The sequence below is a fragment of the Sphingobacteriaceae bacterium genome, from assembly GCA_016715905.1.
In the GTDB taxonomy this organism is placed as follows: Bacteria; Bacteroidota; Bacteroidia; order B-17B0; family Aurantibacillaceae; genus Aurantibacillus.
On sequence record JADJXI010000003.1, the window covers coordinates 461,371 to 519,041 of the forward strand.

The window sequence follows — 57,671 nt, forward strand, 5'->3', positions numbered from 1 at the left end:
GGTTATTGGGATTGTAACTCATTGGAGTCCAGATGGTGACGCCATAGGTAGCAGTTTAGCCCTTTTTCACTATTTAAATAAGATTGGTAAAAAAGTGCATGTCATTGTTCCCAATTCGTACCCCGATTTTTTAAAATGGTTGCCGGGCAATAATAAGGTAATCGTTTTTCAGGATAATGAAGTAAAAGCCACCAAACTTTTAAAGCAATGCAAATTAATTTTTACCCTGGATTTTAACACGCTCGGTCGACTGGAAAATTTGGGTAAAATATTATCCACCCTTAAAATTCCGATGGCTTTAATTGATCATCATCAACAACCGGATACTTATGCTCAATATTATTTCCATGATGTAAAAGCTTGCAGCACCTGCGAATTGATTTATGATTTAATAGTAGGACTTAAAGGAAAAAAATTAATTGATAAAAAAATTGCAGCATGTTTATACACGGGGTTAATGACTGATACCGGATCTTTCCGTTATTCGAGTGTTAATTCCAATACACATTTAATCGTATCTGAATTATTGAAAACCGGTATTCAGCCAAATCTGATACATTCAGAGGTTTACGATACCTATAGCGAAGGTAGAATGAAATTAGTTGGTTTTGCAATTAGTGAGAAAATGAAAGTGATAGAGGGATTACCTATCGCTTATATTTCATTAACCGAACAGGAATTGAATAAATTTGGTTATAAAAAAGGAGATACAGAAGGATTGGTTAATTATCCCTTTTCCATAAAGGGCATAAAAGTTTGTGCATTTTTTAATGAATCTAAACAAGACGGATACATTAAAATAAGTTTTAGAAGCAAAGGTAAAATAGATGTAAATAAATTTGCACGTAAGTATTTTAACGGTGGCGGTCACATTAATGCGGCCGGCGGAAAGAGTTTGAAATCACTTAACGATACTGTATCGGAATTTGTTCAATTGGTTAAATCTAACAATTTATAATGTTTGATTTTATTGCTCGTTTTTTTACTAAGCGTTTAATTGCGAAAAATAAAAAAAAGGAATCAGTTCCTTATACGAATTGGGATTCGGTTAAATCAATAGCTTTTATTATTGATGTTCATACAACTATTAATAAGAGTAAACTGGATGCTTTTTTCGCACAGTTAAATAAATATTTTTCAGTTTATCTTGTAGAAACAAATAAATCGGAACCTACTTTTTCCGATTGGAGCTGTATCACGAAAAAGCAAAAAAGTATATTTGGATTACCTAAAAAGGAATTGTTCGAAAAATTAAAAGCAAAAAATTACGATGTGCTAGTTTGTGTAAATCCGAGTGACAACACGTTCACTTCAAATTTGTGTGCTTCAATTCATGCCGGATTAAGATGTGGAAGCAATGATACATTTGGAGAACTGGATTTAATAATTGCATCATCGAACAAGGAACTAATTGCCGTGTTGGAAGAGTGTGTTCGGTACTTGAAAATGATAAAAAAGCAATAATTTAAATCAAAATCTTATCGCCAAGATGTTTGGGCTTCGTATCAAAAACATATAAGTCCAATACACATTTCATTCTTGAAAAAAATTCGCGTATTTTCATTTTCCAGGTTTTTTGGGTGGTAACATCTTGTGCATTATACCCAAATGCAATTAATTGAATACGATTGGCTATAAATAGCGCTCTTTCATTTTGAAATTGCTGAGAAATCACAATCACACTGTCTTGCCCAAAAACATCTTTGCACCTAACCATGCTGTCAAAAGTTCTCAATCCGGCGTAATCTGGAATTAAACATGAATCGGGTACACCCATTTTGCGCAGTGCTTTTTTCATTTCACGGGGTTCATTATAATCGTGCATTCTATTATCCCCGCTTAAAATTATTTTTTTTATTTTTCCGGATAGGAATAATTTTCCGGCAGCGTGAATACGATAAGTGAAATACAGATTTTGTGCACCACCTTCTAAATAGCGTGATGTTCCGGGTAAAATAGCCGCATAACAAAACGGAATAGAATCGGTTTCACTAAAAAGCATTTCTTTATTTTCCCGGCTTATCCAACTATTACAAATCACTCCAAATATTAAAATCGGCACTGAAAGCCTGATTGTCCATTTCAATATAAAGGATAAAAGTTTCATTTATTTTTAAAAAAGTAAATCACAACAGGCAAACAATGAAAAAAGTATGCTCCCAAAACCGTTAGTTGTAAAAAACGCTAAATTAATTTTACTGAGGTTATTATGACTAATGATAGTGTGTTGATAGATTAAAAGAAAAATAAAAATTCCGGCACCTGTTATATAGAGCCATGAAAATGGGCCAATAAAAAAAATAAGAATAATAAAAATAGCAGAGATAACATGTAATAAACGCGATAGCAGAAGAGCATTTTTTTTACCAAGCAAAACAGGTATAGATAGTAGCTTATTTTCTTTATCAAATTCTTCATCTTGTAATGAATAAATGATGTCAAAACCACTCACCCAAAACAATACTACAATTCCAATTAAAACGGGTGTTAAGGCGAATTCTTCTGTGATCGCCAGATAGGCTCCAATTGGCGCAAGCGCTAAGCCCAACCCAAGTACAAGGTGACACAGCGGGGTAAATCTTTTGGTATAGCTATAGCCCAATATCACTAATAGTGCAACAGGAGCTAAATAGAAACATAATTTATTAATAAAAAAGGAGACAATCATAAAACCTGCAGCGTTTAAAATAACAAAAACAATTGCAGCTGTTACCGAAATTTGTCCGGCAGGAATTTCTCGTATTGCAGTTCTCGGATTTTTTGCATCAAAGGAATGGTCAACCAATCGATTAAAAGCCATTGCAGCACTTCGGGCAAATATCATACACAAGATTACTAATACTAATTTTGTTATATCAAATTGTGCGCGGTTAGATTGTGTTGCTAAAATGAATCCGAAAATTGCAAATGGCAAAGCAAAAATAGTATGGCTGAACTTAACTAATGAAAAATATTTGAGAATAGTTTGCAGAGGGGTAAAGTTACAAAAAACTATAACATTTTATTTTCCTCGTCCTTGCAATACGATAAGAATGGTGTGAACTAAAATTTTGAAATCCAATAATAAGCTCATGTTTTCAACATATAAAATATCAAATTTTAATCGGTCAATCATTTGATCAACGTTTTCTGCATATCCGTATTTTACCTGTCCCCAACTCGTTATACCCGGTCTGATTTTTTGTAAGTGTTTATAATGCGGCGCTTTTTTTACAATTTGTTCAATGTAATAGCTTCGTTCGGGTCTTGGACCAACAATACTCATATCGCCAATTAATACATTATAAAATTGGGGTAATTCATCTAATCGTACTTTTCTAAGAAACCTTCCAAACGGAGTAACGCGTGGATCATTTTGACTGGAAAGTGCAGGTCCGCTTTTTTCCGCATCGGTATACATTGTTCTAAATTTATAAATGTAAAATGGTTTGCCGTGTATGCCAATTCTTTCTTGCTTGAAAAAAACGGAACCTTTTGAAGTTAATTTGACAAGTAAAGCAAGTATAAAATACAACCAGCTGAATGCGATTAATGCGATTAATGAAAGACTCACATCAATAAATCGTTTCACGGAAATTTGCCAAACCGGAATAATTTGATTTTTAATTTCTATTAGTGGCGTACCTAAAATCGCATTCATCTTTACATGACCGCTTAAGATGTCATAGATATCGGGAATAATTTTAATGATAACGCCTAAATCGCTTAAATCATTTACAATATTTTTTATGTATTCGTGTTCCCAGCTTTCTAGTGCAATAATTACTTCTTCAATTTGGTTTTTCTCAATTATTTCTTTTATTTCATGATATTCGCCTAAATGCGGAAGCTCCGCTTTTAACGTGTCTGAATATCCATTTTTCCCTTCAATATGCACAAACCCCGAAAAGTTATTGCCGATGCCATATTTTAGTGCATTCACTTCTCTGAACATTTTAAGTGCTCGTTCATTACTGCCAATAATAAGGGTATTGAATCCAAATTTTCTGTGGTGAATTTGTTTGTTGGTATAACTGGAAAGAATAAGACGGAAAACAGAAGTGATTAAAAAATGTGTGCAGAATAAAACGAAATACATTTTATAATATAAAATATATCTGGCCACTTGATCATCGAGCAACAACACAAAGAATAAAACAGTAACACCAATTAAGGAAGAGGTAAAGCTTTGAACAAACTCATTTATTCTTGAACGGCGTAAAACATTGCTGTAGGCGCCTGTGAGATAATAGGCCAAAACCCAAGCTAAAGGAATTAAAATTATACTTAGGTAATAATTATCGTCGAATATTTTCTGATTAAAATCTCCGGTTTTTAAAGGATCGATTTGTGTTTTTCGATAATAGTAAAAAATGGTCCATGCTAATGCTGATGCTAAAAAATCTGAGATCAAATAATATATGGTTCTTAATCTTTGATTCATTTATAGCGTTATCAGTTTTATATTATCTAACCATACGCGCGCCGCATTCAGTTGGTTGGGGTTTAATGCACGGAAGTAAATTTTTTGTGTTGCCGGTGCCGGCTGTCTATTTACTGCTTCAGCAATTTGTATGTAAATTTTATTCCATTCGCTTTTAGGGTTTAAGGTGATTGCATTTTTTAGAGTTACACCATCGGTAACTCCCACTTCTAATTCTACATCACATTTATAATTTAACTCTAGATAAATATTGGAATTTCCCAAAGGAAGAGCGTAGTCAATGGCTGTTTCAAATTGACCCAATGAAATGTTGGACTGTAATTCAAACATGGCCGATTTGTTCTCAAAACTTTCTCCCGAATTAATAAGGTTTAGTGTAGTTACAGTACTGGTAGGTGCTGATTTGATTAAACTAACACCTGCACCGTCAAAGTTCTCCATCCAAACAAAATTAACCGCAGGGTTGTAGTTGAATGTAAAGCCGCGGTTAATGGTTTTTCCGCTTTCTACTATCGTATCAATTTTTATTTGATTGTAAAATAACCAGGTAATGGTTGTTTCACTTATTCCGTTGTTTTTAATTCCGGCAAATAAGGTGAGTTCGGCTTTTTCACCGTTGCTAACAATGGGTAATAAATTACCGGACTCATAAGCGCCTTGATACTTACCATTCACATACAGAAATAAATCTGTGATTTTACTACTACCTGAGCCCTGCGTGGAAGGAGAGGAGGGAATAACATTTACATAAGCAGGTTTGATAAAGAATGCCTCGGGTGCCGGGGCGTATTTTTTGCATGCGGTTATTAAAACACTTAGGGCAAATAATATTCCAATCAAATTTTTCATTTAAACAACCTACTGAAAAGGCCTGCAAAATTAAAAAAAATAGGTTACTTTCTTTGTTTTAGTCTTTGATAAATTCTTCTATTTCAGAAGCAATACTCATCACAAGTATAGAATCATCTATACTCACGGTGGCACTTTTATTCAGACTTACACTATTATGAAACGCACGCAATTCTTCTTTTATTGCGTTTGTTGGTAAAATTATAGGATGTTCAAAAACTATTTCTTTTTTTGGATTACCGTTACCCGGATCAAGCACAATATTTTGTGGGTTATTGCCTGCGTCCTGAATTTTTTACAATGTAGGTTGATTTGTCCAGTAAATTTATGCTAACGAGGTATTTATCAGTAAATACGCGAAACTTACGTACATTTTTTAATGCAATTCGGTTTGTAGTAATATTAGCCACGCAGCCATTATCAAATTCAATTCTGGCATTCACCAAATCAGCTGATTGACTAATAACCCTTGAGCCAATTGCCTGTATTTTTTTAACATTAGCATGTACAATATTAAGGATCAAATCCAGGTCGTGTGACATTAAATCAAGAACTACGGAAACATCAGTTCCTCTAGGGTTATATTGAGCGAGACGATGTATTTCGATGTATTTTGGATTTGAAAGATATGGAAGAGCTGCAATAAACGCGGGATTGAATCGCTCTACATGTCCCACTTGCACGCAAACCGAAGCTTCTGTGGCCAGATCTCTTAAAGTTTTAGCATCTTTTACATCTGAAGTTACCGGTTTTTCAATAAAAACATGTTTGCCATGGATAATAGCTTTTTCAGCAATTTCAAAATGGGTATTGCTGGGTGTTACAATGTCGATAGCATCACAATGCTCAAGCATTTCTGCATAAGAGTCAAAAGCTTTAATTTGATATTGATCGGCTAATTCTAAACACAATCGTTTATTGATATCATAAACTCCGGCAAGTTGCCACGCATCATCTTCCAATAATATTTTCAGGTGAATTTTACCCAGATAACCCAAACCAACAAGACCAATTCGATTCATGTATCACAAAGCTATCTTTTTCTTAAAAAAAAACTGTTAGCAATTCAATCTAAATATCAAATAAGGTGTGTTTAGAACTTCTACTTTTGTAAAAAGAAAATTTATGTTCTATCAGGTAACGAAAGAAGTGGAGTATTTATTGATGGGGAAGCGAAAGCGTTTGGTAGAACAGCTTAAAACCAAGGGCATTAATAATGAAAATGTATTAAGGGCCATAGAAAAAATTCCCAGACATTTATTTTTTGACCCTTCCACATTTAATCAATCCTCTTCCATTCCGGCTTTAATAGATCACGCGTATAGCGATAAAGCCTTGCCAATTGGAGCGGGTCAAACCATCTCACATCCGTATACCGTTGCTTTTCAAACACAACAACTGAATATACAGCCCGGCGAAAAAGTACTTGAAATTGGTACAGGTTGTGGTTATCAAACAGCAGTATTATTGGAAATGAAAGCTAAAGTATTTAGTATAGAACGACAAAAGAATTTGTTTGATAAAACCAAGGTGTTTTTACCTCATATCGGATATAGAACAGCCAAGTTAGTTTATGGAGATGGATATAAAGGAATGCCCCAGTTTGCGCCATTTGATAAAATTATAGTTACTGCAGGCGCACCCTATATTCCAAATGATTTATTAGAACAATTAAAAGTAGGCGGAATTATGCTTATTCCCATTGGAGAAGGAGAATCACAGGAAATGATTTGGTTGAAGAAAACTTCCGAAAAGGAGTTTGATCGAAAGGTGATGGGCAAATTCAAATTTGTTCCATTGTTACAACATAAAGCCGGAAACAAAGTGTAAACTAAAAACGACTCTATAATCGGAAATTTAAAATTCGTACTAATCTAAAACGAATTAGTAATAAATTTTATCAACTTCCATGGGCTAAAAATAGGGATTGAGCCGAGGTTAAATTTAACCAACGGAAAAGGTTGTAAAAGTTGAGCGCCGTTTAAATATATTTACTTTACTAAATCTACCAATGAAAAAAATATTATTTCCGGCATTACTGGTGTTATCCATGAGTGCCTATTCTCAATCAGAGAAAAAAAATCAACAAAAAATTCAGGACGATATTTTCACCGGATTAAAACCGGAAAATCCAACGCCTGTTGTATTTAATTCTGAAGAAGAATTAAATAACAAAAAAGCGTTTAAAATAGAAAATATCAAAAACCAAATTCGCGAAAATATAAATGACACTGCTAAGGTTCGTTTATTACGTTACGAAATATGGAGATTTGAAAATGCAATTGTACAGGATAATAAATCAAACAAATAATATTATTATATGAAAAAATTTATACTCCTTTTAGTATTGTGTTTATCAGTTGTTTTGGTAAGTGCACAACCCTGCGTTTCCAATTGCTCATTATATACTACACAATCAATTCCTCCAAATATTATTCCATCAGCGGGAACAGCAGTAACATTGAGCGATGATCAGGTTTCCGGTGCTTGCCCTATCGGTTTTACATTTACTTTTTACTGTAATGCCTATACTAATTTTTATATTTCATCCAATGGATTTATTTCTTTTAATCCTGCTGTAAGTCAAGGTTGTTGTTCCGGTGCTTCAATTCCCGCACCCGGAAACGCAGTTAATAATATGATTGCCTTTTCTTGGAATGATTTGTATCCTCCTGGTGGTGGAACCATTCGTTATCAAACCATCGGTGTTGCTCCAAACCGAATTTGTTTAATTACCTATAGTTTAATTCCTCATTGCTGCAATAACGGACCTGCATTTAACAGCGGACAAATTAAATTGTTTGAAACGTCTAATACTATTGAAATTCATAGTGGTGTAATTACTTCAGACGGCTCTAATGCAACGCAAGGAATAATGAATGGCCCTGGAACTTTGGCTGCCGCAGTACCGGGTAGAAATGGTCAAACCTGGACCGCAACATCAGATGCATATCGTTTTACTGTATCAACAGGAGGGCCAACTGCGCCAGGCCCTATTTTAGGATTATCATCTCTTTGTATTGGAGCTAGTCAAGTTTTTTCAGTAACACCAATGGTGGGTGCAACTCAATACAATTGGACTTTACCGGGTGGATGGACAGGTGCCAGTACAACAAATACAATTTTAGTTACACCTAGTGCTACCGGTGTTTTATCGGTTACCGCAACTTATACATGCGGAACTTCAACACCGGCTACAACTTTAAACGTAACTGTTAATCCGAATCCAACTGTTACTATTTCGGGTGGCAACACGGCTGTTTGTCCGGGTAATTCCATTACATTAACCGGAAACGGAGCCAATACTTATTCTTGGAGTAATGGCCAGTTAATAAATCCTATAACCATAACGCCAACCGTTAGTGGCACATATAGTGTAATAGGCACATCAGTTGCCGGTTGCACAGGAACAGCTACAAAAGACATAACTGTAACACCAAGCCCAACCGTTATAATTACCGGTACTGACCAAATATGTTTTGGACAAAGTGTAGTTCTTACTGCCATTGGTGCGGTGAGTTATACTTGGAGTAATGGCAGTAATAATCCAAGTCAATCATTTTCGCCAACAGTTACCACAACTTATTCTGTTGAAGGTTTCGCAGGAGCATGCACTTCATCTGCAATAATAACAGTTACGGTTAATCCGAATCCAACGGTTACTATTGTTGGAAGTAATACGGCATGTGCGGGTAATCCAATTAATTTAACTGCCAATGGTGCTAACAGTTATACTTGGAGTACAGGTGATTTAACCTCTACCATTTCACCGGTTCCATTTGGAAATATTACCTATACCGTATATGGTGATACGCCGGCCGGATGCACCGGTTTTGCTACACATGCCGTAACGGTTAATGCTTCGCCTAATGTAACGGTATCTGGTCCAAATGCCATGTGCGTTGGGCAAACTATTACTTTATCCGCTTTAGGAGCAAACTCTTATTCATGGAGTAATGGTATGCCATCACAAACTATTGTAATAAGCCCAACAACAACTACTTCTTACAGTGTATATGGAACTTCAATTCTAGGATGTGTTGGACCGCCGACAATAAAAAATATTATTGTTAACCCAGTTCCGAATGTATTTATTGCAGCTAGTTCTCAAACTATTTGTAAGGGCGAAATGTGTACCTTAACCGGTAACGGAGCGGATACTTACAGCTGGAGTACGGGCGCGTTAACACCTACCGCAAATGTTACACCTTCAACAACTACCAATTATACGGTAACCGGTACAAATACAACAACAGGTTGTATGATGACCACCAATATACAAATTGTTGTGGAGCTTTGCACCGGCATTGATAAAGTGGAAATGCTTTCTGAAAACTTAAAAGTTTATCCTAATCCAAATAATGGAGAATTTAAAATAGAATTTACAAAATCAAAATCGCGCTTAGTATTTGTGTATGATCTTATTGGAAAGGAAGTATACAGTAAAGTTAGTGATGGGGAATTGATTCATGTGGATATACAGCAATTAAACGATGGGATTTATTTTATGAAGATTGTGGAAGGTAATGAAAATGTTATAATCAAAGTAGTTAAACAAAAATAATACAACATAATTTAATAAGAAATCCTCGGCAAAAAACCGGGGATTTTTTTATTTCTTTTTATTATAATTAATAATAAATCCTAAGGTGGCTGTGAGTTGTCCGGAATAAAAAGAGTGACTTGCTTTTCCGTTCCCTTTTCCTAAAACAAAAGCGTTTATGTAATTGGCATAAGCACCTTTAGAAACAATTTCGAACATACAAGCATCAAAAAGTTCAACTCTAAATCCGGCTTCTACACCTGCTATTACTCCGGAAATTTTCCAATCGTTATTTAATCTTTCTCCAAAAAGTCTTACATCGGTTCTGGGAAAAACAATTCCACCACCCGGTTTTACAACCACAAAAGCTTTAATTTTTTTGCCTCCATTATGCAATTTCCATTTTTTCAAATAATTAATCATCCAAAAGTTTGCACCATCGGTGTGTTCAAAATCCAGAAAGTCATGAGATAACGTTGTGTCTTTATCTAAAGCAATTCCATCAATCTGACCTACTATATGTACGCGTTGTCCGCGATTAACAACATATTTCGTGTGATCATAATTCATTTCAATGCCACTATTTTCAGAAAAATAATATCCCACTCTAAAAACAAATTGAGGTATTGTAATATTTATAATATCCGGAATTCTATCAAAGTCGGGCCTGTCACTTGCTGTGGCCTGAAGCACTTTAAAATCATAATAATTGTTTTTGCCTGTAGCCGGGTGGTAATTACCGGATAAATCTTTCAAGTGAATGTCGCTTTTGCTGTAAATTGCTCTGGTATAACCCCAGGAACCATAAAAATGCCCCTTTTTTTTACCGCTTAAGGAATCTTGCGCAATAGAAGAAAATAGTACGGCAGTAAAAAAAGTAGTGGCAAGTATTTTCCTCATTGCAATGAAGATTTTTAATTATTCGATTATGGCGCTAAGGTAATGAATATTATCATTTTGCTTCAAATGAACTCGTACGATTTTTTCATGAATTAACGGAAGCGCCAATTCAGGCCATTCGATAAAACAGTAATTGTCACTTTCTAAATATTCGGCAAATCCAATGTCAAGTAATTCCTCTTCAGATTTAATTCGATATAAATCAAAATGATATATTTTTCCATTGGAATAATTGTATTCATTTACTAAACTGAAAGTAGGGCTGGAGAACGAATTTTTACTTCCCAATCTTTCACATAAAGCTTTTATAAAGGTTGTTTTTCCGCTACCCATCTCTCCGGCGAAAATAAAAACTTTTTGTTTACTGAACATTTGTAAAAGTAAGTCTGCGGTTTTAGGCAGTTCATCTAAATCTAAGCGTATGTTTGAAAGCTCCATGTTTTATCATTTGGCAGAAAGCGTGATATAGGGGATAATCATTTCCTCTAAACTTACGCCACCATGCTGAAATGTATTTTTGTAATAATTTACATAATGGTTAAAATTATTTGGATAAGCGAAGAATCTATCTTCTTTTGCGAATACAAACCTTGAGCTTGGATGTAATTTAGGTAAATGAGCATCTGCCGGATTTTTTATTTCAAATACTTCTTTTGGATTATAATCCAAAGCCTTTCCTTGCTTATACCTGAGGTTAGTATTTACATTTTTATCACCTAAAATTTTTGTTGGTTCCTTTACATGAACAGTACCGTGATCGGTTGTGATAATAATTTTAATCTTTTTTTCTGCTAATTGTTTAATAATATCAAATAATGGAGAGTGTTCAAACCAGCTATACGTAATACTTCGGTACGCAGATTCGTTTTCTGCCAACTCCCTGATCACTTCCATTTCGGTTCTTGCATGACTAAGCATGTCCACAAAATTGTAAACAATTACATTTAATTTATTTTGAAACAGGTTGTGTAAGTTGTCAGATAATTTTTTACCGGCGTTGAAGTTTGTAATTTTGTTATAACTTATTTTTATTTCCTTTGCCAATAATCTTTTCAATTGTGCTTGTAAAAACGATTCCTCGTGTAAATTCTTCCCCCCTTCATCTTCATCATCCAACCACTGATTAGGAAAAAGTTTTTGCATTTCTGCAGGCATCATACCACTAAAAATTGCGTTTCGTGAGTATTGTGTTGCCGTTGGTAAAATCGAAAAGAAAGTTTCTTCAGAATCAACTTTGTAATAATTTTGAATGATGGGTTGAATTATTTTCCATTGATCATATCTTAAATTATCAATCAATAATAAAAAAACCGGATCCGGATTATTTAATTCGTGTATAAATTTGTCTTTTACCAAGGTATGGCTCATCGTAGGAACATCTTTTTCTTTTCCATTTAGCCAACTCACGTAATTTTTCTCAATGAATTTAAAAAATTGAGCATTGGCGTCTGACTTCTGCATTTTAAGAACTTCCAACATGCTTTTATCTTGCAGCTTATCCATTTCTAGTTCCCAGTACACAATTTTTTTGTACAATTCCTGCCATTCTTTCCAGCTTAAATTATCGTTAATCTGCATTCCAATATTCCCAAATTCTTTACGGTATTCGGTATTCGTTTTTTCGCTAACCAATCGATTATTATCTAGCGTTTTTTTCAGGGATATCAATATTTGATTGGGATTAACCGGCTTAATCAGGTAATCGGCAATTTTACCTCCAATGGCACCTTCCATAATGTGTTCCTCTTCACTTTTGGTAATCATAATTACCGGTAAATCTGTTTTTAATTGCTTTACTTTAATTAAAGTTTCAATGCCACTTAAGCCGGGCATATTTTCATCGAGTAAAACCACGTCGGGGATGTTGTTTTCCTTTAGTATATCTAAAACTTCATCGCCACTCTTAGCGGTTAACACTTCATATCCTTTGCCTTCCAAAAACAAGATGTGCGGTTTTAATAAATCAATTTCATCATCAGCCCACAAGATTTTAACTTTATCCATAATTTTATTGGTTCTATATGTAAATATACGCGAAATGAAAGAATTTAGTGTGTTGCCTCGCCCAATTAATCACAAATAAAGTACACTTTTAGCAATGGAAAAAAGATTATCTTTAAACTGAATTACAATATGGCTACCCGTAATAAACGAAAAATAATAAATGATCCGATTTATGGATTTATTACACTGCCGGATGATATCATTTATGATCTTATTAATCATCCTTATTTTCAGCGTTTAAGAAATATTAAACAGTTGGGTCTCACCAACCTGGTTTATCCGGGTGCATTGCATACTCGTTTTCATCATGCCATTGGAGCCATGCACCTGATGCAGGAAGCTATACACACACTGAAGTCTAAAGAAATTGAAATAACGAGGGAGGAGGAGCAAGCATCTTTAATTGCGATTTTATTGCATGATATTGGCCACGGTCCGTTTTCCCATGCATTGGAACATAGTTTGGTGAGAGAAATTTCACACGAAGACGTAAGTGGTTTAATCATGGGCCATTTAAATAAGGAGTTTAAAGGAAAATTATCCTTAGCCATTAAAATATTTAAAAATCAATATAAAAAACATTTTCTGCACCAACTGGTAAGTTCACAATTGGATATGGATAGATTAGATTATCTAAAGCGAGATAGTTTTTTTACCGGAGTAAGTGAAGGGGTTATTAGTAGCGACAGAATAATAAAAATGTTGAATGTGGCTAAAGATCAGTTAGTGGTTGAACAAAAAGCCATTTACAGCATTGAGAAATTTTTAATTGCCCGACGTTTAATGTATTGGCAGGTATATTTGCACAAAACTGTTTTATGCGCCGAAACTTTATTGGTTAATATTTTGAAACGCGCCAAAGAATTGTCGGCTAAAGGAGAACTTTTGTTTGCAACTCCGGTTTTTCAACTCTTTTTAAAAAATGATTTTAAGCGCAGTGATTTTGAGAAAAATAAAAATCTGTTGACCGAATTTACAAGGCTTGATGATAGCGATATTTTAGCTTCAATAAAAGTGTGGTGCTACAACGACGATAAAATACTATCCACTTTGTGTTTGAAATTAATGAACAGACATTTAAATCGGATAGAGCTGCATGCAGAGCCCATACCGGTTTCCTTAAAGAATAAATTGATTGAAAAGGCTTGTAAATATTATAATATAAGCAGAAAAGAAGCTTCTTATTTTGTTGCCGTTGATTCGGTTAATAATAGTGCGTACAATGCCAATTCATTTAATATAAATATTTTAATGAGTGATGGGAAATTGGTAGATGTGGCACAGGCCAGCGATCAGTTAAATTTACTTAGTTTAAGCAAAACGGTAACTAAGCACTATGTGTGTTACCCGAAAGAATTGGAATAAACAAAAACTTTTATTACTCAACAATTAACTTCTTCGTGAATTTTTGGGTTTTTGATTGTACCGAAATGAAATAAACGCCTGCGCTCAAAGAATGGGTATTTATACGGGTTATTTCTGTAATATTATTTTTTGTAAAAACCCGTTGCCCCAAAACATTTCGTATTTCTACAAATAAATTAGTATCATTTGAAAAACGGTTTAACTTTATTGTTAGATGGTCGCTCACGGGATTTGGATAAATTTCAAAATCAAGATTATTTTTTTGTAACTCCGGCATACCTATTTCGTTAGGGTCTAATACCAAAAAAGTGCCCATCATTCCGTCGTCTTCATGGTGTAGTAAATGGCAATGGTACATGTAGGGCATCATGTTATCTTTAAAAGTTGTAAACTGACAAATAAATCGAACAATGTCATTAGGTTTCACAAGTATAACGTCTTTTAATCCGCGATATTCCGGTGGCGGAGGCACACCGTTGATATCTAATACATAAAACTGAATGTCATGAATATGGAAAGGGTGTGCCACCATTGTTTTGTTATGTAAGGTCCACACTTCAGTGTTATTCAACAAGGTTTTAATATTAATAGTATCCATGTGAAACGGTTTATTGTTCATCAGGAAAGGGCCATCTACTTTACCTTGTTGTCCGCTGGTAATTGTGTCGGGCGTAAATACAATCAGGCGGGTAGCATCTGCGTTGGATTCTAACAGGGGGACTTTTGGAGTAAATGTAGAAGGTATAGTGGTAACCGGACTTGCAGTTTGCGCGGCCACATCCAATCGAACCAAATTAAAATCGGCACCGTTTAATTTATTGGCATAATATCCTTCCGAAATAACTAAAGAGGCTGTGCCAACGCTGTCTGCGCCAATTATTCCTTTCGGTAATTCTGATGAATAACTTTTTAAATATAATTGCGTTCCTACACTGTATGTTGTTAAGTTAACAAGCACTTCTGCTCTTTCACCCGGTGAAATTCTTACCCGATTGGTACTGTAAGGCGCTGATAACAATCCACCATCGCTCGCAATTAAATGCATATTGGAATTATCAGATAAACCTACATAAAACGTTCTGTCAGAAGAACCGTTAAGCATTCTAAATCTAACTACTTGTTGAGGAACGGATAAAAATGGATCTATCGTGCCATTCACCATCATCACACTATCTTCGTGTGTGGCATGAGCTAATTGCCACAACACATCAAAGGCTTTGGATTGAAGGATTAAGGGAAAATCATCTACTTTATATTTTCGCGGTAAGTTATAGGAACGTTCAACGTTGTCTCGAACTATTATCATTCCTGCTAAACCTCTGGAAACATGCATTTCTGTTTTGCCTTCTCCGTGAGGATGATACCAAAACGTGGCGGCTTCATTTCGCATTTTAAAAGAAGGACTCCAAGTAGCTCCGGGTAATATTAATTGATGTGGACCACCATCGTTGTGAGGAGATACATGAAAGCCATGCCAGTGAACTGTAGTTGCTTGAGTTAAATTGTTTTTTACATTTAATGTAATGCTATCGTCTTTTTGAATAAAAAGAGTAGGGCCTAAAAAATTTCCGTTATATCCGTAAGTAGGTGTATTGTTTAACCCAATGAATTGTTTGGTGCCTGTTTGAATACTCAAACTGAAATTTGTTCCGCTTAATGTGTCAGGAATAAAAAGCGGGTTTTGAGCATGAATCAGTAAAAAAGAAAATAACGATAAACTATAGCTAATTAATTTTCGCATATTAATTTGTTTAATGAATGATTGATATTTTTCGACTTGATATACCGCGTTGAGATTGAATTTGTAAAGTATAATATCCAGATTCAATTTCAGTGGTATTTAATTCAAATAGATTATTTCCTTTTTGTTTATTCATTAAATTTTGAGAGGAAATAAGTCTACCGGAAATATCGGTTACTTTTATTTGAATATCTGAATTGTCACTTAAATTAAAATCAATACTTAATTTATTATTTACCGGGTTAGGAAATAATTTTAAGTCTGAAATGGAATTGTTGTTTTCGAAAACAGATGCCGGGCCGTTCAAAAAAGTACGGATGTTATTAGCCATTTGGGTGGTATCACTTGTGTTAAATCCAACGTAGGGTGAGCCCAAAAGTTGATGATTGTTTCCGGCCGCAATAATAATGGTTGGCATACCCATGCCTCCGTAATAAGCAACTTGAGTTGCACCACTATCAACCGGAATTGAAGTTATACTGTTAGTGTTTACCCAATTTAAAATTGTACTGCATGAATACGTGTTTGTAAATCCAAATGCATAGGATTTTATTTTTCCGGGATATTGTGAAATAAGATTTGATTTTAAATTTTCTAAAGTTTGGCCGGCCGTGATGCATGGGCTGCAACTGGTCATAAAATATTCAATAATTACTACTTTGCCTGAGTTGAGATCGCTAAATAAATTATGAGGACCACCACCATTACAATCTATAACATTAAAATCCATTGCGGTTACCTGCGCGTGCATTTTATTGCATTGTATTGTTAAAAGAATGGTGAATGTGAATAAAGCGATTAATTTTTTCATGGTATTATTTATTAATGATTATTTTTTTATTGGTAACGGATCCATTTACATTTAACTGAATAATGTAATTACCGCTACTGAATTCATTTCCTGCCGGAATAGATATTTTCTGAGTGCCTTGCGTATTTTCTTTAGAAGTAGAATAAATTAGTTTTCCACTTACATCAAATACTTTTATTTCCGTTTCACTTTTTTCGGCCAATTTATAATCTACGATAATATTCTTTGTTGAATTGTCATAAAATGCAAACATGTGATGTGTTAATTCTTCTTCATTTATACCAACGGCTGGGTTTGGATGAATTTGAAAACTGTGTAAGTAAATTCTATCTCCGGTATTTTGTCCGTTGTCGTTTGCGCAGTTGGTAGCATAATAAAAAGTAATTTTTCCAACATTGGTTGGCGGTGCAGTCCAATTTATTATCCATTGATTTAAGTTAGTGGAAACGGGAATATTTCCGGTCTCGGTATGAGTAACAGAATAACGGGTATCACCATTCATCAAGTGATTGATAATTTGCGTTCGCGTTGGCTGTAGTAAAGAAAACTGCCCGGCGTGTGTTGAATCTGCATCTTTAATAGGTTGTAGCTCAAAACCAAATTTGGTAACCGGATTAAGCCCTGAGCCTTGCACTTGCACAGTTAAAGTATATACTTGTCCGGGAAAGTACGACGAATCAGGTGTGGAAAAAATTAAGGTATTATTATTTACTGCATTAGTGATTACCATAGCGTCAGCGTGACATCCAACCTGAGCACAAGTTTCATCATCCGGTGCGCCAGTGCTTCCGGGATGTGCGCCTGAAGATTTTTTAATGGTAAATGCCGCCAGGAAAAAAAGGCTAAGCAACAGAATAAAAGAAATATAAGTTTTATTAAAAATTTTCATTTAATTATATTTTGAAATTTTGGTATATACTTTATCTCCTTTGTCCGACATATCATCATTGGCTGAAACTCCGGAAATGTAAAAATGAACCGGTGTATTTAATTTTTCGGGCGCTTTCCATTTAAAAGACCATTCACCTTTTCCTTTAGCAACAGCATCAGTTCCGTTAAATGTGTAGGTTACATATTTTCTATCTTGCAATTTATATCGATTGTGCACGATTTGAGTTCGTGCAGAATCTGTGATTAAAAATTCCCCACAATTTTGATTATTGTTTCCTTCCAATACTAAAGCTTGAAAACCAAAACGGGTGATATTGTTATCTTCTATTTTAACTTTCAGTGAATAAATTTTACCGGCTTCAATTTTTTCAGGTTGTCCTTCAATTTCTAATTGGAGCATGGCTGTTCCCGAATTAACTATGTGATCATCATGACACCCGGATTCAGTACAATTTCCTTCACCAGGGGCACCGGTATGTGATGCGGGCGCGCCCGAACTAGAGGGCCCCGGACCATACGCGGAAAGGATAGTGACAAGAATTAATACTACAATTTGGAGAGAATATTTTTTTACTTGCATAGAATTCACAAGTTAAAGAAAATATAATAAAAATAAAAGTTAAAAAATCAGTTTATGAGAAGAATCAATTATTTCCTTTTTTCGCTGGTATATATCGCTGCAACCCCAAAACTTAATGATTTGAAATTGGAATTAATAAATCCGCATTTCTCAAGAATAGCCGTAAAATTTTCATTGTTGGGAAAGGCTTTTACACTTTCAGTTAAATAGGAATAGGCTCTGGGATCTTTGGAGAAAATCCGTCCAATTATGGGTGTGATGTAAGAAAAGTAAAACGTGTAAATTGCTTTGATAAACGGATTTTTGGGATATGAAAATTCAAGAATTACCATTTTCCCTCCGGGTTTTAATACTCGCAGTAAATTATTCAATCCCATTTCCAGATTTTCAAAATTACGAACACCGTATCCAATAACAATGGTATCAAATGAATTGTTGGGATAATTAAAATTTTCTGCGCTGGCTTGTTCCAGTTTAATAATATTCTCGAATCCTTTTTTTTTAATTTTCTCTCTACCAATTTTCATCATTCCTTCACTAATATCAATTCCAATAATTTGTTGAGGTTTGAGAACTATACATTCTAACGCAAAATCCGCTGTTCCGGTGGCCACATCTAAAATAATTTGTGGTTTATGATTAAGTAAAAGTTTAACACATTTTTTTCGCCATCCTTTTTGAATTCCGAACGAAAGTAAATTATTCAGAAAATCATAACGGTGTGAAATATTATCAAACATATTGGCAACCTGATCTTTTTTGGCCTCAGAATTTTTATACGGAGTTATTGAGTCGTGTTGCATAGTTTTAATTTCTGCTAAGTTCAGCAGCGGTAAAGAATAAAATAAAATTGATTTTATTTTACAAAATCGAGTTTAAGAGCTTCTTCTAAAAATTTTTCTTTATTGATAGGGGCAACTCCAACCTGTTCACAAACCAAGCCGCCTGATAAATTGGCCAATGCAGCAGTTACAATTTCATTGCATTCTAAAGCTCTGCACAACGAAGCTACGCTAATTACAGTATCACCGGCGCCACTTACATCTGCGATACTGCGCACGTGAGCTTCTAAATGTTCTTTTGTTTTTCTGGAATTGGTAATAATTCCTTTTTCAGCAAGGGTTACTAAAATAGTTTCTGCTTTTAATTTCACTCTGAAACTACTGATTGCTCTTTGCAATTCTGCAATATTATCTGAACTAACATCAAGTTTTAAACCGTCTCTTAGTTCTTTTAAATTGGGTTTAAACAAACTCGCTCCCTTATAGGCATGAAAACTTTTCTTTTTAGGATCCACACAAATTGGAATCCCCTTGTTTTTACTTAGTTCAAATACTTTACTGATTAATTTGGGCGTAATTAATCCTTTATCGTAATCTTCAAAAATAATTACGTCAATTTTATCGTGTTGAATGATGTGAGAAATCAGCATTAATAGTTGTTGTGTTTCTAGCGCTTCAATATCACTAACGATTTCATCGTCTACTCTTAATAGCTGAGAATTGTTTCCAATCACTCTTGTTTTTACAGTGGTAATGCGGTCTCTGCATTTTAAAATTCCCTTTTGACTCAGTTTTTGATTTCGTAATAAATCCAAAAAGGCAAGTCCTTCATGGTCTACACCTACTACCGAGCATAAAATGGGATTTGCACCTAATGCTTGTATATTTAATGCCACGTTTGCAGCTCCGCCTAATCTTTTTTCTCTTTTAGTAACGGCAACTATTGGAACAGGAGCTTCGGGAGAAATGCGGCTTACTTTTCCCCACAAATAACTATCAATCATTACATCTCCAATAATTAACACATTCAGATTATTGAAAGAGCGGAAAATTTCGCGGATGTGTTCTTTTTTTACTGATATTTTCTTCATGTTAAAGGACAAAATTAATGAAGTTTCGCTAATGCGTTACCCATTCTTTTTAAAGCTTCAATTAAATTTTCTTCGCTGGTAGCGTAAGAAAAACGTATGTAATTATCACTACCAAAGGCAGCGCCGGGAACCAAAGCCACATGTGCCACATCTAATAAAAATAGAGAAAGGTCGGTGCCATTTAATATAGTATGATTCTCATATTTTTTTCCGAAATACGCACTTATTTCAGGATAAACATAAAATGCACCTTGGGGTTTATTGATTTTTAATCCCGGAATTTTTTGCATCAATTCTAAAACTAAATCTCTTCTCTTCATGAATTGGTCGCGCATGGGTTTGATATAGGTTTCATAATCCAATTCCATGGCTTTGTGCATAGCTTTTTGCGTAATGCTACAAGTGGCAGAAGTGAATTGTCCTTGTATTTTATCACAAGCTTGAGCAATTACTTTTGGAGCAGCTAAAATTCCGCCTCTCCAACCGGTCATGGCAAATCCTTTTGAAACTCCATTTATAGTTATCACGCGATCTTTAATAAAATCAAATTGCGCAAAACTTTCATGTCCGCCCACAAAATTTATGTGTTCGTAAATTTCATCGCTTAGGATGAAAAGATCTTTGTGCTGAGCCACAACATCTGCCAAAGCTTTTAATTCATCTTTACTGTATACGCTACCTGTAGGATTACAAGGCGTACTAATCATGATGAGTTTGGTTTTTGGTGTGATGGCTTTTTTTAATTGCTCGGCACTCATTTTAAAATCGTCGGCAATGGTAGTTTCAACTATTACAGGAACGCCTCCGGCCAATTTTAATATTTCAATATAACTTACCCAATACGGAGAAGGTACAATAACCTCATCACCTTCGTTAACTAAACACAATACGGCATTGGCTATACTTTGTTTAGCGCCGGTACTCACCACAATTTCTTCGGGTGTATAATCTAAATTATTATCCCGCTTAAATTTTTTACAAATGGCCTCTCTCAGTTCTAAGTAACCAGAAACATGGGTATAGTAACTGAAATTGGTATTTACCGCTTCTATAGCTGCGTCTTTAATTATTTGAGGAGTTGTAAAATCCGGTTCGCCTAAACTAAGGCTAATGATATCAATACCTTTAGCTTTAAGTTCGCGGCTTTTGCGAGCCATCGCAATGGTTTGCGATTCGGAAACTTGATTTACTCTGTTAGAAAGAAACGACATGATAGAAGGAATAAGAAGAGTATGATTTATCCGAGATAATTAATTATTTAATTTTTTTCTTTTCAACCTGCAAAACTTCTTTTGTGGTTTCATCATATGCAAAAGCAATTACAGTAATATGCTTGTCCTTGAAGCCGGCAGGTAAATTGTATGGAGTAATATTTACGGTTACGGAATCGTTAGATGCAATGGGAGCAGATTGTAAAGCTTGACCCCACGGACCATTTAAATCGCCTCTTAACATATGCATGAATACATAATTTGGAATTAAATCTGGGTTTTTAGAATAATCGGTTTGTGGGCCGATGACACTGTCTTCAGTAATAATAACCTGCAATTTTACATTGTTTGTGTAGGTAGCTGCAAATTTTGCTTTTACTTCGGTATTTAATACTCGTGTACCTTCATTATAATTGGTTTTCAAATCCAAACCTAAATAATAAGTGTCATTTAATGCCAATGAAACGGTAGTTGGCCATTTATCTTCTTTTTGAATTAAACCATGATCAGGAAAATTCTTTCTATTCACCATTCCATTTGGATTTCCGGCGGTTCCTATGCCGAAACCGGTATTTGCATCCCATTCATTTCCGGCAGTAGTTGTGTAAGATGTTGGATGAGAAACGGAAGTTTTAGCAAAAAAACCTGCATGAACAGCAATAGGAATTACTTTTCCTTGATATTGATTGTATAAATTTTCTGCTACGATAGCTGCTGCAGGACAATTACCGCATTTATGCCCCGTGTAATCTTCAAGTAGCACTTTTCTAACTTGTGTATTGGTGTTAACAACAGGGGTGGTTGTAGCGTTTTGAATAGGGTTACTTACCTTATCGCAGGAGTAAAGGCCTATGATGAGAAAAAACAAAACTGTTAAATTTGAGTTTTTCATTGCTTTAATTTTATATAAATATACTAAAAACTGCTGGTAATTGAAATAGCCACTCCGTTAGAAGCAGGTACATTTCGACAAACACCTCCTACACAGAAAATTCCTGCTCTTTGCTTACCAAAACTAAAGGCTATCCGGTGCGGACCCGTTGAATATCCTGCGGTTATTAATCCATAATGCAGGTTTAAATCTCCGGCTAATTCCTTCATACCTGCATCTGCAAGCGCTTTTAAAACCGGAGAACTTTCATTAACAATTTTAGTGATATTAGATTTGTTGGGATTATCATAATTAAACTGATCTAGTACAGCTATAAAAAAGTGAGTGCTTGGAGTCCACTCAATTAAATTTGTTGTCCAACTTCCGGCATTCGGGTTTGAGGCATTATGTGTGAAGTATCCTTGAGATTCAAAACGAATGGCAGCGCCTGATTTATATTTCCAGGTAATATCCACAACAATAATATCCGAAAAAATATTATCGTAACCGGCAAATTTAGAACCAAATTGTACAATATTTTTATTGTAAAACTGATGTGCATACATGAAATTTCCTTTCACTTTTTTGTTGAATTTTTTGGAAATTTCTATAAAGAAATCTTGGTAATATCTTAAAGCAGAGAAATTAGAAACGTTACTTTTTTGATAAGTTGGTATTCCGTTCACGTCTGTCAAAACACTATCTACATGGTGTGTTCCATTATTGAATTCTGCAAAATCCCATTTGGTTGTATATAATTTCATGGTAGAATTAGAATCATTAACCCCGTATTGTTTTAAGCCACTGGCGTGCGAATAATTTAGTGTTATGTCCATCCCATATTTACCTCCTAATAAAGAACCTTTTTTAACCTTGTATGCAATTTCAATCATACCTCCAACTTCACCGCGAGGCTGAGTTGCATAGGGATTAAATGCTGGCATTAAATAAGTGTGTTGTCTTGTGGTTGCTGGGAGGTAATTGATTAATAAGTTTTGCAAAGAGGCGTCTCGGTCACTTCTGTAACCCATATTGTCAATTCGTTTTCCTTGAAATAAGATAGAAAAGCCTTTTGTTGCGTATGAAGTTGAGAGGTAGAAAGCTTCACCATTTTTATAGGTGTAATAATTTTTTCCGTTCGCAGAAACTTTATTATCTGCGCTTGGATCATTTTCTTTCATTACATATTCTGCAAATAAGTTAAAACCCTCATGTATAATATTGATTCTTCCTCCATACGAAGCCACATTTTCCGGCAAAACCAAGTTCGGATCTTGGTCGGCCTGAAATTTACTCACAAAGCTTCCGCCAACAATAAATTTGGTTTTAATTTTTGCTCCAATTGAATCCAATGCTTCGTTAATATTCAGTTCACCGTCAAATCCGCGTACAGTTCCTGGTCCTACGGTAAAAAAAGTTCTTTGTTTGCCAACTAATCCCTTTAATGTTAAACCTTTCATAGGGTTAGATATAACTCGAATTCCGTCTAATGAATTATCATATAATAATCCGGGTTCATAATAGGTTCTAAACAGCAAACCACTTCCGAATTGCTCGTAAATATTTCCAATAGTAATATCTAATAAATTATCCTGGTATCGGGCAAAGCGATTTACAATTCCCTGGCCTTTATATCGGGCATCAAATCCCTGCATTACGCTGTTGTACGCTTCATAGCGCATACCGGCACTAAATTTACCTTTTTGATAATTTAAATTTCCAAAGGCATTACTCAGCATTTTTTCAGGAACCTTTGGAGCCCCAATTAAACTATCGTAGTTATAATATTGGGCATCAATTTGAAAATTACCGTGTATTGAATTTATCTCATCACTCACGGTTTGAGCCAATGCGTTTGACAGATTAACAAGAATAAAAAATACAAGGATGAATGCAACTTTGATTCTGAATAGATAAGCCATAGATGAACAAAAATAACTTTATTTTCAAAGAATAGCCAATAAAAAAACCCATGTTTTAACACGGGTTTTTGTTGATTTCCTTCTAAATTTTGGTTTAGTGTTCTAATTTTTCGCCGGCGGCTACTTTTTTAACATTCTCATATAATTTTTCTTCATCTCCCTCCGAAAAACCGGTATGACTCCATACAATATTTCCTTTGCCATCAATAATAAATGTTTGAGGGGGATTATTCACATTCATAGCTCTTTTGAAATCCTGATTTTCGTCTATATAAATATCATATTCCCATCCCTTGGTTTTAACAACCGGACCAACTTTTACAGAAGAACGAGCATCGTCTATACTAATGGCAATAAGTTTTACTCCGGTTTCCTTCACCCAATCTCCATATGTTTCGTGAATGGCATTGAGTTCAGCAATACAGGGTTTGCACCAGGTAGCCCAAAAGCTAATAACCATTGGTTTTCCGTCATTTGAAAATGAAGTAGAGTTGATTTTAGAGCCATCCAGTTTTTTCATGGTGGCGTTTGGTATTTTATCACCATCTCCGGCTAATGTAATTAATGTGGAGATTGATACAAAAAGTAGAGTTAATGTAAATTTTTTCATAGCTAAATTTATTCATTTACTTTCAAAAATCAAGCCATAATACAGGCTACTTATTCAATTTAAGCATGATTTAACAGATTTTTAGAGCTTTTTTATTGACTTCCAAAAAGCGTTTATTTATTTAGGCAATGTGTATAATTTATTTGAGGGCGCCCTGTCGCGCTTTCCGTTTCAAGCCTTCTTGCCCTTTGTTATGTTTGTAAGGCTGCGGTGGCTTCCTTTGGTCGCCTCCTAGCCCAACAAACATTATACAAAGTTCTACGAAGGGCTTTTCACTGCAATCGCTGGCGCAGCATTTGTGAAATTAATTTAAAATCATAATAAAATCAATCTTTTTTAAATGTTTTGTATTTATGGCGCAATAATATTTAGCATAAAAAAAGCCCGATTAATAATCGGGCCTTAATTGTATAGTTTTTATTCTTATTCGGCTTCTTCTTCTACTTCTTCCTTACTGGCCATTAATCGCTCGTATTCTTCTTTACTACCAACAACTAATTTTTCGTACTGACGTAAACCGGTACCTGCAGGAATTAAATGTCCAACAATTACGTTTTCTTTTAATCCAAGTAGGTTATCCACTTTACCGTTAACCGCAGCTTCATTCAACACTTTGGTTGTTTCCTGGAAGGATGCGGCTGAAATCCAGCTACTGGTTTGTAAAGATGCTCTGGTAATACCTTGCAATACCGGATTTGCAGTTGCAGGAACAGCATCGCGAGCTTCTACTAATTTTTTATCCTTACGTTTTAATACCGAGTTTTCATCGCGCAATTTACGTGAAGTGATAATCTGTCCGCGTTTTAGCTCTTCGCTATCACCCGGTTCCGTTACAACTTTTTGTCCGTAAATAGCATCGTTTTGTTTCATGAAATCAACTTTGTTTACCAATTGTTGTTCAAGGAACATGGTGTCTCCCGGGTCAACAATTTCAACTTTACGCATCATTTGACGCACAATAGTTTCAAAGTGTTTGTCATTTAATTTTTGACCTTGTAAACGGTATACTTCCTGAATTTCATTTACAAGATACTCTTGAACGGCAGTAGGGCCTTTAATTGCTAATATATCTCCGGGACTTGTTGCGCCGTCTGATAATGGTTCTCCTGCTTTAACGAAATCATTTTCTTGTACAAGTATATGTTTACTTAGGTTCACCAAATATCTGCGTTGTTCACCGGTTTTAGCTTCAACAACTACCTCACGGTTACCACGCTTAATTTTTCCGAAAGTTACAATTCCATCGATCTCACTTACTACAGCCGGATTACTTGGGTTACGCGCTTCAAACAATTCAGTAACACGCGGTAAACCTCCGGTAATATCTCCGGTTTTTCCGGTTACTCTTGGGATTTTTACAAGGATTTGTCCGGGTTCAATTTTTGCAGCTTCATTCACTACAATGTGAGCACTTACCGGAATGTTGTATGTTTTAAGTGGTTTTCCTGTTTTGTCAACGATACTGATGGTTGGGCTTAAAGTTTTGTCTTTACTCTCAATGATCACTTTTTCGCGGAAACCGGTTTGCTCATCGGCTTCTTCACGATAGGTTACATTTTCTTTAATACTATCATAAGCTACGCTACCGCCAAATTCAGAAACGATAACCGCATTGTATGGATCCCAATCACAAATTAAGTCACCTTTTTTAATTTTTGTTCCGGGCTTAATGTATAAGTTAGATCCGTAAGGAATGTTTCCGGTAGTTAATGTGATTCCGGTATTGGAATCTACAATACGCATTTCGGTTGAACGACCGATAACGATGTTTGATTTTTTACCTTCAGCATTTACACGCTCAACAGTACGTAATTCGTCAATTTCAATATTACCATCGTATTTAGCAATTAAGCTGGATGAAGCAGCAATATTACTTGCCGTACCACCCACGTGGAATGTACGTAAAGTAAGCTGTGTACCCGGCTCACCGATTGATTGTGCCGCAATAACTCCAACGGCTTCTCCTAATTGCACTAATCTACCATTAGATAAGTTACGGCCATAACATTTGGCACAAACACCTGATCTAGATTCACAGGTTAGTACTGAACGAATGTCTATACTTTCTATTGGAGATTTATCAACTAAAGCAGCAATATCTTCTGTTATTACTTCACCACCTTCAATGATTAATTCACCGGTTGTTGGGTGATAAACATCAGCAACAGTGGTACGACCAAGAATTCTATCATATAATGCTTCAATAACATCGTCATTGTTTTTTAATGCGGTCATGCTTAACCCACGTAAGGTTCCGCAGTCTGACTCATTAATAATAACGTCTTGAGCAACGTCAACTAAACGACGGGTAAGGTAACCGGCATCAGCTGTTTTTAATGCCGTATCCGCTAAACCTTTACGAGCACCGTGAGTTGAAATAAAGTATTCTAAAATGGATAAACCTTCACGGAAATTCGAAAGAACGGGATTTTCAATGATGGATGCTGTGGTGTCACCGGCTTTTTGTGGTTTCGCCATTAATCCCCTCATTCCGCTCAATTGTTTAATTTGTTCTTTACTACCACGGGCACCGGAATCTAGCATCATGTAAACCGGATTAAATCCTTGTCTGTCGGTACTTAATTTATCTAATACTTGTTTAGTTACTTTTGAGTTGGTGTGCGTCCAAATATCAATTATCTGATTATAACGCTCATTGTTTGTGATGAAACCCAGGTTGTAGTTATTCAACACTTCATCAACTAAAGTTTGTGCTTCATTGATAATTTTAACTTTCTCGTCTGGTGTTTGAATATCTCCTAAGTTAAATGATAACCCTCCTTTAAATGCCGTACGGAATCCTAATTCTTTAATATCATCTAAAAACTTAGCTGTTGCAGCCATACCTGTTTTCTTCACAACCATTCCAATGATATCACGTAATGACTTCTTTGTTAAAAGTTCATTGATATATCCTACTTCTTCAGGAACAACTGTATTAAATATAACGCGACCTACAGTGGTATCAATAGTTTTAGCAACAAGTTTATCACCTTCAACAGCGTTAGTTATTCTGATTTTAATATTAGCGTGCATATCTACGCTTTTCTCATTAAGCGCAATAATTACTTCTTCAGCACTATAGAAAATTTTTCCTTCGCCTTTAACCGGATCTTTTGGTAGGTTCTTTTTAGATTTTGTTAAATAATATAAACCTAGCACCATATCCTGTGAAGGAACGGCAACGGGCGCACCGTTAGAAGGATTTAAAATATTGTGAGAAGCCAGCATTAAAATTTGTGCTTCCAAAATTGCGGCATGTCCTAATGGAACGTGAACCGCCATCTGATCACCGTCAAAGTCAGCATTAAACGCAGTACACACTAGTGGGTGTAACTGAATTGCTTTTCCTTCAATTAATTTAGGTTGAAAGGCCTGAATACCTAAACGGTGTAGCGTAGGAGCACGATTTAATAATACCGGATGTCCTTTTAAAGCATTCTCAAGAATATCCCAAACAATTGGTTCTTTTCTGTCTACTATTTTCTTTGCGGATTTTACCGTTTTTACAATTCCACGCTCAATCATTTTACGAATGATAAATGGTTTGAAAAGCTCGGCTGCCATTTCTTTCGGCAATCCACACTCATGTAATTTCAATTCCGGACCAACAACAATTACTGAACGAGCAGAATAGTCTACACGTTTACCCAATAAGTTTTGACGGAAACGTCCTTGTTTACCTTTTAGTGAATCAGATAATGATTTTAATGCACGGTTACTGTCAGTTTTTACAGCGTTTGATTTTCGTGAATTATCAAATAAAGAATCAACCGATTCTTGTAACATACGTTTTTCATTACGTAAAATCACATCAGGAGCTTTAATTTCAATTAATCGCTTCAAGCGGTTGTTTCTGATAATTACTCTTCGGTATAAATCATTTAAATCTGATGTTGCGAAACGTCCGCCATCCAATGGAACGAGTGGGCGTAATTCCGGTGGAATAACCGGAACAACTTTTACAATCATCCACTCCGGACGGTTGACTACATTTTGATTAGCCTGACGGAAAGCCTCGATAACCTGTAAGCGTTTTAAAGCTTCATTTTTTCTTTGCTGAGAAGTTTCGTTTCCGGCTTTGTGTCTTAAATCATAAGATAATTCATCCAAATTTAAGCGAGCTAATAAATCTTGAATTGCTTCGGCGCCCATTTTAGCGATGAATTTATTCGGATCTGAATCATCTAAAGCAACATTTTCTTTTGGAAGTGATTCTAAAGTATTTAAATATTCTTCTTCAGTTAAAAAATCCAAATAAGAAATTCCATTAGCAGCAGCTAAACCTGCATTAATTACCACATAACGCTCGTAGTAAATTATCATATCCAACTTTTTAGTTGGTAACCCTAACAGATATCCGATTTTATTGGGTAGGGAACGGAAATACCAGATGTGTGCAACCGGAACAACCAAATTGATATGTCCCATTCGCTCACGTCTTACTTTCTTTTCGGTAACTTCCACACCGCAACGATCACAAACAATTCCTTTGTAGCGAATGCGTTTGTATTTACCGCAATGACATTCAAAATCTTTTACCGGACCAAAAATTCGCTCACAAAACAAACCATCTCTTTCTGGTTTGTAAGTACGGTAATTTATGGTTTCAGGTTTTAAAACTTCTCCGCTTGATCTGCGTAGTATGGTTTCAGGTGAAGCCAAACTGATCGTAATCTTGGAAAAATTTGATTTTTGTTTATTATCTCTTCTTAACGCCATTTTTTATTTTAAGCTTTATCGTTTATACTAATTAATTTGTTATGCTTCTGCATTAATCCATTGTGATATCTAAGGCAAGTCCTCTCAATTCGTGTAACAATACATTGAATGATTCCGGAATTCCCGGTGTTGGAATGTTTTCACCTTTTACAATAGATTCGTATGCTTTAGCTCTACCCATTACGTCATCAGACTTAACAGTTAACAACTCCTGCAGCACGTTAGCAGCACCGTATGCTTCGAGTGCCCATACTTCCATTTCACCAAAACGCTGACCACCAAATTGAGCTTTACCACCTAAAGGTTGTTGTGTAATTAATGAATAAGGACCTATAGAACGAGCATGCATTTTATCGTCAACCATGTGTCCAAGTTTTAGCATATAAATGATACCTACAGTTGCCGGCTGGTCAAAACGTTCACCTGTTCCGCCATCGTATAAATACGTTCTACCGTGCTGTGGTAGTCCTGCCTGTTTTGTGTATTCATCAATCTGATCAACAGTGGCACCATCAAAGATCGGAGTTGAAAATTTAAGTTTTAATTTTTCACCGGCCCATGCTAACACGGTTTCATAAATCTGACCGAGGTTCATACGAGAAGGTACACCCAATGGATTTAAAACGATATCAACCGGTGTTCCGTCTTCTAAGAAAGGCATATCTTCTTCTTTAACAATACGTGCAACTATACCTTTATTACCGTGACGACCGGCCATTTTATCACCAACTTTTAATTTTCTCTTTTGAGCAATGTATACTTTCGCTAATTGTACAATTCCGTTTGGTAATTCATCACCAACAGTAATTTGGAATTTTTCGCGTTTATACTTGCCTAAGAAATCATTGTAATGAATCATGAAGTTGTGTAATAAGCGCTCCACTTGTTCATTTTTATCTTTATCTGTTGTCCAGTTACTTGGATTTACTTCAGTAAAATCAACACGCTCTAATAATTTTTGTGTGAATTTTGTTCCGCGAGGAATTACTTCTTCTCCTAAAATATTAGTTACGCCCTGCGATGTTCTGCCATTAACTAAAACAAAAAGTTTATCTACCAATTTTAATTTCAGATTGTAAACATTTTTTTCCTGATCAGAATCTAATTTTTCAATCAGTGGTTTTTCTTCTGCTTTTTGTTTTTTGTCTTTTACGGCACGGGAGAAAAGCTTTTTATCCACGATAACACCTTTGATAGAAGGAGAAACACGCAATGAAGCGTCTTTTACGTCTCCTGCTTTATCACCAAAAATTGCACGTAATAATTTTTCTTCCGGAGAAGGATCAGTTTCACCTTTCGGAGTTATTTTTCCGATTAAGATGTCTCCCTCTTTCACTTCTGCACCGATACGAATAATTCCTTTATCGTCTAAGTCTTTAGTTGCATCTTCACTCACATTTGGAATATCCGGAGTTAATTCTTCCATTCCACGTTTAGTGTCGCGCACTTCTAAAGTATACTCATCAATATGAATTGAGGTAAAGATATCTTCACGCACAATTTTTTCGCTAATAACGATAGCATCTTCAAAGTTATATCCTTTCCAAGGCATGAACGCAACTTTTAAATTGCGACCCAAAGCTAACTCACCATCTTGCGTAGCATAACCTTCACAAAGTACTTGACCTTTACTAACCTTATCGCCTTTCTTTACGATTGGCTTTAAGTTCATACAAGTGCTTTGATTGGTTTTCTGGAATTTAGTTAATTTATAAGATTTAACATCACCTTCAAAAGAAATCAATTTTTCTTCTTCGCTTCTGTTATAACGGATGGTTATGGTGTTTGCATCTACATATTCTACCACACCTTCACCGTCAGAATTTATTAAAACGCGACTATCTTCGGCCACACGCGCTTCAATTCCGGTTCCAACAATTGGTGCTTGCGGACGCATCAATGGAACAGCCTGACGTTGCATGTTTGATCCCATTAAGGCACGGTTAGCATCATCATGTTCTAAGAAAGGAATTAAGGAAGCGGCAATAGAAGCAATTTGATTTGGAGCAACGTCAATCAAATGAATTTTCTCCGGTTCAAGCACCGGAAAATCACCTTCATAACGAGCAGTAACTTTCTTGTTTAAGAAATTACCTTTTTCGTCCAATTTAGAATTAGTTTGCGCAATATTTTTTAAATCTTCTTCTTCTGCGGTTAAGTAAGTTATAGGTTTATTTACTTCAACTTTTCCGTTGACAACGGTTCTGAAAGGAGTTTCAATAAAGCCTAATTTGTTCACTTTTGCATAAACACACAATGAAGAAATCAAACCAATGTTTGGTCCTTCCGGTGTTTCAATGGTACATAAACGACCATAGTGTGTATAGTGCACGTCACGAACCTCAAATCCTGCACGCTCTCTGCTCAAACCTCCGGGCCCGAGTGCCGATAAACGACGCTTGTGCGTAATTTCAGATAATGGATTTGTTTGATCCATAAACTGAGATAACTGATTTGTTCCGAAGAACGAATTAATTACTGAAGAAAGCGTTTTAGCATTAATTAAATCGGTTGGTGTGAAAACTTCATTATCACGAACATTCATACGTTCGCGAATGGTACGTGCCATACGGGCTAATCCAACACCAAATTGAGAATATAATTGTTCACCAACAGTACGCACACGACGGTTTGATAAGTGATCGATATCATCAACATCAGTTTTAGAGTTGATTAATTCAATCAAATACTTAATAATAAGAATCATGTCTTCTTTTGTAAGTACACGAATCTCAGCCGGAATATTTAATCCTAATTTTTTATTAATTCTGTAGCGACCTACTTCACCTAAATCATAACGCTTATCAGAGAAAAATAATTTATCTATTACCCCTCTTGCTGTTTCTTCATCCGGCGGTTCGGCGTTACGAAGCAAACGGTAAATAAATTCAATGGCTTCTTTTTCAGAATTGGTTGAATCTTTTTGTAGGGTATTATATATAATTGCGAAATCAGTTGTATTGATATCTTGTTTGTGCAAGATGATAGATTTTACATCAGCATCTACAATTTGATCAATAAATTCTTCTTCTAAAATAGTTTCACGGTCTAAAATAACTTCGTTACGCTCGATAGAAACAACTTCTCCGGTATCTTCGTCAACAAAATCTTCTAACCAGGTTTTTAAAACACGCGCGGCCAATCTGCGACCCACTTCACGTTTTAAACCTGCTTTACTTACTTTCACTTCATCAGCTAATCCGAAAATTTCTAAAATTTGTTTATCGCTTTCAAATCCGATGGCACGAAGCAAGGTAGTTACCGGTAATTTTTTCTTACGATCGATATAAGCATACATTACATTGTTGATGTCTGTTGCAAATTCAATCCAACTTCCTTTAAACGGAATTACACGAGCACTATATAATTTGGTTCCGTTCGCATGACGGCTTTGTCCGAAGAAAACTCCGGGTGAACGGTGTAATTGAGAAACAATAACACGCTCTGCGCCATTAATAATAAACGAACCTTTGGGTGACATGTATGGAATTGTTCCCAAATACACATCTTGCATAATGGGTTCAAAATCCTCATGGTCGGGGTCAGTGCAATAAAGGTATAATTTGGCCTTTAGAGGTACTGAATATGTCAATCCTCTTTCAATACACTCATCAATAGCATATCGAGGGGGGTCGATGTAGTAATCTTTAAATTCGAGCACGAAATTATTTCGCGCATCTGAAATAGGAAAATTTTCAGCAAATACTTTAAATAATCCTTCTTTTTTACGGTTTTCCGGTGTTGTTTCCAACTGGAAAAAATCTTGAAAAGATTTCACTTGAATGTCCAAAAAATCTGGATAATCAACCGGGAACTTGTTTGACGAGAAGTTAACTCGTTTTTGTGTTTTTGTACTTGAAGCCAAGGTTAAATAGATTTGATTAATACAATATTGACAGGCCTTATTAGTTCTTTTTTAAGCGAAAAAAGAAAAGTATCTTCCCCGAAGGGAAGATTCTTTTCAAAAAGCGGTGCAGAATTATTTAATTTCTGCTTTAGCTCCGGCTTCTTCTAAAGCTTTTTTAATAGCTTCAGCTTCTTCCTTGCCAATTCCTTCTTTCACAGGTTTTGGAGCGCCGTCAACTAGGTCTTTTGCTTCTTTTAATCCAAGACCAGTAAGGTCTTTAACTACTTTCACAACACCTAATTTAGCTGCACCAGCCTCTAATAAGATTATATCAAATGATGTTTTAGCAGCAGCGGCGTCGCCACCACCTGCAGCACCACCACCTGCAACAACTGTAGCTGCTGCCGGTTCGATACCGTAATCATCCTTAAGGATTTTCGCTAAATCCTGTACTTCTTTTACTGTTAAGCCTACTAATGTTTCAGCTATTGATTTTACATCTGCCATTTTTTATGGTTTTTAAAATTGTTATTTTTTTAATTAATTTTTGTTCTGTACATTTTTTAAGCTGCAGCGTCTTCTCCGCCTTTTTTGTTTTCTAATCCGCCAATTACACGGCTGATTGGAGACTGAAGTAAGAAGATAACATCTGCGATTAATTCGTTTTTCGATTTTAGTGAAGCTAATGATTCAAGTTGATTATCGCCCAAATAAATAGTTTCTTCCACATAAGCTCCTTTAAGAGCCGGCTTAGTACCATTTTTTCTGAATTCTTTAATCAATTTGGCCGGTGCATTTGAAACATCAGTAAACATTAAAGCAGTTTCCCCCTTAAGTGCGGGAATTAATTCTGCTAGTTTGCTGTCATTTGCACGCTCAATAGCTTTTTTCAATAAAGTGTTTTTCACTACGGTAACAGACACTTTTTTCTCGAAACATGATCTGCGAAACGCATTAACCTTTTCAACCGTTAATGTTGAACAATCTGCCAGATAGATCTTGTTGTTGGAGTTTAATTTCTCTACCAACTCATTGATCATTTCTGTTTTTTCTGATTTATTCATGTTTGTTTTTTTTAATTTCTTTCGTTCGGTTACGAATTACTCAAATTTTTAATTAGTTGAATGTTTTAGTATCAATGATGATTCCCGGGCTCATGGTGCTACTCATGGTAACTGATTTTACATAAGTACCTTTTGCAGAGCTAGGCTTCAATTTCATAACAGTGCTCAATAACTCATTAGCATTTTCAGCCAATTTATCCGCATCAAAACTGGCCTTGCCAACTGCTGCGTGAATGATCCCTGCTTTATCAACTTTAAAGTCGATTTTTCCGCCTTTTGCATCTTTTACTGCTTTCGCAATATCCATAGTAACAGTTCCGGTTTTTGGATTAGGCATTAAACCTCTGGGTCCTAATACTCGTCCTAATGCACCTACTTTACCCATTACAGAGGGCATAGTAATAATTACATCTACATCGGTCCATCCACCTTTGATTTTTTCAATGTATTCATCTAATCCAACGTGATCGGCACCTGCGTCTTTAGCCTCGGCCTCCTTATCTGGAGTAACGATGGCTAAAACTCGCATAGTTTTACCTGTACCGTGAGGTAAGGTAACTGTACCGCGCACCATTTGATTAGCTTTACGTGGGTCAACTCCTAAACGGATCGCAAGATCCACCGATGCATCAAACTTAACCGTAGTTATTTCTTTTACGATTTTTGAAGCTTCGGCCACGGAGTACTGCTTGTTACCATCAAATTTTGAGATAACAGCTTTTCTTTTTTTAGTCAACGTTGCCATTTGTTAAGCTTTGTTTTTGGTTAATAATTAATTTTTTTAAAATGGTTTATTGCCTGAAACAGTAACACCCATGCTTCGAGCTGTTCCTGCAACCATATTCATTGCCGATTCAATTGTAAAACAATTCATGTCTACAATTTTGTCTTCTGCAATTTTTTTAACTTGATCCCAAGTGATGGAACCAACTTTTTTACGGTTACTGGTAGCCGAACCAGCTTTAATTTTAGCTGTCTCCATAATTTGAATTGCAACAGGAGGGCGTTTGATTACGAAATCAAACGACTTATCGTTGTAAACATTAATAATAACCGGTAATACTTTTCCCGGAGATTCTTGAGTTCTTGCATTAAACTGTTTGCAGAACTCCATAATGTTTACACCTTTCGCACCTAATGCAGGTCCAATTGGAGGCGAGGGGTTAGCAGCACCACCTTTAATTTGCAACTTTACTATTGCTGATAACTCTTTTGCCATTTTTATTTTATTTATTTGTTTTTGTACTGAAGGTTTATCGGGTCTTAATTTACTTTGAGTTGGAAGCAGCAAAGCGTCTCAAGAGACCATCGATTTTACCATTCAATGTTTTTATTCTTTTTCTACCTCACCAAAGTTTAATTCAACCGGAGTTTTACGTCCGAAAATTTTCACGGTTACTTTGATTTTCTTTTTATCTTCCATCACTTCTTCAATGATTCCGTTAAATCCGTTAAACGGACCATTAATCACCTTCACATTTTCACCAATCGTATAATTGGTTGAAACGGTTCCTTCGCTCTCTGTTAACTCATCTACTTTTCCTAATATCCTGTTTACTTCACTTAATCGCATTGGTACCGGAGATCCGCCTTTCGTTTCTCCTAAAAAGCCAATTACACCGGTAATGTTTTTAATGATATGTGGAATTTCACCGCTTAAAGTAGCTTCAATCAAAACATATCCTGGATAGAATGAACGCTCTTTAGTAGTTTTTTTTCCGTTTCTGATTTGAATGATTTTTTCGGTAGGTATTAATACCTGAGAAACAAAATCGTTCAACTTCAAACGTGAAATCTCCATTTCAATATATTGTTTTACTTTCTTCTCCTGACCACTAATAGCGCGTACCACGTACCATTTTTTGGTTGAAGTGTCGGTTTTTGTTGTTTCAGCCATTTTAATTACTTGATAATTTCGTAAGCTTGTTTCATTAGAATTTCGAAAAGAAAATCCATTCCGAAAACAACCAATGCTATTATTATTGACGATACCATAACTACAATAGCGCTACTTTGCAATTCAGGCCAAGTAGGCCAACTCACTTTGTTTACAAGTTCGTTGCGTGTTTCTGATATATAAGTACCTATTTTGCTCATACTCTTTTAATTTTAGAAGTTTGAATTAAGATTCAAGAATTAAGGTGTGAAATCCTTAATTTCTCAAACCTGATTTCTTACTTCAGATTCGCACGGGCAGAGAGATTCGAACTCCCATCAACGGTTTTGGAGACCGCTATTCTACCATTGAACTATGCCCGTATAATGATAATTCAAACGGCCGCATTAGAAAAGGCGAGAATGACAGCATAATTTTCGCTGTCATTCTGCCAAATCTTCTGACTATGGCTTAGTCTAAAATTTCAGTAACCTGACCAGCACCAACTGTACGACCACCTTCGCGAATAGCGAAACGTAAACCTTTATCCATTGCGATTGCATTGATTAGATTTACAGTAATTGTTACGTTGTCACCAGGCAATACCATTTCACGTCCAGCTTCTAACTCGATTTCTCCAGTTACGTCAGTTGTACGGAAATAGAATTGAGGACGATATTTATTTTGGAATGGAGTGTGACGTCCACCTTCTTCTTTTTTAAGGATATAAACCTCTGCTTTGAATTTTAAGTGTGGCTTTACTGAACCCGGCTTACAGATTACCATTCCACGCTTAATGTCTTTTTTCTCAACACCACGTAATAATAAGCCTACATTGTCACCAGCTTCTCCATAATCAAGAATCTTACGGAACATTTCTACACCGGTAACAGTTGATTTTAATTTATCAGCTCCCATACCAATAATTTCAACCTCGTCAGCCGTATTAATAACTCCAGTCTCAATACGTCCTGTAGCTACAGTACCACGACCGGTGATAGTAAACACGTCTTCAACCGGCATCAAAAACGGCTTATCTTTTTCACGTGGAGGCAATGGAATAAATTCATCAACAGCATTCATTAATTCCATGATTTTATCTACCCATTTTGCATCTTTATTTAATCCACCTAAAGCAGATCCACGAATAATAGGCGTGTTATCGCCATCAAATTTATAGAATGAAAGAAGTTCACGAATTTCCATTTCTACTAAGTCTAATAACTCAGCATCTTCAACCATGTCCACTTTATTCATAAAAACAACTATACGTGGTACACCAACCTGACGGGCAAGAAGAATGTGTTCGCGTGTTTGTGGCATTGGACCATCTGTTGCAGCAACAACCAGAATAGCACCGTCCATTTGAGCAGCACCTGTAACCATGTTTTTAACATAATCGGCGTGACCAGGACAGTCAACGTGTGCGTAGTGACGCTTCTCAGTTGCGTATTCTACGTGTGAAGTATTAATTGTAATACCACGTTCCTTCTCTTCAGGAGCATTATCAATTGAAGAGAAATCGCGCAATTCAGCTAATCCTTTTTCAGCTAATACAGTAGTGATTGCTGCAGTTAATGTAGTTTTTCCGTGGTCAACGTGACCAATAGTTCCAATATTTACGTGTGGTTTGGAACGGTCGAATTTTTCTTTTGCCATAGTTGTTTATTTTACTTGTTATTTTTTTATTTATTGTTTAATTAAGTTTCTAAATTTTATTTTCTATTGATTATTTGTTTGTACTTTTTTAATCATTTCTATTTTAACTCTTGGAGGTTAATCCGAAGAGTTGTTGAGTATCCCGAAAATTAACGGAATAATCGTTCATTTTTTGATCGCCTCATCGCTCAACATCTCTTTGAGCTGTTGAGCAGTCCCGATAGCTATCGGGAGAACTGCCGACCTCTCCAAAGTGAATTTCTCATCGCTCAACATCTCTTTGAGCTGTTGAGCAGGATTGAACTGCCGACCTCTTCCTTACCAAGGAAGTGCTCTACCACTGAGCTACAACAGCTTATTCGATCAAGCAAATTTTAGTACACTTGCTTAATCCTAGTCTGGAATTTTGTGATAAGCACAAATTCAAAGAACCAACTCATTATTTTAAAGAACTAACATGCTCATACACGAAAAGTCCCTCTATTTTGGGGACTTCCGGATATTTTGAGGCCGTGATACACAAGCTTCTCCATATCCGCCCCACACGAAGTGGGTATGTTTTCTTCAACTGCACACAATCTTTTTCATTCAACTTCTAACCAACTACACCAATGAGCGGAAGACGGGTCTCGAACCCGCAACCTCCAGCTTGGAAGGCTGGAGCTCTACCAATTGAGCTACTTCCGCTTTTACATTAAATCCGTTACGCTGATTTAATACAATGCTTTCAAACTTACCGTTTAATCAGATTTTATCCTGATTAGAACAGCCACGTGGGGTAAGATGGATTCGAACCACCGAAGACGAAGTCAGCAGATTTACAGTCTGCCCCATTTGGCCACTCTGGTATTACCCCTACAAAAAAGAGCCGAAGAAGGGACTCGAACCCCCGACCAGCTGATTACAAATCAGCTGCTCTACCAGCTGAGCTACTCCGGCTTTTTTGTGATGACAAAGAACTACCCCAAAAAATTGGGATTGCAAAGGTAATAATACTTTTGATTCCCGCAAAAAATTAATCAGAAATAAAAGGGTTTGCGGGCCTTTCGGAAAGCAGGTAAAAATCAGTTTAAAATTCTAAATTCCTGCGGTAAATAATTATTTATTCGATTAGGTAAGATTTTAGCCCAACCTAAACCAAGGTTTTTGTATTGCATTAACTGAAAACCTGAGCTTTTAATCGCCAAAGAAAACTCCTTTTTTCTGAGAAAATTTAAAGCATTTTCATGATCAAGTTCAATTGCGTTTTGAATAGTAGCTTCGTAACTCATTGCTAATTCGTGGTTTGGAATAACATCTTTACCTTTCAGCTCTCCTAAACATACCCCGGCTTTTTTGATGTATAATTGATTTTTGAGTTGGAGATAATATGGAAGAGTATCTTGATGAAGAAAATAATATAAATCACCAATTTTCATCGTTTTTCCGGAATTTTCGTCAAATATATTCAAAAAAGGGTTTTTTTTAACAAATAAATCATCATTACCCTTTATTTTTAACAAATTATTTACCTCGTTGTGTCCGTCTTTTATAAGTAATGCACAAAAGAAGCCTTCAGATTGCGTTAAATGAGGATAAAAGCGATAACCTTTGCCAGTATCAATTATACCCCATTCTTCAGGTAGTTTTTGTTGAATAATCTTAAAATTAAATTCTTCTATTAACCAATCAACAATTTTCTCATTTTCTTCATAAGAGTATGAACAAGTAGAATAAAACAAATATCCCCCACTTTTTATGGCTCCAATACTATCAGCTATTATTCGCTTTTGACGTGAAGAGCAAAAGTTAACATTATCTTCAGACCACTCATCAATAGAATCGGGTTGTTTCCTAAACAAACCACTACCGCTACAAGGTGCGTCTAATACCACAAGGTCTGCCTTGAAGCTTTGATTGGCTAAAACCAAAGGGTCGTTATTGGTAACTATTACATTAGAGGTTCCCCATTTGCTTAAATTTTGTGCTAAGATAGATGCTCTTTTTTTTACAACTTCATTCGCAATTAGGGTGCCCTTGTTTTTTAAGTATGAACTGATAATAGTGGATTTACCTCCAGGTGAGCCACACATATCAATTATTAAAGGTTTATCGGGCAATTCAACCATTTCATTTAATACAAAATCCAAAAACATACTTCCAGCTTCTTGCACATAATAAGCTCCAGCATGAAATAAAGGATCCAAAGTAAAGGAAGGCCTAGTTTTTAAATAATAGGCTTGTTTACACCATCGAACATCCTCTTTTATTTCAAAAGTAATATCACTTTTTTTAAAATTATTTTTTCTAATACTTATTGGTTGTTCGCTGTTATGCGCATCAATAAAAGCTCCGCGGTTAAAACCTTCAAGTTCATCCAACGATGCTAATAATTTTTCCGGCAAGGGCATAAATAAAAGAGAAAACATGCAAAGTAATAAATAATTTAGCACTTTATGAGGCGTAGATTAGTTGTTAGTGCCGAAGAGGCGCTAGAAAAAATGAAAAGTTGGTGTGCTTATCAGGAAAGGTCACATTTTGATTGTAGGAAGAAAATTTTTGAATTTGGATTACAAAAGCACGAGATCGAAAATATTATTTCCGCTCTGATCGAAGAAAATTATTTAAATGAAGAAAGATTTGCTTGCGCCTTAGCCAGAGGTAAAATGAGAATTAAAAGTTGGGGAAAAATTAAAATAAAACAATCGTTGATAAAGCATCAAGTTTCCGACAAAATTATTCAGAAAGCATTAAATTCATTAAATGAAGATGAATATATTAATCATTTGGATAAAATTATTCACAAAAAAGCCGATCAGTTGAGTGAAGAGAATAATATATATCAAAGTATATTACGCCATCTAATGACTAAGGGATTTGAAAATGATTTGTCAATTGCTCGTTTAAATGTAATTTTGAAGAACTCATCTAATTTTGAAGCATGAATTTAGACTTAAAAAATAAAAAAGCTTTGGTTTGCGGAAGCACTCAGGGAATCGGAAAAGCAGTAGCCATTGAACTGGCTTTATTGGGAGCCACAGTTATTTTAGTGGCTCGCAACGAAACCGAACTTAAAAAAGTAAAAACTGAACTTTCGGTGGAAGCGAAACAAGTTCATGGATATTTATGTGCTGATTTTAACGAGCCTCATAAATTAAAAGAGCTTGTTGAAAATTATATTCAAAGAAGCGGACCAATTCATATTCTAATAAACAATACCGGCGGACCTGCATCGGGCCCAATTATTAATGCAAAACCCGAAGAGTTTACGAATACATTTAATCAACATTTAATTTGTAATCATGTATTAATGCAGGCCTGTTTGGAAGGAATGAAAAACAGCAAATATGGAAGAATAATCAATATTATTTCCACATCGGTAAAGGCGCCTCTTCCTAATCTGGGTGTGAGTAACACCATAAGAGCTGCAGTTGGCAATTGGGCGAAAACGCTTGCGAATGAGACAGGCAAATTTGGCATAACCGTGAATAATGTTTTACCGGGCGCTACTGCTACCGGAAGACTGAGCGGGATAATTGAAAATAAAGCATTAAAAACCGGAGAGAAAACAGAACGTATCAAAGAGGAAATGCAGCAAGAAATTCCTATGGGTAGATTTGCCGAGCCTTCAGAAATTGCTGCAGCAGTTGCCTTTTTGGCAAGTCCGGCTGCATCATACATTAACGGTATAAATATTCCGGTAGATGGGGGTAGAACCCCCAATTTATAATAGTTAACATCAGTGTGTTATTAAATGTTACTTTAAGTGCTGATTGCCATCGCTTTATGCAGGTATTTTAGCACTTATGATTAAATACCTTTTTATTTTAATAAACTCCATCACTTTATTTCTTTATAGTTTGTTTGGTGGAGATAACCCAATTACGATTTCAAATAACATCCCTAAATTTTTAAAACCAGGCGATGAAGTGAGCATTGAACTCAAAGTTACTAAAGGCGCAATGGGCGGTTTTGCCAAACTTCAACTAGATTTACCGGAGGGATTATCTGTAAAAGAAGAGGATAGCAAAGGTGCGAATTTTAATTATTCCGACGGCTTAGCCAAATGGGTTTGGTCTAATTTACCAAGTGAAGATGAAATAATAGTAAAGTGCAAATTGGTAGCGTCATCTTCGTTTAGTGGATTAAAAACGATAGGAGGAAAATACTCTTATGTTGAAAATAACGGTAAGAAAGTGGTTGAGATGCCTCCGGTAGAAATATCATCCGAAGCAGGAATGGCATCAAACGAAACCGGAAACACAAATAATAGCGGAGAGCCTAAAAATGAAACAACAAACACAACACCAACTATAACCAATACTGATAACTCCAACGATTCTAATGCAGAACCGGAGGGGGAAATTGCTATAAAAAGAACGATAACACCAGGTGCCAACGAAGGAGAATATATTATCGATTTAAAAATAAACAAACTAATGACCAAAGGATTCGCCAGATACAGCGATGACTTACCGGCTGAAGTAAGCGCTAAATCTGTAATTACAGAAGGAGCTTCTTTTTCTGTTTCTGACGGAAAACTAAAATTTGTTTGGGTGGCTGTACCCTTAAAAGAAATACTTGAAATTTCTTACACCATTAGTGGTGTGAAAAAAACTTTGACTTTAAATGGCGAGTATTCTTATTTGGAACAAAATCAAAGTAAATCTTTTAATTTAAAACCAGAACAAATAATCATCGAAGGAAGTACAGATGCAGGGCATGTAGCCGTAAATACTCCAACAAAATCGGAAGAGCCAACACCACCAAATAACAATGAAAACAATAACGAAACCGCAAATACAACGCCTACCGTTAATACTACGCCAACAGTAGCAAGTACAGTAACTGAGAATAATGAAAATAATAATACCGGTACTCCAACAAACACAGAAGTTGCGGTAACACCTCCTGATAATTCTTCCAACGAAAAGCTGCCTAAAAATGAAGGTAATATTAATTACATGGTACAGATAGGGGCTTTTACCAATTCGGCTGTAAATGCCAAAAAACTTTCTTCAAAATTTAATATTGATGAAAAAATTCAAAGTGAAATGGCAGGAGGGTATTCCAAATTTATGATTGGCAATCACGGGGAGTATAAAAATGCGCGGGATCATCGTGAGAAGGTTAGGTCAGTTAACAGAGTTTCATCGGCATTTGTAGTGGCTTACAATACCGGAAAAAGAATAACAGTTCAAGAAGCATTAATGATCAGTAACCAAAAATGGTTTAGATAATATTTTTGCTTATCTTTACGTAATTGGGCACAATGAAGAAACTAATTTCTTTCATTCTTATTTTAGTTTCTGTGGCTGTAAAAGGGCAAACAGATTCTTCGGCATTGGATAAATTAACGCCAGAAGAACTTTTGCAGTATTATATTAATGAACCCGAACCTCCCTCAACCTTCAAAGGACCCGAAAAAGTAGGCGATTCTCTTTTCGAAAATTTAAATACACAAGTTGTACCAACTGAAACTGTACATGCCAATGCATTATTTAGAGAAGGGCAGGAACAGAATGAAAGAAATGCTTTTTTATTAGATTCAGTTAACCGTGCTGATTTTAAAATGAAACCTAAAATCGGACTCGGATTTGGTCGCTTGGCTTTTTATGGAGATTTATACGATAAAAGATTTCAATCGCCCCTTACGGCACGGATGGCTTATGATTTAAACGTATCGCAACGTTTAACCAGATATTTGCAATTGAATTTTAATGTGATGTTCGGAAAGTTAGGCGCAAATGAATATAAAAATAATCGACAAGAAAATTTTCAATCCGAAATAAGATCAGGTGGAGTTAATTTATTGTATGATTTCGGGAATTTTATGCCCGACAGATATAAGCTAAGACCATTTATTAGTTTAGGAGTGATTGGATTTGAATTTTTAAGCAAAACCGACTTAATGGATAAAGATGGAAATACTTATCATTATTGGAGTGACGGAAGCATAAAAAATATGGCGGAAAATGCTCCCGGTGCTCAGTTTGCCAAAGATATATATAGGGATTATACATACGAAACAGATGTAAGAGAACGGAATATTGATGGATTTGGACAATATCGCGAATCGGCTTTTGCTTTTCCGATTAGTGCCGGATTTATTGCTAAGGTAACCGACAGAGTGGATATGAAAGTGAATTTCTCCTTGTATATAAGTACAACAGATTATATTGATGGTGTAACCAATAACAGCGTGGGCGAGAGAAGTGGGAATAAGCAAAAGGATAATTTTACATACACCTCATTTGGATTACAGTATGATTTAATTGCAAAAACAAAAGAGAAAAAGAAATTAGCTAAAGACACGCTGAATTCGGCATTCTGGTTAGCCATGGATAATGAAGACCGTGATAAAGATGGCGTAACTGATTTAAAAGATGATTGTCAAGGTACACCGGAAGGCGTGAAAGTAGATGATAAAGGTTGTCCGTTGGATGATGATAAAGATGGTATACCGAATTTCAGAGATGATGAATTAGCAACTGCATTAGGAGTTCCGGTAAATGAAAAAGGGGTAGGGCAAACCGATGATTACTGGCAGGCCTGGTATAATGATTATATGAATGATAGCTTAGGGGCTGATGTTGAGGTAGAATATGTGGGTAATGTTTTAGCCTTAGATCAGAAAAAGAATTTACTCGATTTGAAAAAAGATTTGTACACGGTTGAGTTGGCCCGTTATGAAGGAACAATACCAAGTGATGAAATGGCCATGTTATTGAGCATTGGCGATATTAAATCGATTACATTAGATAATGGAACTACTGTTGTTTACACCGCCGGTGAATACAAAAAAATAAAAACCGCTATAAAACGCAGAGATGAATTTAAAAATGAAGGATTAAAAGATGCGGGCATTTCAAAAATAAAAGGTAAAAAAATTACTCGTTTAACAGAGGAAGAAATAGAAGCCATTCTCAATAAACAAAATGCTAATGAATTAAAGGCAAACGGCGAAAATACTTTAGCAATAAATTCCGGAACAGGATCAGTAGAAAACGGCACAGTTGTTGCCAATACAAACACTGCTACAGCCGGCACAAACACTTTAACTGAAGTTGACCCGAATGATGAGGTGTATAACCGGTCTGATATTATTTACCGCGTGCAATTGGGAGCATTTAGACAAAGAATTTCCACTTCGGTATTCAACACAAATGCCGGTGTGTTAGAATTGAAAACAAGTGATAACACTTATCGTTATGTTACTAAAGGTTATAAAACCATACAAGAAGCCGCAGCTGTTCGCGCTGATTTAGTAATTCAAGGGTATAGCGATGCCTTTGTAACTGCATACCAAGATGGTAAACGTATTCCGATGAATAAAACAAAAGCTACTGTTGAAAAATCATATAAGGAAGATATGAACGAAGAAAAAATGTTTAGCTCGGTAGATAAAAAATTAGTGGTGTTTAGAATACAATTGGGGACTCCTAAAAAAGCGTTCGCTGAAAAATCCATGGATGAACGCGTAAAAGACATTACCGGAATACAAAAGCAAACCACCAATACCGGAACTATTCGTTATGTGGTAGGAGAGTATAATGGCATGGACTCAGCAGAAAAATCCAGAAAAGATTTAGAATCCAAAGGTTTTGCCGATGCTTTTATTATTGCAACATTTAAAGGTAACATCATTTCTATTCAGGAAGCGATGGAGTTGTTGAAGTAAGAATTGTATCTGCAACTCAGTTGTATTTCATTGATTTAACTAAGTAAGTTTCAAATCAAGTTATGATTATTAAGTTTCAATAACATTTGAATCGTGATATTGTATTTATAAAGAATATTTGAAACTAAAATAAAACAGATTAGCATATATTAAAAAACGAGTAAGGGAAAAATCCTGTGTTAATACAAGATTAATTCCCTCACTCGTTGATGCTTTCTAACATGAAAAAAAAGCAATTTTATTTTGGTGTTATTTTCCCTTTTTAGGTTTTTTATTTTCAATATGAATATTGCCATTGTTAATGTTTACGTTGGCATCTTCTGATTTAATATTAATGCCGTTCTCATCAATCTTCACATTGGCATTTTTTACATCCACCTTCACGTTTCCGTTTTTGTGATCTACTTCTACACTTTCATCATTATCGTCATCGTCGTCATCATTTTTCCTGGATGATTTTTCTTTTTCCAATCCATCACAATCTATACAAGCTAATCCATCTTTGGTCATGATCCATCTTCTGCCCACCATTTCTCTGTCGTATGTATTTGAAAGATTCTCTACGTCATATATAAATGAGGCCAAAGAATTATCTAAATAAATTACTTTATTACGAGGAACTTTTAGAGTAATTTTTACTTGTTGTACTCTAAATTTTTCATTGGGGTTTACAGTAAACAACTCATCAAATACCAGCAAACTATCTTGTTGTTCAAAATTGTATTTTATGGCTTTGGCATTATCTGCCGCAATTTCGCGTGTTTCACCTCTCGATTTTTTAACCACAATCATTTCAAACTGATCGCCCGAGGCAGGCACGATATTTAATTCGGCATGACCAACAATTTGATTTCCGTTTTGATTTTTCCCAATATAATATGAATTATCACTATTGGCAATTACCACATGTCTTTTATTAAAATATCTTTTTCTTTTTTCTGACTCTTCAGTTATTTGTAAATCTGAACGCAATTTTTGATTGTCGTTTAAGGTTAAATACAGGGTATCTTTTTGAACAAGGGAATATTGGTCTTTTATTTTTCCATCAGAAGAGAATTCTTTTCCGGTGGTTACGCCAATATATATTACAATGAAAAGTCCGATTAACCATACCACACCCATGCCTAAATTTAACCATCTGTTTTTGTAGCGGATTTTTAGCAATAATTTAATTCCTCCATATATAATTCCTAAAATCGGAATAGCAAATAATAGAATCACGCCTATTTTTCCGAGTGTATAGTGACTTCTTTCCAGGAAAATTAAATTAATCCAATCATTAAATTCGGTATTAGATCCCGCAATTGAGAATCCGAAAATGCTGGTTAATAAAGAGAACATGAAAATTAATCCAAAAATAACAAGCACCAAACCAACCAAGCGGGCAAATACTCTGCCGAAAAGAAACATAAACTCTTTAATAAAATCGCCCAATTTGTCAAAGAAGTTACGATTGTTGTTTTTGAATGAAGAACCGGAATCCTTCAAATCATTACCGTATTTTTCCATTCGTTTTTTTAGCTGTTCGGCTTCTTCCTTTACGGTTTTACTGATATTATTAATATCAATTTTTTCGCCACGCATGGCTAATTTATCGGCAGTAGTTTTAGCCTCCGGAATTACAATCCATAATATTATGTAAACCCATAAACTAACGCCGCCAAAAAATATTAACAAGAACATGGCTAAACGTATCCAAATCAAATCCACATCAAAGTAAGCCGCAATACCTGAACAAACACCACCGATGGCTTTGTTATCCGGATCTCTGAACATTCTCTTTTTAGTTTGTTCAAAAGATTGATTAGCTTCTTCTTGATTCTCGGATTCAGAATTAGGATTTTCATCAATAAATTCTTCGGGTTTTCCCATTACCTCAATAACGGAATCTACATCCTGCATTAAAACAACTTGTTTGGTTGCATTTGTTTTTCCCTGTAACATTTCGGCAATACGGGCTTCAATGTCGCCCATAATTTCATTACCTCCGTCGGTTTTGCTAAAGTATCCTTTAATGGTACTTAAATATTTGCTCAATTTTTCAAACGCATCCTCTTCGATATGAAAAATTATTCCGCTGATGTTAATGGTTACTGTTTTATTCATTTTATTTTTATTTAATATTTTTACTTACTTACTTACTTATTTATTAATTGTTTTTTCTACGGCGTGTACCAGTTCGTTCCAGCTTACCTGCAACTCTTTTAAGTATTGTTCGCCAATTTCGGTTAGTTTATAATATTTACGAGGTGGCCCGCTATTACTTTCTTCCCAACGGTACGCCAGTAGGCCGGTGTTTTTTAATCGGGTTAATAAAGGATAAAGTGTGCCCTCCACAATTACAAGCTTGGTATCCTTTAATCGCTCAATAATTTCTGTGGGATAAGCATCACCTTTAGAAAGTATGGAGAGTATACAAAGCTCCAATACGCCTTTCCTCATTTGTGCTTTTGTGTTTTCTGAGTTAATCATTTGAATTTTTTGTTTTTATGTTATTAATTTAATAATTGCTATTAGGTTATGTTTACTAGTATGTGATACAAATATAAGGCTATAAAAAGGTACTATGCAACACAAGGTACTAAAAAATATGTGAAAATTTTGTAAAGTATTGAATATCAATACATAAAATTTATCCTAAAGGATAAAAAAAAACTTATCTTTGCATAAACTTCCATTAAAATGTACGATTGGTCGGCCGATTTTACGGCTCTCTGCACAGTTCAAGGTATAATTACATTATTTACTTTATCAATTCTTGAAATAATATTGGGTATAGATAATATTATTTTTATTTCCATTGCTGTAAATAAATTACCACACGCTATGCAAGCAAAAGCAAGAACCTTTGGATTATTGGTGGCTTTGCTTGTGCGCTCAGTTCTTCTATTTTTTGTGGGATGGATTGCCGGCTTACGAGATGCTTTGTTTCACATAGGACCGTACGGTGTAAGCGGAAAAGGATTGATACTGGCCGGCGGAGGAATATTTTTATTGATTAAAACCTGGAAGGAAATACAGGAAAAAATTAATACCGATCATGATGAAATAGAATCGCATAAAGGACCAAAGCACACCGTTATGGCCGTAATTTTGCAAATAGTTGTAATCGATTTTATTTTCAGTTTTGATAGTATTTTAGCTGCAGTGGGTGTAAGTGGGGTAGTGTTAATAATGATAGGAGGAGTGGTAATAAGTATGTTATTGATGATATTATTTAGTGGGGTGGTTGCTGATTTTATAAATAAAAATCAAGGAATAAAAATGATTGCTTTGGCATTTTTGTTAGTGATAGGAGGTATATTATTGGCAGAAGGATTAATTGATTCGTATAATTTTTCAGTGCCGCATGATAAACATATAGAGTTGAACAAAAACTACGCTTATATAGCTTTAGCTTTCGCCTTGCTGATTGAGATGTTTAACATGAAAGAGAAGCGGATTAAGCGGAAGAAGGATCTAAATTTGTAACTAAGCTTTCTTGACCTTCAGCGTCAAGTTCTTCCAGGTATTTTTGGTGATTGGTGTAATTATAATAATACATAATTACGAAAAGAGGGAAGCCATTTAAAAAATAATGTCCTTGCCGGAAAAGATTTAATAAAATCATAATGAGTAATGAGTTGCTGATGAGCCAGTGAATACTTTCATTGTCGGGGTTGCGCTTCACATAACATTTAAATACAATAATTAAAAAAACGGTAACTCCAAAAATTCCGGTTTCGGAGATCAAACGTAATAACATGGAATTAGCATCGGCAGAATTTTGATCAAATCCTCTTACCTTAATGTCTTTGGCAATAGAATATTGTTCGTAGGCAATTGGATGTGAGCCTAACCCTGTGCCAAAAACAAAATTAGTTTTAAAATTTTCGGTGGCAACATGATAGTTGTTGTATAAGATAAAAGAAGACCCGTGTGTTTTTCCTAGCACAAATTTACCATCATTAAATAAATCATATAAGCTTTCAAAACGATTTCTAAAATCGGGTAAATTTTCGTACATCACATTAAAGATGAGAATACCAACAGGAATAAAAATAAAAATATAGCGTACAAAACCGTAACTGATGGCCAGAAATAAAACTGTTAATAAAATTCCTGCTTGCCCTAATCCCGAAAAAGAAAGTAAATAGGCTAGAATAATTACCACACTTTGAAATTTACTTAAGTAAAAATTCTTTTTGCGAATTAAATTATGTAAGGATACAAAGAAGGCTGCAGAAAGAACAGCTGCCAAGTAAGTTGGTTCACCAAAAATGGAATTGATGCGAATTCCGAAATTCCCACCGGTAGCTATACCCCATTTATTAAACAGCCAACGGTAATTATAACCCGGTTCGAATTTTAAAATATAGGAAACAAATTGAAAAACACCGATTAATGCCGCAATATAACATCCTTTCAAATACCATTTAAATAATTGTTCAATATCAAATTTAAACTCTTCAACCACGCAGTGATAAAATACGTAAGAGATAAACATTCCGGCAAATACTTTAAAAAATAGTGCCGCGGTGTTATTATCCAACAAAATATTATATAAACCGGATATGAATAAAACAGTAAATATTAAAAGTATTTGTCGATTAATTCCATATTTTCCCAGATAGCTGGGTAGCAGAATAATGAAAATAAAGTAGCCTAAGTAAAACTCAAAGGGTTGTTGGATTAATACAATGGAGTTGATGAAAACAGAAATGAATATAAATATCACGATCCACATACTATGAGTATATTTACCAGAATCGGTAATTATTTCATTTTTCAACTGCATTAATTGGTACTAGTAATTTTTATACAATTAAATGCCCGTTTATAGATTGATAATTTCATTTTATTTTTATTCAAGCTTGAGGAACAATCAATTTATTTTCAAGCAATGGTTTTAATTCCGATAGTAGATAATAGAGTATTAAAGGTGCTAAAAGATAAAAATAGCGACCATTATTATTCCCAAAAGTGGCGGCAAAACTCAAAAGCGTTATTTGCAGTAAAGCTATAAGCGAAACATAAAGGTGATGTTTAAGAATTGTTTGTTTGAAATAATACTTATAAGCTAATATGAAAAGGTAAATAAAAAATAAATTCATAGTCATCAAACTTTGACGAATCATAGGTATTATTTCTATATGATTATCGAGTAAACTTGAAAATAAAAAAGTGGGAGAGGTTTGATGACTCCAGTGGTGTGTATGAAATATTGTTTTTCTTAGAACATAATATAGGATAAAACAAGATATATTGATTAACAATACAAAAAGGTAATATTTTTCGCGTTTATACTTGATAAAATCCATAAATGCAATAACCATAAAAGCCAAAAAATAATATTCACGTTGGAAAATCAAAAGTATAAATAGCGGAATTAACCAATAACTTTTTTTGATGTAAAAAAACAAAATCCAGGTAAAAATCAGAACGGACAAGGCGTCAGGTCCGGGCATCATCAAATAAAAGAGCGACCCAAATCCTAATGTATATAGTGTGCCGGCAATAAAGGATAGTACTTGGCCAAATCCTAGTTTAACAAAAATGATAAATAGCGAAAAAGCTGTAAGTGTAATGCAAGCAAAATTGAAAAGAATATTATTGAAAAAGAAAGATTTATCTACTAACGGGAAAGCATCTATGGCGCATTCAGTATGATAATGTAAGCCGAGGCTTTGCATGCAGTGAATAATCGAAGCACTAATCAAACGCATATTAAAAGGAGATGGTACTTCATCAGACGTAAGATCAAAATACATTTTTAAATACCATTTCGCATCATCATATCCTTTTAAAAGTATTCCGAATTTATAAACGAAGTAAAAAATAGGAAATACCAAAAGTGCGTAGATGATAAGCACATGAATTTTTTTTCTTAGGAGTAATTGAATCATGTTTATTTATTAATAATTACTCTGGCGAGTAATGAAGTTCCGTGAATGGGTGCAGGTAAGAGTAAATATTCTATATAAAAAAATAATGCTATTAAACGATGTATGAATTTGGAAAAAGTGCCAATAGGAGCCTTGATACTTTCACTTCTTTTTCCTTTTGTATTTAACAGGGCTTTGGCGGGAATGTAAAGTGAATGGAAAAAATAGGAAATAGTTATAGCGCATGTTTTGAGTCCGGAGAATTCTGAAATTAAGGTTTTACTGTCATATCTTCTGAAATGACCATTGAAAATGTCATAATTAGAAAAAAGTTCTTGTCTAGCAGGTACAGTTATAATTATTTGTTTCAACGAAGGAAATTTCTCATTTAGTTTTAGGATGAAACTATTTGGATTTTCTAAATGTTCAATAACATCCAGCAACATAATGGTATCTATAAGATTGCATTTATCAGCTGAAAGTTTAAATACATCTGTTCCGCACATAACATTTTCTTTTACGGAGTTCATTGGTTTAATATCAGCTAATTCAACTCCACTAATATTATATCCCGAAATACGTAAAAAATTAACTACAACACCCTTCCCACAACCAATTTCAAGAATATTTTTATTTTCGCTTTTACTTAAAACATGTTTTAAAATTAAGTTTCTGGCATGTGTCCAATAATGATTTTCTATTCCTTCGGGATAGATTGCATCAAATTGTTCTTTATTGAATTCAGTTCCCATGTTCAATTTTATGCTCAATAATAAATCTCGGACGTTGCTTAACCTCTTGATAAATTTTACCTATATATTCACCAATAATTCCTAAGCAAATCATATTCATGCCTGAAAAAGTTAAATTGAGCAGGAGGGAGGAAGCCCAGCCTTTAATGGTGTGTCCGTAAAGAATAGAAAATAATACCCAAATTCCAACAGCAATAGAGGCTAAGAACATAAAAATACCTATATAAAAAATTATTCTTAATGGGGTTGTACTAAAAGAGGTTATTCCTTTCCAGGCAAAACTCATCATTTTTCTAAATGGATATTTTGTTTCTCCGGCAATTCTCGCACTTCTACTATAATACACGCAACTAGATTGAAATCCTAGCAATGGTATAATACCTCTTAAAAAGAGAGAAACTTCATTGAATTTTTCTAAATGCTCGACAGTATCGCTTGCAATTAATCGAAAGTCGGCATGATTATAAACTGTTTTTATTTTCATGAAGCTCATTAAACGATAGAATGATTGAGCTGTAAATCTTTTAAATATTGTATCGCTATCTCTGTTTTCACGCACACCATAAACTATTTTACTACCCTCATTGTATTGTGAAACCATTTTTTCAATTACCGTGATATCATCTTGTAAATCGGCATCAATGGTAATCATACAATCTGCATATTTTTTTTCTGTGAATAGTCCGGCAATTAAAGCATTTTGATGACCGAAATTGGTTGATAATTTAATTCCTTTAAAAAGAGAATTTGCTTTAACGTATTCCTGAATCAATTTCCAAGTTCGATCTCGGCTACCATCATCTACATAACAAACATAACTCTCCATTGAAATAATATTTCGTGCCATGAGTTCTTTCAAATAATCTGAAAGTTTTTGACAGGTATGCCCAATTATTTCTTGTTCATTATAACAGGGAACAATGATTGCTATTTTTATTGGTTTATTCATTTACACGGATTGAATTATAAATTATTTGATAATAAAATTGGAATGCAAGTTTCATTTTATTGATTCTATTGCAACTGCATTTTCAAATCTCGTTGAATCCTCCACCAATTTAAATGCGTTTTCTTGGGAGTCATTAAACGAAGCCTTGCGGATGTTTTTAAATCCGACTTTTTCTAATTCCATTGCTAAAGAATCTTTATCCCACATCCATAAATGATGCGCATTACTAAAATGATTTTTAACAATGGCTTTTAATCCTTTTTCCCGTTTTTCATGACCTAACAGTGTCCAATTCATAAAAGTAATACTGGCGTCTAGTTCACGGTTTGCTTTTTTCTCTAAATATGTTTTGGCAATATATTCCAAATCGGGTAAAACACATCTAAAAATTCCGCCGGGCTTCAATACATGATATGAGTTTTTTAATGCAATTCTGAAATCTTCTAAGGATAAGTGTTCTAATACATGAGAACAGTATAATGAATCACAACTGTTAGCAGCAAGCGGTAAACCTTTAATGATATCTCCGTACTTAATGTTTTCCGGAAACTTCACACTTGAGAAGGAATAAAAAAGCTTTCCAATTAAGGGTATTCGCTGTAATTGTAAGGTAGGTGAACTATCAAAATTTACCCATTCTTTTGGACCTGATAAACCACAGCCATATTGTGCATGTACTTTCGACATTTTAATTTAGTTCTATTTCGGTTAACTTCTTGTATTCAGAATGGAAGGATTTCTTTGTAAAATATTGATGTGCCAATTTATTCGATATTTGTTTATTGGTTCTTTTGAAATCCATTTTTTGATTGGGCTTATAAATAAATCCACAATTATGTTGCACAACAAAGTCACTGTAATCTCCTAGGTTAGGAGAAATAATTACTTGTAATCCACAGGATAGGTATTCAGCAAATTTAACGGGAGAAGCCACGCTATTGGTTATAGAATTCCCTCGAATTAATAGTCCGTAATCAGCTGCCAATAAATATTTATACACATGATTGGGCTCAACAAAATAGTGTTGAATTTTTACTTGATTTTTTTTTAATTCGTGAATAATTTCATGATCCGGACATAGAAAGAGGAATTTCGCATTCGGGTTTTCTTGCGATAACTTTAGTATTATTTCTTTTAAATTAGATAGAGATTGCCAGCCGGCACTTGAACCTGCGTAAATAAACACAATGTCAGTCTCGAGGAAATTTAATTCTTTTCTTAAAGATTCAATATTTTTTGAATCAATTAATAAATTTTCGTATTGCGCTTCTATTGTGCAAGGTATTACCAGATGCTCTTTACTGCTGTAATTATAGGTTTTCGACCAATGTTGAATTAGCTTTTTGGAAACCGCTATCCTGAATTTACTTTTGAGAATTGCATTTTTTTCTAACTCATATATTTCGGCTAACATTTCAGGTTGAACTACCACTTTATATTCCTTCCATTCCTCTGTTATCGCACCGCGTCCGTCATATATAACATGGTATTTATGCCTAAGGTTTTGAGAACGGAGAGCAAGATTAGTAGCTATTACACTACGACCAATTATAATATTGGGTTTGTATTTACGAATGAAATAATTCAATAGGGATTTATTTTTTTTCCAATTCACTATGCCGGGAAACATTGGTAAGACAATGCTATCACTTAATTCGGCTTTGATTTTATTTTTATTAACTGAGAAATTTCTGATTGAGATAAAAGCAATTAATTTAATTTTTTGATTAAGTTCATTTCTTATAAATTTTATTACATCAATTACCTGGCTTCTGTAAATTCCTGAAGGACTATCGTTAAACGTCAGATAAAAGATCATTTTTGTTTGGATATTACCTGAAAAATTCTTTCGGTAGCATGACCATCCCATAAATTCGGAATTTGACCTTTTTTGTATTGACCATTTTCAATTTCGGCAATTTTATTGGTAATAGATTCTAAATTAAATTCCAATAATGTATTTGTTCCAATATCACAAGTTACGGGTCTTTCGGTGTTATTTCTTAGGGTTAAGCATGGTATTTGTAAAAAGGTAGATTCTTCCTGAATCCCTCCGCTATCGGTTATAATAAAATAACTGTCTTTGATGAGTTTTTGAAAAGCAAAATAATCTAATGGTTCGGTAATAATTAAATTCTTATTTTGAATTAACTGTTCATATAATCCATATTTTTTTAAACTTGCCGTTGTTCGAGGATGAATTGGGAAAATTATTTTATAATTTACACTATTAAAAACTTCTATTAATTTGAGTAAACCTTCTTGGGTATCCACAGTTGCAGGACGGTGTAGAGTACTAAGAATATATTTCTTAGATTGAAGATTCAGTTTTTTTAGTATATCACTTTGTTCAATTTGCTTTTCAAACTTAACTAAGGTATCAATCATGGTATTCCCTACATAATGAATTTTATCGGAAGGTATATTTTCGTTTTTAAGATTTAGAATTCCGGAGGGTTCAGTAACGAAGAATAAATTGCTTAGTTTGTCGGTAACGATTCTGTTGTGTTCTTCGGGCATGCTTTCATCAAAACTTCTGAGTCCGCTTTCTATGTGTCCGAGTTTAATATTCATTTTGTTGGCAGTTAATGCAGCCGCTAAAGTAGAGTTCACATCGCCTACTGCTAAAATCAAATCGGGTTTAAATTGCGTGAGTATCAATTCTTCCAGTTTGATTAAAATTTCTGCAATTTGATTTATCGGACTTCCGCTGTTTACTTTTAAGAAATAATCAGGAACTAACTCAAATTGCTCAAAAAAAACATCAGCCATATTATTATCGTAGTGTTGACCGGTGTGTGCAATTTTTATTTCAATACTAGGATAGGTATTTGCTACTTCTTTAAAGCGAGTGACTTTAATAAAATTTGGACGAGTACCAATAACAGTTAAAATTTTCATTTGTAAATTCAATAAATTAATCTACTTGCCCTAAGCATTGATGATTGAAGCACGTGAGTTAATTATGGATTGATATAAGTTTTCTAATTTTTGAATGTGTGTAGAAAAACTAAAATGTTCGATTACTCGTTGACGATTATGCGGGCAAAGCGGCCAGTTAACAATTTCTTTAAAACCCTTTATATATTCCGATTTATTTTTTTCCTCACACAGTATTCCATTTACTCCTTGAACTATCATGTTAGGTATACCCGCATGTAAAGTAGATAAGATGGGTAATTCTAATGCCATTACTTCTAAAAGAACATTAGGCAATCCTTCCTGATCACCATTGTCGGCTGTTTCACTCATATGAACAAATGCGTTCACGCGGCAGCAGATTTCAATCATTTCCGAAGGAGAAACTGCACTTTGCATAGATACCTGTTTTTCTAAACCAAGTTTTTTTATTTGTAATGCTATACTTTCTTCAAGCGGACCAAATCCGGCCAGAATCATTTTATAATTATATCGATTATCCTGATTTAAAAATTCTTTAAAAGCTTCAAGCATTAAATGATGACCTTTTTTTGGATAAAAGGAAGAAACTTGTAAAAAAAGGAAATCATTTTTACTTCTATTGTCACCTGTTCTTTTATAAAAGTTGGTGTCAATACCACTGTGTAAAGTAATGGTTTTGTTTTTGGGAAAGGCCAGGCTGTTTACTTTATGTGTAAGCGAATCCGCAACGGCAATACTATATACTTTCTGATTATTTAACAAGGTGCGGTACTTTTTCAAAATAGCTTTATTCATGAATTTTTCTGTTACATCAAATCCATAAAAGGAGACTAAAACAGGAATTAATTTATTTGCGCCTTTCAAATTTGACGCTATTTTAAGGAAATCAGTGCCAAAGTGACAATGTATGAGATCTGGTTTGAATTCAGAAAGAACATTATTTAATTCTATAGAAAAAGATTTGTTTTTTAGGGTAAAATGTAGTTGAAGTTGCTCCAGCCACCAACGAAATTTATTAATGATTTTATTGTACCGGAAAGGAATTAATTTCATTTTTTTACGCTGATAAAGTTCCGGATTAATACGGTTGGAGTAACACAATATTAATTCGTGTTGTTCATCAATATGTTTCAATTCATTAGTTATAAACGTAACCGTTTTGCTGGCATAATTCTCGGTATATGCAAAAATTTTCATGATTTATTTAATTCCCAATTCTCCCAAACAAAGGGATATTGATAAGTTAAATGATGTGTTTTGCTTAATTCGTTATGTATTTTTTTATACCTGGATTCGTAGCCCGGATAAAAATCATGAAATTGAATTTGAAGATTATTGCATTTTTTTATAAAATTAATTTCTATCATTCTATCCAATAAATCATATTCAGCACCTTCTATATTAATTTTGATTAAATCAATCTGTTGCAGGTTATTTTCTTTTATAAAATCTTTAACATCAATAATTCTTATTTTCTCGTCTTTACCTTTTTTATGCTGAGAGGCTTTTCTGTTATAAGAGGATGCTTCTTCCATAACGGAAATGGTTAGCTCTTCATTTTTAGCTCCAAGGCCCTTTGGTATAATTTGTATATTTTTGTTTAGATGAAAAATGGTTTCCAAATAATTGTAGTAAAAAGAAACAGGTTCAAAAACTATTATTTTAGTTTGGTATCTGGAAAAAATTTGAGCCGCAAATTCTCCTTCATAACCTCCCACATCTAAAACCAATGAATTTTCATTTAAGGGATAGGTATATCGGAGTTTATTTTCTACTTTATCAG

51 protein-coding genes and 5 tRNA genes (2 of these 56 only partly in view) are annotated in these 57,671 nt (G+C 34.8%); 11 read left to right on the top strand and 45 right to left on the bottom strand.

Features of this window, described 5'->3' with window-relative positions; all coding sequences use genetic code 11:
• Nucleotides 1-958, top strand: the 3' portion of a protein-coding gene (locus IPM51_02385; protein MBK9283149.1) for a bifunctional oligoribonuclease/PAP phosphatase NrnA. The gene continues 50 nt to the left of window position 1, outside the view; 958 of the gene's 1,008 nt are visible here — the last part of the coding sequence; the start codon falls outside the window, past its left edge; the stop codon is at nucleotides 956-958.
• A complete protein-coding gene (locus IPM51_02390; protein ID MBK9283150.1) occupies nucleotides 958-1,464 on the top strand; it encodes a hypothetical protein in 507 nt (168 codons plus the stop codon). Before IPM51_02385 ends, IPM51_02390 begins: the two co-directional genes overlap by 1 nt.
• Before the next feature lies 1 nt (nucleotide 1,465).
• On the opposite strand, the gene IPM51_02395 is transcribed toward IPM51_02390, so the two are convergent.
• The 6 genes from IPM51_02395 to IPM51_02420 are packed head-to-tail and all read right to left on the bottom strand — an operon-like array spanning nucleotide 1,466 to nucleotide 6,294.
• On the bottom strand, nucleotides 1,466-2,107 hold the full coding sequence (locus IPM51_02395) for a YdcF family protein (protein MBK9283151.1): 642 nt from the start codon (nucleotides 2,105-2,107) through the stop codon (nucleotides 1,466-1,468).
• 6 nt (nucleotides 2,108-2,113) lie between these two features.
• Nucleotides 2,114-2,962: a UbiA family prenyltransferase gene (locus tag IPM51_02400; protein ID MBK9283152.1), complete on the bottom strand. Its 849-nt coding sequence runs from the start codon at nucleotides 2,960-2,962 to the stop codon at nucleotides 2,114-2,116.
• Between the two features lie 39 nt (nucleotides 2,963-3,001).
• Entirely contained in the window at nucleotides 3,002-4,423 is a 1,422-nt protein-coding gene (locus IPM51_02405; protein ID MBK9283153.1) for a sugar transferase, read from the bottom strand.
• Nucleotides 4,424-5,272 (bottom strand): hypothetical protein, encoded by an 849-nt coding sequence (locus IPM51_02410; protein MBK9283154.1) that lies wholly within the window; start codon nucleotides 5,270-5,272, stop codon nucleotides 4,424-4,426.
• 58 nt (nucleotides 5,273-5,330) lie between these two features.
• The gene (locus IPM51_02415; GenBank protein ID MBK9283155.1) at nucleotides 5,331-5,531 is read right to left on the bottom strand and encodes a hypothetical protein; all 201 of its coding nucleotides are present in this window, start codon (nucleotides 5,529-5,531) and stop codon (nucleotides 5,331-5,333) included.
• Between the two features lie 13 nt (nucleotides 5,532-5,544).
• Complete coding sequence (locus IPM51_02420) at nucleotides 5,545-6,294, bottom strand: Gfo/Idh/MocA family oxidoreductase (protein MBK9283156.1); 750 nt, start codon at nucleotides 6,292-6,294, stop codon at nucleotides 5,545-5,547.
• A gap of 142 nt (nucleotides 6,295-6,436) precedes the next feature.
• Here IPM51_02420 and IPM51_02425 point away from each other — a divergent pair, with 142 nt between their 5' ends.
• From IPM51_02425 to IPM51_02435, 3 genes are all read left to right on the top strand, one after another.
• Nucleotides 6,437-7,102 (top strand): protein-L-isoaspartate(D-aspartate) O-methyltransferase, encoded by a 666-nt coding sequence (locus IPM51_02425; protein ID MBK9283157.1) that lies wholly within the window; start codon nucleotides 6,437-6,439, stop codon nucleotides 7,100-7,102.
• A gap of 181 nt (nucleotides 7,103-7,283) precedes the next feature.
• Nucleotides 7,284-7,583, top strand: a complete 300-nt coding sequence (locus IPM51_02430) for a hypothetical protein (GenBank protein MBK9283158.1) — start codon at nucleotides 7,284-7,286, stop codon at nucleotides 7,581-7,583.
• A gap of 9 nt (nucleotides 7,584-7,592) precedes the next feature.
• Complete coding sequence (locus tag IPM51_02435) at nucleotides 7,593-9,836, top strand: T9SS type A sorting domain-containing protein (GenBank protein MBK9283159.1); 2,244 nt, start codon at nucleotides 7,593-7,595, stop codon at nucleotides 9,834-9,836.
• Nucleotides 9,837-9,884: 48 nt separating this feature from the next.
• Here IPM51_02435 and IPM51_02440 read toward each other — a convergent pair whose 3' ends face one another.
• From IPM51_02440 to IPM51_02450, 3 genes are read right to left on the bottom strand one after another with little or no spacing between them, the layout of a single operon-like run.
• Nucleotides 9,885-10,715 (bottom strand): hypothetical protein, encoded by an 831-nt coding sequence (locus tag IPM51_02440; GenBank protein MBK9283160.1) that lies wholly within the window; start codon nucleotides 10,713-10,715, stop codon nucleotides 9,885-9,887.
• An 18-nt stretch (nucleotides 10,716-10,733) separates the two neighbouring features.
• A complete protein-coding gene (tsaE, locus tag IPM51_02445) occupies nucleotides 10,734-11,153 on the bottom strand; it encodes a tRNA (adenosine(37)-N6)-threonylcarbamoyltransferase complex ATPase subunit type 1 TsaE (protein ID MBK9283161.1) in 420 nt (139 codons plus the stop codon).
• 6 nt (nucleotides 11,154-11,159) lie between these two features.
• The gene (locus tag IPM51_02450; protein MBK9283162.1) at nucleotides 11,160-12,719 is read right to left on the bottom strand and encodes a PglZ domain-containing protein; all 1,560 of its coding nucleotides are present in this window, start codon (nucleotides 12,717-12,719) and stop codon (nucleotides 11,160-11,162) included.
• A gap of 129 nt (nucleotides 12,720-12,848) precedes the next feature.
• Between IPM51_02450 and IPM51_02455 the strand changes: the two genes are divergently transcribed.
• On the top strand, nucleotides 12,849-14,084 hold the full coding sequence (locus IPM51_02455) for an HD domain-containing protein (protein MBK9283163.1): 1,236 nt from the start codon (nucleotides 12,849-12,851) through the stop codon (nucleotides 14,082-14,084).
• 13 nt (nucleotides 14,085-14,097) lie between these two features.
• On the opposite strand, the gene IPM51_02460 is transcribed toward IPM51_02455, so the two are convergent.
• The 25 genes from IPM51_02460 to IPM51_02580 form a co-directional block, all read right to left on the bottom strand.
• A complete protein-coding gene (locus IPM51_02460) occupies nucleotides 14,098-15,825 on the bottom strand; it encodes a multicopper oxidase domain-containing protein (GenBank protein MBK9283164.1) in 1,728 nt (575 codons plus the stop codon).
• Between the two features lie 10 nt (nucleotides 15,826-15,835).
• On the bottom strand, nucleotides 15,836-16,636 hold the full coding sequence (locus IPM51_02465; protein ID MBK9283165.1) for a T9SS type A sorting domain-containing protein: 801 nt from the start codon (nucleotides 16,634-16,636) through the stop codon (nucleotides 15,836-15,838).
• Nucleotides 16,637-16,640: 4 nt separating this feature from the next.
• A complete protein-coding gene (locus IPM51_02470; GenBank protein MBK9283166.1) occupies nucleotides 16,641-17,525 on the bottom strand; it encodes a T9SS type A sorting domain-containing protein in 885 nt (294 codons plus the stop codon).
• Nucleotides 17,526-18,107: a hypothetical protein gene (locus IPM51_02475; GenBank protein MBK9283167.1), complete on the bottom strand. Its 582-nt coding sequence runs from the start codon at nucleotides 18,105-18,107 to the stop codon at nucleotides 17,526-17,528.
• Between the two features lie 68 nt (nucleotides 18,108-18,175).
• Nucleotides 18,176-18,910, bottom strand: a complete 735-nt coding sequence (ubiE, locus tag IPM51_02480; GenBank protein MBK9283168.1) for a bifunctional demethylmenaquinone methyltransferase/2-methoxy-6-polyprenyl-1,4-benzoquinol methylase UbiE — start codon at nucleotides 18,908-18,910, stop codon at nucleotides 18,176-18,178.
• A gap of 53 nt (nucleotides 18,911-18,963) precedes the next feature.
• On the bottom strand, nucleotides 18,964-19,980 hold the full coding sequence (locus IPM51_02485) for a D-glycero-beta-D-manno-heptose-7-phosphate kinase (GenBank protein ID MBK9283169.1): 1,017 nt from the start codon (nucleotides 19,978-19,980) through the stop codon (nucleotides 18,964-18,966).
• 14 nt (nucleotides 19,981-19,994) lie between these two features.
• On the bottom strand, nucleotides 19,995-21,191 hold the full coding sequence (locus tag IPM51_02490) for a pyridoxal phosphate-dependent aminotransferase (GenBank protein ID MBK9283170.1): 1,197 nt from the start codon (nucleotides 21,189-21,191) through the stop codon (nucleotides 19,995-19,997).
• A gap of 43 nt (nucleotides 21,192-21,234) precedes the next feature.
• The gene (locus IPM51_02495) at nucleotides 21,235-22,083 is read right to left on the bottom strand and encodes an Omp28 family outer membrane lipoprotein (protein MBK9283171.1); all 849 of its coding nucleotides are present in this window, start codon (nucleotides 22,081-22,083) and stop codon (nucleotides 21,235-21,237) included.
• A 23-nt stretch (nucleotides 22,084-22,106) separates the two neighbouring features.
• Entirely contained in the window at nucleotides 22,107-23,984 is a 1,878-nt protein-coding gene (locus IPM51_02500; GenBank protein MBK9283172.1) for a hypothetical protein, read from the bottom strand.
• Nucleotides 23,985-24,078: 94 nt separating this feature from the next.
• Nucleotides 24,079-24,594, bottom strand: coding sequence for a TlpA family protein disulfide reductase (locus IPM51_02505; protein MBK9283173.1), 516 nt, complete (start codon nucleotides 24,592-24,594; stop codon nucleotides 24,079-24,081).
• Between the two features lie 423 nt (nucleotides 24,595-25,017).
• Nucleotides 25,018-29,316, bottom strand: coding sequence for a DNA-directed RNA polymerase subunit beta' (gene rpoC, locus IPM51_02510; GenBank protein ID MBK9283174.1), 4,299 nt, complete (start codon nucleotides 29,314-29,316; stop codon nucleotides 25,018-25,020).
• A 52-nt stretch (nucleotides 29,317-29,368) separates the two neighbouring features.
• Nucleotides 29,369-33,181 (bottom strand): DNA-directed RNA polymerase subunit beta, encoded by a 3,813-nt coding sequence (gene rpoB / locus IPM51_02515; GenBank protein MBK9283175.1) that lies wholly within the window; start codon nucleotides 33,179-33,181, stop codon nucleotides 29,369-29,371.
• Nucleotides 33,182-33,295: 114 nt separating this feature from the next.
• Nucleotides 33,296-33,670, bottom strand: a complete 375-nt coding sequence (gene rplL / locus IPM51_02520; protein ID MBK9283176.1) for a 50S ribosomal protein L7/L12 — start codon at nucleotides 33,668-33,670, stop codon at nucleotides 33,296-33,298.
• Between the two features lie 56 nt (nucleotides 33,671-33,726).
• Nucleotides 33,727-34,227: a 50S ribosomal protein L10 gene (locus IPM51_02525; protein MBK9283177.1), complete on the bottom strand. Its 501-nt coding sequence runs from the start codon at nucleotides 34,225-34,227 to the stop codon at nucleotides 33,727-33,729.
• A gap of 52 nt (nucleotides 34,228-34,279) precedes the next feature.
• Entirely contained in the window at nucleotides 34,280-34,972 is a 693-nt protein-coding gene (locus tag IPM51_02530; protein ID MBK9283178.1) for a 50S ribosomal protein L1, read from the bottom strand.
• A gap of 36 nt (nucleotides 34,973-35,008) precedes the next feature.
• Nucleotides 35,009-35,446 (bottom strand): 50S ribosomal protein L11, encoded by a 438-nt coding sequence (gene rplK, locus IPM51_02535; protein MBK9283179.1) that lies wholly within the window; start codon nucleotides 35,444-35,446, stop codon nucleotides 35,009-35,011.
• Between the two features lie 111 nt (nucleotides 35,447-35,557).
• Nucleotides 35,558-36,124, bottom strand: a complete 567-nt coding sequence (gene nusG, locus IPM51_02540; GenBank protein MBK9283180.1) for a transcription termination/antitermination factor NusG — start codon at nucleotides 36,122-36,124, stop codon at nucleotides 35,558-35,560.
• 5 nt (nucleotides 36,125-36,129) lie between these two features.
• A complete protein-coding gene (secE, locus tag IPM51_02545; GenBank protein MBK9283181.1) occupies nucleotides 36,130-36,324 on the bottom strand; it encodes a preprotein translocase subunit SecE in 195 nt (64 codons plus the stop codon).
• A gap of 91 nt (nucleotides 36,325-36,415) precedes the next feature.
• A tRNA-Trp gene (locus IPM51_02550) sits at nucleotides 36,416-36,486 on the bottom strand.
• Nucleotides 36,487-36,574: 88 nt separating this feature from the next.
• A complete protein-coding gene (gene tuf / locus IPM51_02555; protein ID MBK9283182.1) occupies nucleotides 36,575-37,762 on the bottom strand; it encodes an elongation factor Tu in 1,188 nt (395 codons plus the stop codon).
• 283 nt (nucleotides 37,763-38,045) lie between these two features.
• Nucleotides 38,046-38,117, bottom strand: a tRNA-Thr gene (locus IPM51_02560).
• 259 nt (nucleotides 38,118-38,376) lie between these two features.
• A tRNA-Gly gene (locus IPM51_02565) sits at nucleotides 38,377-38,449 on the bottom strand.
• Between the two features lie 87 nt (nucleotides 38,450-38,536).
• A tRNA-Tyr gene (locus tag IPM51_02570) sits at nucleotides 38,537-38,618 on the bottom strand.
• Nucleotides 38,619-38,628: 10 nt separating this feature from the next.
• A tRNA-Thr gene (locus tag IPM51_02575) sits at nucleotides 38,629-38,701 on the bottom strand.
• Between the two features lie 125 nt (nucleotides 38,702-38,826).
• Nucleotides 38,827-40,170, bottom strand: a complete 1,344-nt coding sequence (locus IPM51_02580) for an RNA methyltransferase (GenBank protein MBK9283183.1) — start codon at nucleotides 40,168-40,170, stop codon at nucleotides 38,827-38,829.
• Between the two features lie 27 nt (nucleotides 40,171-40,197).
• Between IPM51_02580 and IPM51_02585 the strand changes: the two genes are divergently transcribed.
• The 4 genes from IPM51_02585 (at nucleotide 40,198) to IPM51_02600 (ending at nucleotide 45,422) form a co-directional block, all read left to right on the top strand.
• A complete protein-coding gene (locus tag IPM51_02585; GenBank protein MBK9283184.1) occupies nucleotides 40,198-40,686 on the top strand; it encodes a RecX family transcriptional regulator in 489 nt (162 codons plus the stop codon).
• Nucleotides 40,683-41,471 (top strand): SDR family oxidoreductase, encoded by a 789-nt coding sequence (locus IPM51_02590; protein MBK9283185.1) that lies wholly within the window; start codon nucleotides 40,683-40,685, stop codon nucleotides 41,469-41,471. Before IPM51_02585 ends, IPM51_02590 begins: the two co-directional genes overlap by 4 nt.
• A 76-nt stretch (nucleotides 41,472-41,547) precedes the next feature.
• The gene (locus tag IPM51_02595; GenBank protein MBK9283186.1) at nucleotides 41,548-42,981 is read left to right on the top strand and encodes a hypothetical protein; all 1,434 of its coding nucleotides are present in this window, start codon (nucleotides 41,548-41,550) and stop codon (nucleotides 42,979-42,981) included.
• Between the two features lie 32 nt (nucleotides 42,982-43,013).
• Complete coding sequence (locus IPM51_02600) at nucleotides 43,014-45,422, top strand: hypothetical protein (protein MBK9283187.1); 2,409 nt, start codon at nucleotides 43,014-43,016, stop codon at nucleotides 45,420-45,422.
• Between the two features lie 249 nt (nucleotides 45,423-45,671).
• On the opposite strand, the gene IPM51_02605 is transcribed toward IPM51_02600, so the two are convergent.
• Together IPM51_02605 and IPM51_02610 are read right to left on the bottom strand one after the other, a co-directional pair.
• Nucleotides 45,672-47,528 carry a PspC domain-containing protein gene (locus IPM51_02605; protein MBK9283188.1) on the bottom strand — a complete coding sequence of 619 codons (1,857 nt, stop codon included), beginning with the start codon at nucleotides 47,526-47,528 and terminating at the stop codon, nucleotides 45,672-45,674.
• A 36-nt stretch (nucleotides 47,529-47,564) separates the two neighbouring features.
• Nucleotides 47,565-47,891 (bottom strand): PadR family transcriptional regulator, encoded by a 327-nt coding sequence (locus tag IPM51_02610; protein ID MBK9283189.1) that lies wholly within the window; start codon nucleotides 47,889-47,891, stop codon nucleotides 47,565-47,567.
• Between the two features lie 213 nt (nucleotides 47,892-48,104).
• Here IPM51_02610 and IPM51_02615 point away from each other — a divergent pair, with 213 nt between their 5' ends.
• A complete protein-coding gene (locus IPM51_02615; protein ID MBK9283190.1) occupies nucleotides 48,105-48,893 on the top strand; it encodes a TerC family protein in 789 nt (262 codons plus the stop codon).
• On the opposite strand, the gene IPM51_02620 is transcribed toward IPM51_02615, so the two are convergent.
• The 9 genes from IPM51_02620 to IPM51_02660 form a co-directional block, all read right to left on the bottom strand.
• Nucleotides 48,865-50,148 carry a hypothetical protein gene (locus tag IPM51_02620; GenBank protein ID MBK9283191.1) on the bottom strand — a complete coding sequence of 428 codons (1,284 nt, stop codon included), beginning with the start codon at nucleotides 50,146-50,148 and terminating at the stop codon, nucleotides 48,865-48,867. The two genes, IPM51_02615 and IPM51_02620, sit on opposite strands and share 29 nt — an antisense overlap.
• A gap of 121 nt (nucleotides 50,149-50,269) precedes the next feature.
• Nucleotides 50,270-51,307, bottom strand: coding sequence for a hypothetical protein (locus IPM51_02625; protein ID MBK9283192.1), 1,038 nt, complete (start codon nucleotides 51,305-51,307; stop codon nucleotides 50,270-50,272).
• A gap of 2 nt (nucleotides 51,308-51,309) precedes the next feature.
• Nucleotides 51,310-52,038 (bottom strand): methyltransferase domain-containing protein, encoded by a 729-nt coding sequence (locus tag IPM51_02630; protein ID MBK9283193.1) that lies wholly within the window; start codon nucleotides 52,036-52,038, stop codon nucleotides 51,310-51,312.
• Entirely contained in the window at nucleotides 52,028-52,987 is a 960-nt protein-coding gene (locus IPM51_02635; GenBank protein ID MBK9283194.1) for a glycosyltransferase family 2 protein, read from the bottom strand. Before IPM51_02635 ends, IPM51_02630 begins: the two co-directional genes overlap by 11 nt.
• Before the next feature lie 51 nt (nucleotides 52,988-53,038).
• Nucleotides 53,039-53,674, bottom strand: a complete 636-nt coding sequence (locus tag IPM51_02640; protein MBK9283195.1) for a methyltransferase domain-containing protein — start codon at nucleotides 53,672-53,674, stop codon at nucleotides 53,039-53,041.
• A gap of 1 nt (nucleotide 53,675) precedes the next feature.
• Complete coding sequence (locus IPM51_02645; protein ID MBK9283196.1) at nucleotides 53,676-54,806, bottom strand: hypothetical protein; 1,131 nt, start codon at nucleotides 54,804-54,806, stop codon at nucleotides 53,676-53,678.
• Nucleotides 54,803-55,888 (bottom strand): UDP-N-acetylglucosamine 2-epimerase (non-hydrolyzing), encoded by a 1,086-nt coding sequence (gene wecB / locus IPM51_02650; protein ID MBK9283197.1) that lies wholly within the window; start codon nucleotides 55,886-55,888, stop codon nucleotides 54,803-54,805. Before wecB ends, IPM51_02645 begins: the two co-directional genes overlap by 4 nt.
• Nucleotides 55,889-55,918: 30 nt before the next feature.
• The gene (locus IPM51_02655; GenBank protein ID MBK9283198.1) at nucleotides 55,919-57,085 is read right to left on the bottom strand and encodes a glycosyltransferase family 4 protein; all 1,167 of its coding nucleotides are present in this window, start codon (nucleotides 57,083-57,085) and stop codon (nucleotides 55,919-55,921) included.
• On the bottom strand, nucleotides 57,082-57,671 hold the 3' portion of the coding sequence (locus IPM51_02660; GenBank protein ID MBK9283199.1) for an FkbM family methyltransferase. It continues 52 nt past the right edge of the window; the window shows 590 of its 642 coding nt (coding positions 53-642); the start codon falls outside the window, past its right edge; it ends in the stop codon at nucleotides 57,082-57,084. The genes IPM51_02655 and IPM51_02660 overlap by 4 nt, the downstream gene beginning before the upstream one ends.

What these genes read in the sequence shown, in the direction of transcription:
- IPM51_02390 (MBK9283150.1), top strand. Translation starts at nt 958, where the DNA reads ATGTTTGATTTTATTGCTCGTTTTTTTACTAAGCGTTTAATTGCGAAA.
- IPM51_02395 (MBK9283151.1), bottom strand. Translation starts at nt 2,107, where the DNA reads ATGAAACTTTTATCCTTTATATTGAAATGGACAATCAGGCTTTCAGTG.
- IPM51_02405 (MBK9283153.1), bottom strand. Translation starts at nt 4,423, where the DNA reads ATGAATCAAAGATTAAGAACCATATATTATTTGATCTCAGATTTTTTA.
- IPM51_02410 (MBK9283154.1), bottom strand. Translation starts at nt 5,272, where the DNA reads ATGAAAAATTTGATTGGAATATTATTTGCCCTAAGTGTTTTAATAACC.
- IPM51_02420 (MBK9283156.1), bottom strand. Translation starts at nt 6,294, where the DNA reads ATGAATCGAATTGGTCTTGTTGGTTTGGGTTATCTGGGTAAAATTCAC.
- IPM51_02425 (MBK9283157.1), top strand. Translation starts at nt 6,437, where the DNA reads ATGGGGAAGCGAAAGCGTTTGGTAGAACAGCTTAAAACCAAGGGCATT.
- IPM51_02430 (MBK9283158.1), top strand. Translation starts at nt 7,284, where the DNA reads ATGAAAAAAATATTATTTCCGGCATTACTGGTGTTATCCATGAGTGCC.
- IPM51_02435 (MBK9283159.1), top strand. Translation starts at nt 7,593, where the DNA reads ATGAAAAAATTTATACTCCTTTTAGTATTGTGTTTATCAGTTGTTTTG.
- IPM51_02440 (MBK9283160.1), bottom strand. Translation starts at nt 10,715, where the DNA reads ATGAGGAAAATACTTGCCACTACTTTTTTTACTGCCGTACTATTTTCT.
- tsaE (MBK9283161.1), bottom strand. Translation starts at nt 11,153, where the DNA reads ATGGAGCTTTCAAACATACGCTTAGATTTAGATGAACTGCCTAAAACC.
- IPM51_02450 (MBK9283162.1), bottom strand. Translation starts at nt 12,719, where the DNA reads ATGGATAAAGTTAAAATCTTGTGGGCTGATGATGAAATTGATTTATTA.
- IPM51_02455 (MBK9283163.1), top strand. Translation starts at nt 12,849, where the DNA reads ATGGCTACCCGTAATAAACGAAAAATAATAAATGATCCGATTTATGGA.
- IPM51_02460 (MBK9283164.1), bottom strand. Translation starts at nt 15,825, where the DNA reads ATGCGAAAATTAATTAGCTATAGTTTATCGTTATTTTCTTTTTTACTG.
- IPM51_02465 (MBK9283165.1), bottom strand. Translation starts at nt 16,636, where the DNA reads ATGAAAAAATTAATCGCTTTATTCACATTCACCATTCTTTTAACAATA.
- IPM51_02470 (MBK9283166.1), bottom strand. Translation starts at nt 17,525, where the DNA reads ATGAAAATTTTTAATAAAACTTATATTTCTTTTATTCTGTTGCTTAGC.
- IPM51_02475 (MBK9283167.1), bottom strand. Translation starts at nt 18,107, where the DNA reads ATGCAAGTAAAAAAATATTCTCTCCAAATTGTAGTATTAATTCTTGTC.
- ubiE (MBK9283168.1), bottom strand. Translation starts at nt 18,910, where the DNA reads ATGCAACACGACTCAATAACTCCGTATAAAAATTCTGAGGCCAAAAAA.
- IPM51_02485 (MBK9283169.1), bottom strand. Translation starts at nt 19,980, where the DNA reads ATGAAGAAAATATCAGTAAAAAAAGAACACATCCGCGAAATTTTCCGC.
- IPM51_02490 (MBK9283170.1), bottom strand. Translation starts at nt 21,191, where the DNA reads ATGTCGTTTCTTTCTAACAGAGTAAATCAAGTTTCCGAATCGCAAACC.
- IPM51_02495 (MBK9283171.1), bottom strand. Translation starts at nt 22,083, where the DNA reads ATGAAAAACTCAAATTTAACAGTTTTGTTTTTTCTCATCATAGGCCTT.
- IPM51_02500 (MBK9283172.1), bottom strand. Translation starts at nt 23,984, where the DNA reads ATGGCTTATCTATTCAGAATCAAAGTTGCATTCATCCTTGTATTTTTT.
- IPM51_02505 (MBK9283173.1), bottom strand. Translation starts at nt 24,594, where the DNA reads ATGAAAAAATTTACATTAACTCTACTTTTTGTATCAATCTCCACATTA.
- rpoC (MBK9283174.1), bottom strand. Translation starts at nt 29,316, where the DNA reads ATGGCGTTAAGAAGAGATAATAAACAAAAATCAAATTTTTCCAAGATT.
- rplL (MBK9283176.1), bottom strand. Translation starts at nt 33,670, where the DNA reads ATGGCAGATGTAAAATCAATAGCTGAAACATTAGTAGGCTTAACAGTA.
- IPM51_02525 (MBK9283177.1), bottom strand. Translation starts at nt 34,227, where the DNA reads ATGAATAAATCAGAAAAAACAGAAATGATCAATGAGTTGGTAGAGAAA.
- IPM51_02530 (MBK9283178.1), bottom strand. Translation starts at nt 34,972, where the DNA reads ATGGCAACGTTGACTAAAAAAAGAAAAGCTGTTATCTCAAAATTTGAT.
- rplK (MBK9283179.1), bottom strand. Translation starts at nt 35,446, where the DNA reads ATGGCAAAAGAGTTATCAGCAATAGTAAAGTTGCAAATTAAAGGTGGT.
- nusG (MBK9283180.1), bottom strand. Translation starts at nt 36,124, where the DNA reads ATGGCTGAAACAACAAAAACCGACACTTCAACCAAAAAATGGTACGTG.
- secE (MBK9283181.1), bottom strand. Translation starts at nt 36,324, where the DNA reads ATGAGCAAAATAGGTACTTATATATCAGAAACACGCAACGAACTTGTA.
- tuf (MBK9283182.1), bottom strand. Translation starts at nt 37,762, where the DNA reads ATGGCAAAAGAAAAATTCGACCGTTCCAAACCACACGTAAATATTGGA.
- IPM51_02580 (MBK9283183.1), bottom strand. Translation starts at nt 40,170, where the DNA reads ATGTTTTCTCTTTTATTTATGCCCTTGCCGGAAAAATTATTAGCATCG.
- IPM51_02585 (MBK9283184.1), top strand. Translation starts at nt 40,198, where the DNA reads ATGAGGCGTAGATTAGTTGTTAGTGCCGAAGAGGCGCTAGAAAAAATG.
- IPM51_02590 (MBK9283185.1), top strand. Translation starts at nt 40,683, where the DNA reads ATGAATTTAGACTTAAAAAATAAAAAAGCTTTGGTTTGCGGAAGCACT.
- IPM51_02595 (MBK9283186.1), top strand. Translation starts at nt 41,548, where the DNA reads ATGATTAAATACCTTTTTATTTTAATAAACTCCATCACTTTATTTCTT.
- IPM51_02600 (MBK9283187.1), top strand. Translation starts at nt 43,014, where the DNA reads ATGAAGAAACTAATTTCTTTCATTCTTATTTTAGTTTCTGTGGCTGTA.
- IPM51_02605 (MBK9283188.1), bottom strand. Translation starts at nt 47,528, where the DNA reads ATGAATAAAACAGTAACCATTAACATCAGCGGAATAATTTTTCATATC.
- IPM51_02615 (MBK9283190.1), top strand. Translation starts at nt 48,105, where the DNA reads ATGTACGATTGGTCGGCCGATTTTACGGCTCTCTGCACAGTTCAAGGT.
- IPM51_02620 (MBK9283191.1), bottom strand. Translation starts at nt 50,148, where the DNA reads ATGTGGATCGTGATATTTATATTCATTTCTGTTTTCATCAACTCCATT.
- IPM51_02625 (MBK9283192.1), bottom strand. Translation starts at nt 51,307, where the DNA reads ATGATTCAATTACTCCTAAGAAAAAAAATTCATGTGCTTATCATCTAC.
- IPM51_02630 (MBK9283193.1), bottom strand. Translation starts at nt 52,038, where the DNA reads ATGGGAACTGAATTCAATAAAGAACAATTTGATGCAATCTATCCCGAA.
- IPM51_02635 (MBK9283194.1), bottom strand. Translation starts at nt 52,987, where the DNA reads ATGAATAAACCAATAAAAATAGCAATCATTGTTCCCTGTTATAATGAA.
- IPM51_02640 (MBK9283195.1), bottom strand. Translation starts at nt 53,674, where the DNA reads ATGTCGAAAGTACATGCACAATATGGCTGTGGTTTATCAGGTCCAAAA.
- IPM51_02645 (MBK9283196.1), bottom strand. Translation starts at nt 54,806, where the DNA reads ATGATCTTTTATCTGACGTTTAACGATAGTCCTTCAGGAATTTACAGA.
- wecB (MBK9283197.1), bottom strand. Translation starts at nt 55,888, where the DNA reads ATGAAAATTTTAACTGTTATTGGTACTCGTCCAAATTTTATTAAAGTC.
- IPM51_02655 (MBK9283198.1), bottom strand. Translation starts at nt 57,085, where the DNA reads ATGAAAATTTTTGCATATACCGAGAATTATGCCAGCAAAACGGTTACG.